The organism is Allomuricauda sp. XS_ASV26 (assembly GCF_041224615.1).
GTDB classification, from domain to species: Bacteria; Bacteroidota; Bacteroidia; order Flavobacteriales; family Flavobacteriaceae; genus Flagellimonas; species Flagellimonas alginolytica.
The window spans coordinates 57,672-115,342 of sequence record NZ_JBGFGK010000030.1 but is presented as its reverse complement, the minus strand read 5'-3'; the positions used below and the strand labels follow the sequence as shown (position 1 = coordinate 115,342).

The window sequence follows — 57,671 nt, the reverse complement described above, 5'->3', positions numbered from 1 at the left end:
GCTCGCCAAAAGGTTGCCATCCATTTTACCGCCCATGACCTTGCATGAGGCTTTGGAAACCACTAAAATACATAGCGTTGTCGGCAAGGTGAAAAATAAGGGGCTGATGAGTCAGCGGCCTTTTAGAAACCCACATCACACCATAAGTTCTGCCGCTTTGGTAGGGGGAGGAAGTTATCCTCAGCCGGGAGAGATCTCTTTATCGCACAATGGTGTTCTTTTTTTGGATGAACTCCCAGAATTCGAGCGTCGGGTACTGGAAGTAATGCGACAACCTATGGAAGATAGAGAAGTAACCATTGCCAGAGCGCAATTTACGGTCACCTATCCCAGTAGTTTTATGCTAGTAGCGAGTATGAATCCAAGTCCAGGAGGATATTTTAACGACCCGGACGCTCCGGTTACTTCATCGCCGGCAGAAATGCAACGGTATTTGAGCAAAATATCGGGCCCGTTATTGGATAGGATAGACATTCACATTGAAGTGACTCCAGTTCCATTTGATAAATTGTCCGATGAACGTAAGGGAGAAAGCAGCGTTGTAATAAGAAAAAGGGTAGAGGCGGCTCGAGAAATCCAAACCAAAAGGTTTGTGGACATAGAAAGTATCCATTACAACGCCCAAATGGGAACCAAACAAATCCGTACGTATTGTAAGTTGGGTCCTTCTTCTAAAAATTTATTAAAAGAAGCCATGCAACGCCTCAACCTATCGGCCAGGGCATATGATCGTATTTTAAAGGTGTCCCGAACCATTGCAGATTTGGAGCAATCCGAACAGGTTCAAGAGAATCACATTTCCGAAGCCATACAGTACCGAAGTCTGGATCGCGAAGGATGGTTGGGTTAAAGCCCCCAAAGAACCCGACCATAAGATTGATGTGATATCAAGGTCCAATTTGGAATTCGTGTGTATCAAGCACACGAGGTCGGAAAAATTGAAAAGGTAAAATCTACAATAGGCTAAATGGCTTTAATATTGGCTTTTAGTCCAGAAATGATTCCCAAAATATTTTCTACGGTTTCGTCCAAATAATATTTAATGGCCAAATGGGGTATCCTGACTGTGGTAAATCCATTTTTAAAGGAATGCATGGCATCTTCAAGATCATTTATGGCCTGTTCATGGGTTATCATGTTGTAATCTTTGTCGATCTCTATATTGAGCTTAACTCGAGAAATGGCAATATCCACGGATTTTTTACCGTCCCACCATTCCAACATGGGGTGGACCCCGGCCTCCTTTAATGCATAAAATAGGTGTATAGCCTCAAGTGGGGTGTTGTTATCCAGTATCACCCTTTTGATTAGCTTTGAGTGTCTTTCGCAAAGTGTAATGCCAAGAGAGTCTTTGGATGCCTTATATTGTTGGGGGCCAATAGTTTTGCCGCAATCCTTACATGTCATAAGTTTTTGTCAGGTTTAAGTCTAAGTATGATTTGGGACTATTATAACTTTCAGAAAGTTGAATTAGTATAAAAAATCGATGTACCGCACCCCACTTTTAGATGAAATACGCTTTTTTGGATGAAATGCACGATTTGTCCATTTATCCTATTAAATTGAAGGCTTCAAAATAAGAATATAATGTTTAAAAAAATTGGGCCAGGTGTTTTGGTCGCGGCCGCCTTTGTCGGACCTGGAACCATTACCATGTGTACTTTGGCGGGAGCCCGTTTTGGCTATGCTCTAATCTGGGCTTTGGTGGTCTCCATTATTGCAACCATTGTTTTACAGGGAATGGCCGGTAGAATAGGGCTTGTTACCCAGAACGGGCTGGTGGATGTGGTTAGGTCCGAATTAAAAACACAATGGGTCAAGAATATGGTAATAATTATTGTGCTGGGGGCCATTTTAATAGGAAATGCGGCCTACCAAGCTGGAAATATTGGAGGTGCCACCCTTGGGTTGGAACAGCTATTGCCCCAGCCACATTTAAAACCATTTTTACCCGCATTTATTGGGGGCATCATTTTTTTGCTATTGTGGTTTAGCGGTTATAAAACATTGGAAAAAATATTTGTGGGCCTAGTGGGGATCATGGGCGTGAGCTTTGTGGTTTGCGCCATTATAACAAAACCATCGATTTATGGAATATTAAAAGGCATGTTCGTGCCCAGATTACCGGAAGATGGGCTATTGACCGTGATAGCTTTGGTAGGCACAACGGTGGTTCCCTACAACCTATTCTTGCACGCATCTTTGGTAAAGGAGAAATGGAAAAACAAATCCGATTTAAAAGCTGTGAATTGGGATACCATAGTGTCCATTGGATTGGGAGGGTTGGTTTCCATAGCCATTTTGATAACCGCCTCTGCCGCACCCATTTCCGATATAAACAATGCCTTGGACATGGCATTGGCACTGGAGCCCTTGTTTGGTAAAATGGCATTTTTGTTTATGGCAGCTGGGCTCTTGGCCGCTGGTATAACATCCGCCATAACGGCACCTTTGGCCGCAGCCTATGTGGCCAGTAGTTGTTTTGGTTGGGAAGGTGGAATGCAGAACAAAAAGTTTAAAATGGTATGGGGGAGTATTGTGCTGTGCGGAATAGTCTTCCTTTCGTTTGATATAAAACCCATCGAAGTTATTCAGTTTGCACAGATTGCCAACGGTATTTTATTGCCCGTAATGGCCTTGTTGCTTTTATGGATTGTGAACAAAAAATCGGTGATGGGAGAACACCAAAATTCTGTGATTCAAAATGTGTTTGGTATCGCAATCGTCGCTTTTGCCATTTTTCTCGGTGCAAAAAGTATTTTAAAAGTAATAGGTTTGTTGTAAATGGATCATTTAACCATAGATATCAATTGTGATGTAGGTGAAGGAGTAGGCAATGAGGCGGACATTCTTCCTTTTATAAGTTCCTGCAATATTGCCTGCGGCGGACATGCTGGGGACAGTGAAACCATGGGGCATGTGGTTGCTTTGGCCAAACGGCATCATGTTAAGGTAGGTTCACATCCATCTTACCCGGACAGAATGAATTTTGGAAGGGAAGTGATGCATATTTCAAACCATGAGTTATCAAAAAGTATTAAAAAACAATTGGCGGACTTTGATGAGGTTTTAAAACAGCAGAACGTTTCTTTACATCATATTAAAGCCCATGGGGCACTATATAATCAAACTGCAAAGGACGAGGATTTGGCAAATGTATTTTTGAGTGCCATTGATGGTTATAAAGATAGGGCAATACTCTATGTTCCCTTTGATTCGGTAATAGCAAAAATTGGAGAAGAACGCGGTTTTAAAATTTGGTTTGAGGCTTTTGCCGACAGGAATTATAATCGCGACCTATCCTTGGTTTCCAGAAAAGAGAACAATGCCCTCATCGAAAATCCCGAAGCGGTATTGGCGCATATATTGCCCATGATCAAAAAACAAGAGGTTCTTACCATAGAGGAAGAAAGGCATCATATTCAGGCCAAAACATTTTGCGTTCATGGTGATACGGTTTCTGCCTTGAAAATATTGATGTATCTTTCAGAAAAATTACCCCAAAATCAGGTGCACCTAAACTCATGAAAAGTTACCCCATAAGCATCAAACCCTTTGGAGAGCGAGCCATTTTAGTAGAATGGCCCAAAGAGGTAAACGAAGCCATTCTGGCCGATATTCTGGATTTTATGGATGCCTTTAAGGAAAAGGGCATTCTTGGCTGGGAAATGTCCGTAGCCTACAATTCCGTTACTATGGTGTACAATTTTGGTCCGGTGGATTTTGATGAAACCAAGGTCGTAATCCAAGAGTGCCATAAAAATCAAACAAAGTCCAAGACCCAACGCATTCAGCATTTATGGACACTGCCGGTGTGCTACGATCTCGAGTTTGGCCTGGATATGGAAAATGTCGCGAGAACTTTAAACCTATCCACCGACGAATTGATCAAGCAGCACACTTCGCATGAGTATGTGGTGTATGGCATTGGTTTTTTGCCCGGATTTATGTATTTGGGAGGACTGCCATCAACTTTGGAAATTCCACGACGCGCCGAACCGAGACTAAAGGTCGAGAAAGGGGGTGTTGGATTGGCGGGCAAACAAACGGGAATTTATCCTCAGGAGTCTCCCGGCGGTTGGAACATTATAGGAAACTGTCCGGTGAACCTTTTTGACCCCGATAAATCAACCCCTTGTTTTATAAATGTGGGGGATAAAATTCGATTTACGAGTATTTCCGAGGCGGAGCATAAACTTCATAAAATAGAAGGGGAGGTGGGTATTTATAAACCGGAAAAAATTGCTCTCAATGCTTAAGGTGCTAAAAGCAGGACTTTATTCAAGCATCCAAGACCTTGGCAGGTTTGGGTATCGCGATATAGGTGTGCCGGTAGCTGGAGCAATGGATAGCGAATCGGTAAAAAAAGCCAATCTTTTGTTGGACAATGAAGAAAACGATGCCGTTATGGAAATTACCATGACAGGACCCACGCTTCAATTCAATTACGACACCTATATAAGTTTGTCCGGCGCACAAATAATGGCCACTTTGAACAATGAACCCGTGGAAAATTATACCGTAATCAAGGTAAAAGAGGGAGACATATTGTCTTATGGGCGACTCGAAACAGGTTTTAGGGGATATTTGGCCATCAAAGGAGGGTTTAAGACCGGAAAAGTACTAAATAGCCGCTCATTTTTTTATCCAGTTACAAAAATGGGTAGAATAAAAGATGGTGATGAATTACCCTACGAAGCCACTCAAAACTATGCCCCTAAAATTTCTGGGGTCAAAATTGAAGAGCTATTTGGCCTAGGCACCTTAAAGGTGTTTAAAGGACCGGAGTTTTCCTTGTTGTCCGATACACAACTTGCCGATATTTTCACAAGAACCTTTAGGGTTTCCAAGGAAAACAACCGAATGGCCTATCAGCTTGCCGAATTGATTACCGGACATTCCGATTCCATATTGACTTCCGGAACTTTACCGGGAACCATTCAGTTGACCCCTGCAGGGCGTATGATCATTTTAATGAAGGATGGTCAAACCACCGGCGGTTACCCACGTATTTTGCAACTTTCAGAAGCGTCCATCTCCATTTTGGCCCAAAAGAAATACGGGGATGAATTGCGGTTTAAGCTTGTTTAAGATATTTACAGCCAATTCATTACTTAAAACAGCCATATCCCACACCGATACAGGCCTTTTTTATTTCCAATAAAATTAATTGAATGTTGGATTTTTAATCAGTCTAAAAATCTGATAATAAGATAATTAAGTTTATTATGTTTCCAGTGGATTTGAACAGTGTACAACTGTTAAAAATCTAGGGCTTTTTAAACATTTATCTTTGAAATTCGGTATAAATTAAGAAGAATACCGTGTTTGAATGAATATTTGATAATGGAATTGAACAAGTTTAGCAAAAAAGTAACCCAAGACCCAACGTTGCCAGCAGCACAGGCCATGTTACATGCCATAGGTCTAACGGATAATGATCTTCAAAAACCCTTAATCGGAATTGCCAGCACGGGATACGAGGGAAACCCTTGTAATATGCATCTTAACGATTTGGCCCTCGATGTAAAAAAGGGTGTCGAGTCCTCCAATTTAGTGGGACTTGTCTTCAATACAATCGGGGTGAGTGATGGAATATCCAATGGCACTCCCGGAATGCGTTACTCATTGCCATCAAGAGATATTATTGCAGATTCCATTGAAACCGTGATCCATGCCATGAGCTACGATGGCCTGGTAACTGTGGTTGGTTGCGATAAAAACATGCCGGGCGCCCTAATGGCCCAATTACGATTGAATCGTCCATCCATTTTGGTATACGGGGGAACCATTGCTCCAGGATGCCACAATAACAAAAAGCTGGATATTATTTCTGCATTCGAGGCTTACGGGCAAAAGGTCGCAGGCGCTATAGACGAAAAAGAATACAAAGAGGTCATCCATAAAGCATGTCCGGGTGCCGGAGCTTGTGGAGGAATGTACACCGCAAATACCATGGCTTCGGCTATTGAGGCTATGGGGATGTCCATGCCTTTTAATTCTTCCATTCCAGCGGTAAACGATAAAAAACAAGCAGATTGTGAAGCCTCTGGTGCTGCATTGTACCATTTGCTCAAGGAAGATATAAAACCAAGGGATATTGTGACAAAAAAATCTTTGGAAAACGCCTTTAGGTTGGTTACGGTACTTGGCGGGTCAACCAATGCAGTACTTCATTTTATGGCCATTGCACACGCTGCAGAAGTTGATTTTACCTTGGAAGACATTACAAAAATAAGTGAGTCAACCCCATTACTGGCCGATCTAAAACCTAGTGGAAAATACTTGATGGAAGACTTGCATAAGGTGGGAGGAGTTCCAGCGGTATTAAAATATATGTTGAAAGAAGGTATGCTTCATGGTGATTGTATTACGGTTACAGGGAAAACCTTGGCCGAAAATCTGTTGGATGCTCCAGATTTGGCCGAAGGACAGGATATTATTAGAAAAAAAGAACAGCCCATTAAGGATACGGGACATATACGAGTTTTGTACGGAAACCTGGCATCCGAAGGAGCGGTAGCCAAAATCACAGGCAAAGAGGGGCTGGAATTTACTGGAACCGCACGTGTTTTTGATAGTGAGGCTGATGTAAATGAAGGTATTCACAATGGAAAAGTTCAAAAAGGAGATGTAGTGGTCATTCGGTACGAGGGCCCAAAAGGAGCTCCCGGAATGCCAGAGATGCTGAAACCCACTTCCGCCATTATGGGCGCCGGCCTTGGAAAGGATGTGGCCTTGATCACCGATGGCAGGTTCTCCGGTGGCTCTCACGGATTTGTGGTAGGGCATGTTTCACCAGAAGCTCAAGTTGGTGGTGGAATTGCCTTGGTAAAAGACGGCGACGAAATCACCATTGATGCGGTTAAGAACACCATCAACATCAACATCTCCGATGAAGAGCTGGAGCAGCGAAGAAAAGAATGGAAACAACCCGAACTAAAAGTAAAGTCGGGCAGTTTGTACAAATATGCAAAAACGGTATCGTCTGCAGCTAAAGGCTGTGTTACCGATATGTTTTAATACTATAGGGAAGAAATCCCCAATAACATGCTTATGGAAACATTAAAAGCACAGAAAAAGAAGAATCAAAATAAGGAGACAATGCGGATTACGGGAGCAGAAGCCATTATCCATTGTTTGCTGGCGGAAGGTGTGGATTTGATCTATGGATACCCTGGAGGGGCCATTATGCCGGTTTACGACGAATTATATAAGTTCCAAGACAAACTCACCCATATTCTCACTCGTCACGAGCAAGGCGCTACACATGCGGCGCAAGGCTATGCCCGGGTAACCGGTAAGGTGGGGGTGGCCATGGCAACGTCGGGACCTGGTGCCACCAATTTGGTAACGGGTTTGGCAGACGCTCAGATAGATTCAACACCAATGGTCTGCATCACCGGACAAGTGCCGAGACACTTATTAGGTTCCGATGCTTTTCAAGAAACCGATATTGTTGGGATATCAACTCCTGTGACCAAATGGAACTATCAGATTACAAAAGTGGAAGAAATCCCAGAAATTATAGCCAAGGCATTTTACATTGCAAAATCCGGAAGGCCCGGACCTGTATTGGTGGATATCACTAAAAACGCACAGTTCGATGAGCTGGATTTTGTTTACGAAAAATGTACCAAAGTAAGAAGCTATAAACCTGTGCCCAAGCCAGAACCAAACAGTCTGAAGAAAGCAGCGGAATTAATCAACAATGCCAAAAAACCGTTTATTGTATTTGGACAAGGTGTTATTTTAGGTGAGGCCGAAGCCCAACTAAAAGCTTTTGTGGAAAAAACAGGGATTCCTGCTGCATGGACCATATTGGGCCTATCCGCGATGGATACCGAACACCCTTTAAACGTGGGTATGGTGGGTATGCACGGTAACTATGCGCCCAATATCCTTACCAACGAATGCGATTTGCTTGTAGCCATAGGAATGCGTTTTGATGATAGGGTAACCGGAAATCTGGATACCTACGCAAAGCAAGCCAAAATTGTGCATTTTGAGATAGATCCGGCCGAAGTGAACAAAAATGTAAAGGTAGATGTTGCTGTTCTGGGCAATGCCAAAGAAACATTGGAAAATATTTTGCCCTTACTGGACAATAAAGAGCATGCTGACTGGAAAGCTGAATTTGATAAGCTTCATAAAATCGAATACGATACCTTGATCAAAAAGGATATTCATCCGACCAAAGAAGGTCTTACCATGGGCGAGGTTATTGAACAGATAAATGTGGCTTCCGCACAAAAAGCGGTGATTGTTTCCGATGTAGGGCAGCACCAGATGATCGCTTGTCGCTATGCCAAGTTCAAACAATCCAAAAGCAATATTACTTCCGGAGGCCTGGGAACCATGGGGTTTGGTCTTCCAGCGGCCATTGGAGCCAAAATGGGAGCCATGGACCGCGAAGTGGTCGCTATTATCGGAGATGGAGGGTACCAAATGACTATACAGGAACTTGGTGTAATTTTTCAGCACAATGTACCCGTTAAAATCGTGGTATTGAACAACGACCATCTAGGGATGGTGCGTCAGTGGCAAGAACTTTTCTTTGATAAGAGGTACGCCTCGACGGTTATGACCAACCCGGATTTTGTGAAAATTGCGGAAGGATACCATATCAAATCAAGAAGAGTGACCGAAAGGGGCGACCTTCAAGATGCAGTACAAGAAATGATGGCATCCAGGGACCCATACTTTTTGGAAGTGAAAGTGGAAAAAGAGGATAACGTATTTCCCATGATTCCATCAGGGGCGTCCGTTTCCGACATCAGATTAAAATAAATACAGATAGCCCTTGATTGAAAACCTAAAGGGTTTTCTTAAGGGCTTTAGCATACAAAACACTATGGAAAAACAATGGTATACCATTTCGGTGTATTCCGAAAATCATGTGGGATTGCTCAATAGGATATCCGGGATATTCTTAAAGCGACATATTAATATAGAGAGCTTAAATGTTTCAAAATCAGAGATTGAAGGTGTTTCCAAATTCACGATTGTAGTTTTTACCACCGAGGATTGGACACGAAAGATTGTTGGTCAAATCGAGAAACAGATTGAGGTCATCAAGGCATACTATCACACCGATGATGAAACCATTTATCAAGAATCCGCCTTGTTTAAAATCGCTTCGCATTTGCTGTTCGATGAGCGTCAGATTCAGAATATCATCAAAGAGAGCAATGCGCAGATCGTAACGGTTAATCGTGAATTTTTTGCCTTGGCCAAAACAGGTCGTAGACACGAAATCGACGAAATGTACGATGCGCTTGAACCATACGGTATAATGCAGTTTGTTAGATCGGGCAGGATAACAGTGACCAAAGCAACCATGCCGATAACCGAAATGCTACAGGAATTTCAAGAAAACTAAATAGATAAAATCAAATATCAAAAATGGCAAATTACTTTAATTCACTATCACTTCGCGAACAATTGACCCAATTGGGAAAATGTAGATTTATGGACTCCAGCGAGTTCGCTGATGGTGTTACCGCACTAAAAGGAAAGAAAATTGTAATTGTTGGATGTGGCGCCCAGGGACTGAACCAAGGGTTGAACATGCGCGACTCTGGATTGGATATTTCGTATGCCCTACGTCCAGCGGCTATCAAAGAGCAAAGACAATCCTATAAAAATGCCGTTGAGAACAATTTTGTGGTGGGAACTTATGAAGAGTTGATTCCAACAGCCGATTTGGTCATCAATCTTACTCCGGACAAGCAACACACCAATGTGGTGAGCACTGTTATGCCCTTAATGAAGCAAGGAGCTACCTTATCCTACTCTCACGGATTCAACATTGTGGAAGAAGGAATGCAAGTGCGTGAGGACCTTACCGTAATCATGGTGGCGCCAAAAAGCCCAGGTTCCGAGGTACGTGAAGAGTACAAAAGAGGTTTCGGTGTGCCAACTTTGATTGCCGTACACCCAGAAAACGACCCAGAGGGTAAAGGTTTGGAACAAGCTAAAGCCTATGCTGCAGGAACAGGTGGAGATAAAGCGGGAGTTCTTGAATCATCATTTGTGGCGGAAGTAAAGTCGGATCTGATGGGTGAGCAGACCATTCTTTGTGGTTTGTTGCAGACAGGATCTATCCTTTCTTTCAATAAAATGGTTGAAAAAGGTATCGATGAAGCCTATGCATCCAAATTGATTCAATACGGATGGGAAACCATTACAGAAGGATTGAAACAAGGAGGAATTACCAATATGATGGACCGTTTGTCCAATCCAGCTAAAATCAAAGCTTTTGATTTGGCAGAAGAGTTGAAAGAGATCATGCGTCCCTTGTTCCAAAAACATATGGATGACATTATGAGCGGACATTTTTCCAAAACCATGATGGAAGATTGGGCCAATGGAGACAAAAACTTATTGGATTGGAGGGCTGCCACTGGCGAGACCGCTTTTGAAAAAACACCGGCAGGCGATATGGACATCTCCGAGCAAGAATATTACGATAATGGGGTCTTGATGGTGGCTTTTGTAAAATCTGGTGTGGAATTGGCCTATGAGACCATGACCGAATCCGGAATTATTGGCGAGTCTGCTTATTACGAATCTTTGCACGAGACGCCATTGATTGCCAACACCATTGCAAGAAAGAAATTGTTCGAAATGAACCGTGTAATCTCCGATACGGCGGAGTACGGTTGTTATTTGTTCGATCATGCATGTAAGCCGCTTTTGACCGATTTTATGAAGAAAGTGGAGACTGATATCATTGGTAAGCATTTTGGTGAAGGCAAAGATATTGGTGTGGACAACGTAAGATTGATAGCCGTAAACAAAGCTATCCGTGAGCACGATGTGGAAGTGGTTGGCTCCAGATTGCGTGCATCGATGACGGCGATGAAGCCGATCGGATAAAAACCTTTGGTCCCATGAGCAAAACTGTGGAAACATATTTTCCGCAAATAGCGGATATTTACCAAGCAGCGAAGACCATTGCCCAAGTGGCGGAGGAAACGCCATTGCAACGAAGTATCCGCTATTCCAAAGTTTATGGGGCCAATATTTTTCTTAAACGCGAAGACCTTCACAGAGTACGCAGTTACAAAATCCGTGGTGCGTACAATAAAATTAGCTCCCTAAGTCAAAAACAACTGGATAGTGGTGTGGTCTGTGCCAGCGCAGGGAACCACGCTCAGGGCGTTGCCTTTGCCTGTAGTCATTTACAAGTAAAAGGGACTATTTATATGCCGGTAGTGACGCCAAAACAAAAAATAGACCAGACCAAGATGTTTGGAGGGGAGTGGGTAGATGTGGTCCTGGAAGGGGATACCTTTGACGATTCCAAAAAGGCAGCTGAATTTTTCTGCAAACAGAAAGGCAAAACCTTTGTCCATCCCTTTGATGACGAAAAAACCATAGAAGGTCAAGCCACTGTTGGTTTGGAAATGCTTCAGCAATCCAGCGAGCCGATCGATTATGTTTTTGTGGCCGTTGGCGGCGGAGGATTGGCATCGGGACTTTGTGGTACATTCCAAGCTTTATCGCCCAATACCAAAATAATAGGAGTGGAGCCCGGAGGGGCACCGTCCATGCTCCAATCCATTGAAAAAGGGGAATTGGTGGAACTTGAAAACATCGATAAGTTCATCGATGGGGCGGCGGTCCAGAAAGTCGGTTCGCTGACATATCCCATTTGCAAAGAATATCTGCACAAAATGGTAACCGTTCCCGAAGGGAAAGTATGTCAGACTATATTAGATCTTTACAATAGGGATGCTATTGTTGTAGAACCTGCTGGGGCTTTGACCATTGCTGCATTGGACTATTTTAAGGAAGAAATAAGGGGCAAAAATGTGGTTTGTGTGGTGAGCGGAAGCAATAACGATATTACCCGTACTGCCGAAATTAAAGAAAGGGCTTTACTCTATGCCCAACTAAAGCATTATTTTATTGTGAGGTTCCCTCAGCGACCCGGTGCGCTAAAGGAATTTGTTGTCAATATTTTAGGTCCAGATGACGACATCACGCATTTTGAATACTCCAAAAAATCGAGCAGGGAAAATGCCCCAGCCATTGTTGGGGTGGAACTAAAATCACCAGATGATTTGGAGCCTTTGATTCAACGGATGAAAAGCAACAATTTTTTCGGGGATTATCTTAACAATAAACCTGATCTGTTCCAATATTTGGTGTGATGCCGCCAACATTTTTAAATAGTATAATTAAAATTTTGTTTCTCCATCGATATAGATGTTCATTAGGTGTAAAACTAAGTGTTCTTAGCTTTTTTTTATGCTAGATTTGTGTGGATGGGATGACAGATATAATACCGGAATTCAAATAAAAAGAACATTAAATGGCAACAAAAGCAATACCAGAAGCATTTCGAATTACTGAAGAAATTCATCAAAAAACATATTTGGTCAACGGGGAGTTGCGCAAATGGGATGGGGCAACCAGTTCCGTGATTTCCACGATATCCTCAACGGAGGAATATGCTCCGACCACATTGGGCAGTGTTCCCGATATGGGGGAGCCCGAAGCCTTGGAAGCATTAGATTCTGCCTTGAAGGCATATGATAGGGGTCAAGGTCTCTGGCCTACCATGAAGGTAAAAGATCGAATTGAATGCATGGAAACCTTTGTGAAGAAAATGGAGCAGAAGCGCGAGCAAGTGGTTAAGCTTTTGATGTGGGAAATTGGTAAATCCAAGCCCGATTCTTATAAGGAGTTTGATCGTACCGTAGAGTATATTTACGATACTATTGAGGATTACAAACAATTGGATAGGGATTGTGCCAAATTCCAGAAACATGATGGGGTGTACGCGCATATCCGAAGAGGGCCTCTTGGTGTGGTTTTATGTCTTGGGCCCTATAATTATCCCTTGAACGAAACTTTTGCTTTATTGATTCCAGCCATAATTATGGGGAACACCACCATTTTTAAGCCGGCAAAGCATGGGGTTTTATTGATCACGCCTCTTTTGGAGGCATTTCAGAGTAGTTTTCCCAAAGGAGTGGTAAATATACTTTTTGGTAGGGGCAGAGCCGTTGCGGCGCCCATAATGCAAACAGGCAAGGTAGATGTATTGGCACTGATAGGGAACAGCAAGTCGGCCAATGCTTTACAAGAGCAGCACCCTAAAAGCAATAGGTTGCGTTTGGTCTTGGGCTTGGAAGCCAAGAATCCGGCCATTGTACTTCCCGATGCCGAGTTGGATTTGACCATTAATGAGTGTATTTCGGGCACCTTGTCCTTCAATGGGCAGCGCTGTACCGCTCTAAAGGTAGTCTATGTCCACGATGAAGTAAAAGATGAGTTTTTAAAGCGATTTGCTGAAAAAGTAGATGGATTAAAATTCGGAAATCCTTGGGATGATGGTGTAAGTTTGACGCCACTTCCTGAGCCGGATAAACCAGCTTATATCCAAGAGTTGTTGGATGACGCGTTGTCGAAAGGTGCAAAAATCATCAACAAAAAAGGAGGGAAGCATTTTGATAATTATATTTGGCCAGCCGTATTATATCCGGTAACCAAGGACATGCGAGTGTACCAAGAAGAGCAGTTTGGGCCAATTATCCCAGTACTTTCATTCCAAGATATTGAAGAGCCTTTGGACGATATGGCGGAATCCAACTACGGACAGCAGGTAAGTTTGTTCGGTAAGGATGTGTATACGCTATCTCCGTTAATCGATACGTTGGCAAACTTGGTGTGCCGCGTAAACCTGAACAGTTCCTGTCAACGTGGGCCGGACGTATATCCGTTCACAGGGAGGAAGGATTCTGCACAATCTACATTAAGTGTTCACGATGCTTTGCGTTCGTTCTCCATCCGAACCTTTGTAGCATTTAAGGACAACAGTTTGAACAACCAGACCGTAGAACAATTAATGGAAGCCAAAGTGAGCAACTTTTTGAGTACGGACTATATTTTATAAAAAAGCATCGAGAACGGCAAAAAGTTCTAAGCAAAATAGAATTCTTGTCAACCTGAACTCGTTTCAGGTTCTCACTTAGATAGGAATACTAAAGTGATGAGATTCTGAAATAAATTCAGAATGACGCATCGTGATTGTGGAATAGTAAAAAAATAGTTGAAGATTAAATTTTTTATAAAAATAAGAAAGCCCCGAACCTCGGGGCTTTCTTTTTGGTTTTTATGTGGGGTTGATTAAATGTGTTCAGCCAACCAATTTCCAACTTCGCTGGTTTTGTAAGCTTTTCCACCATCGGCAAGATCTTCGGTCACAACTCCTTCGGCCAAGGACTTGTTCACTACTTCGCGAATAGCTTCAGCTTCGTCCTTAAGTCCAAATGCCGTTTCAAACATCATTGCTGCAGAAAGTACGGTGGCCAAAGGATTGGCAATGTCTTTTCCGGCAGCTTGCGGATAAGAACCGTGGATAGGTTCGAACAAAGATGTTTTTTCGCCCAATGATGCAGAAGGCATCAATCCCATAGATCCTGAAATCACCGAAGCTTCATCCGTTAAAATATCACCAAACAAGTTTTCTGTAATCAGTACGTCATAAGCACTTGGCCATTGCACCAAACGCATGGCCACGGCATCCACAAATTCATAGGATACTTCCACTTCTGGATAGTCCTTTTCCAATTTCTGAACTGTTTCCCTCCACAAACGCGAAGTTTCCAAAACGTTGGCCTTGTCCACGCAACAAAGCTTTTTGGAACGTTGCATCGCCATTTCAAAGCCTTTTTTGGCCAGGCGCTCCACTTCGGCACGTGTATAGGTGCAAGTATCGTAAGCAGTATTGTTGTTGTCTTCGCGACCTCGTTTTCCAAAGTAGATGCCTCCGGTCAATTCTCGAAGAAACACTAGATCAGTTCCTTCGATACGCTCTCTTTTCAATGGTGATTTGTCTATCAGTGATGGAAAGGTGAAAGTTGGTCTAACATTGGCGAACAATCCCAATTTTTGACGCATTTTCAACAAGCCTTGCTCAGGCCGTACCTTGGCGGAAGGGTCATTGTCAAAACGCGGATGACCAATGGCGCCAAAAAGAACGGCATCGGCTGCAACACAGGCTTCGTGGGTTTCGTCCGGGTAAGGTTCGCTAACGGCATCAATCGCTGCGGCACCTGTTAGGGCAGGGGTCCAGCTTATTTCGTGACCGAATTTTGCGGCTACGGCATCTGATACTTTTACGGCTTGATCAATTACTTCGGGGCCAATTCCATCTCCGGCCAAGAGCGCTATGTTTAGTTTCATTCTATTGATTATCTATTATACTAAATTCAACATTTTCTCCGTGGCCTTGATGGCAGATACCGTTTGGTCTGAATCGAGCCCACGGGTAGTAAAGTCTTTTTCTTTGGTCTGCCAAGTGATGATGGTCTCGCAAAGAGCATCTGAGTTACTGCCCGGAGGTATGCGTACAGCATAATCCACTAATTTGGGCAATCCCCTTCCTTCTTTTTTATACACCTTTTTCAATGCATTGATAAAAGCATCAAATTGTCCATCGCCCTGGGCATTTTCCTCATAGGTCTTCCCTTCGATTTCTATGGAAAGGGTAGTGGAAGGTTTTAAACCTTTGGAATGTGTCAGTACGTACGATTTCACAAAAACCTTTTGTTGGTGGAGATCGCTATCGAGAACATCTGAAATGATATAAGGGAGGTCATCTTTGGTGACGCGTTCTTTTTTGTCGCCAAGCTCGATGATTCGCTCCGTGACTTTTTTCAGTTCGTCATCGTTCAAGGTCAGTCCAAGCTCTTGAAGGTTCTTTTGAATATTGGCTTTTCCTGAGGTTTTGCCTAGGGCATATTTGCGTTTTCTACCAAAACGTTCGGGTAATAGGTCATTAAAGTAAAGATTCTTTTTACTGTCGCCATCTGCATGTATGCCAGCAGTTTGTGTAAATACGTTGTCTCCAACAATAGGTTTGTTGTCAGGTATGCCGAAACCGGTAAAGGCAGACACCAATTTACTTACTTTGTATAGGGATGATTCCTTTACACCAATCTTGATCTCCGGCAAAAAATCGTTGATTACCGCCACGGCGCTAGCCAAAGGAGCATTGCCTGCACGTTCTCCCATTCCATTAACAGTTAGGTGAAGTCCGTGGGCACCAGCTTTCAACGCTTCCATCACGTTCGCTACACTCAAATCGTAATCGTTATGTCCATGAAAATCAAAATGGGTGTTTGGATACCTTTCAATTATTTCCTTGAAAAACGCGCCGGTTTCCGTATGGGTCAATACCCCCAAGGTATCTGGAAGCAGAACTCGCTTGATGGGTTGTTGGGTCAAGAAATCCAAAAACTGAAACACATAGTCTTTGGAATTTCGCATTCCATTGCTCCAATCCTCCAGATACACATTGGTTTCAATGCCCAATTCTTTAGCTTTTTCAATTACTGATTGAATTTCACTAAAGTGCTGTTCTGGAGTCTTTTTGAGTTGATGGGTTAAATGGTTTAATGAACCCTTTGTTAGCAAGTTCTGAACTTTTGCCCCGGATTCTTGCATCCATTTAAGGGACACCCCTTTATCCACGAAGGTCAAAACCTCCACTTTGGAGATATAACCTTCTGCAGCCGCCCAATCTGTAATATTTTTAACCGCCTGTAGTTCTCCTTCTGAAACACGGGCAGAGGCCACCTCAATACGGTCTACTTTGAGTTCTTCCAGCAGGAGTTTGGCCAAGGTGAGTTTTTCCGAGGCCGAAAAGGAAACCCCAGAGGTTTGTTCACCATCCCGTAGGGTGGTGTCCATTATTTCTATGGTGCGTGCTTTCATTTTTTAATGCCGTAGTGTTCCAGACGGATGGGTTATAAAGGCGTGCTTTCAGCGTATTTCTCAATATCTCTTTGGATGTTCAACAAATAGTCGATATCATCAAAACCATTGAGCATATTGTCTTTTTTGTAATTGTTGATGTCGAAATTTTCATTTTCACCAGAAGCCAAAATGGTAATTTTTTGTTCCGGGAGATTTACCTCTAACTCGGTTTTTGGGTCGGCCTCAATGGCCTTGAAAATTTTATCCAAGAACTCTGGGCTCACCTGAACGGGAAGCACTCCAATGTTCAAACAGTTATTCCTAAAGATATCGGCAAAAAAACTGGACACCACACAACGGAAGCCGTAATCGTATACCGCCCATGCTGCGTGCTCCCTAGAGGAACCGGAACCAAAGTTTTTTCCTCCTACCAATATTTTGCCAGAATAAATAGGATTGTTGAGTACAAATTGTTCTTTGGGTGTGTCATCAGAATTATATCTCCAATCACGGAACAAATTGTCCCCGAAACCTTTACGCTCGGTAGCTTTTAGGAATCGTGCGGGGATGATCTGGTCCGTATCCACATTCTCAATAGGTAATGGTACCGCGGAACTTGTTAGTATGTTGAATTTATCGTATGCCATTTTTCTTTCAATTATCAGTTTCAATCTTCAATTACCAATGGATTGTTCATTGATAATTGTTTATTGCTCATTGTAAATTTTTATTATTAAGCTAAAACTTCTTCTTGCATTAATTCCCTTGGGTCGGTTACTTTTCCGGTAACAGCTGCTGCTGCGGCCACCAAAGGACTTGCCAACAAGGTACGGGCTCCTGGCCCTTGTCGCCCCTCAAAGTTTCTGTTTGAGGTGCTTACCGCATATTTGCCAGCGGGAATCTTATCATCGTTCATGGCCAAGCAAGCAGAACAGCCGGGCTCTCTCAATTCAAATCCGGCTTCGGTCAAAATATCCAAGATGCCTTCTTCTCTGATAGCTTCTTCCACTTTGTGTGAACCGGGAACCAACCAAGCGGTCACGTTGTCCGCTTTTTTCCTTCCTTTGATGATGGAAGCGAAAGCTCTAAAATCTTCAATCCTACCGTTGGTACAGCTTCCAAGGAACACAAAATCAATGGGTTTGCCCACCATAGCCTCACCTTCATTATAGTCCATATATTCCAAGGATTTTTTGTAGGTGGCAGCTGAGCCATCAATACTTGCAGCGGTAGGAATGTCCTTGCTAATTCCGATGCCCATTCCCGGATTGGTGCCAAAAGTGATCATGGGTTCTATCTCGCTGGCATCAAAAGTAATTTCTTTGTCGAACTCTGCATCGTCATCAGAATATAGAGTACTCCAGTAGTCCATGGCCGTATCCCAATCCTTACCTTTTGGGGTGTACTCTCTTCCTTTAATGTACTCAAATGTGGTTTCGTCAGGGGCGATCATACCTCCGCGCGCGCCCATTTCAATACTCAGGTTGCAGACCGTCATACGACCTTCCATCGACATATTTTTGAAAACATCGCCAGCATATTCGGCAAAATAGCCGGTGGCGCCGGATGTGGATAATTTGGAAATGATGAAAAGCGCCACATCTTTTGGTGTTACGGCTTTGCTCAATTCTCCATTTATATTGATGCGTAAACTTTTGGGTTTTGGTTGCATGATGCACTGCGTGGACAGTACCATTTCCACTTCACTGGTCCCGATGCCAAAAGCGATGGCGCCAAAGGCCCCGTGCGTTGAAGTGTGGGAATCCCCACAAACAATCGTTGCCCCGGGCAGTGTTATTCCATTTTCCGGACCAATTACGTGTACGATTCCGTTTTTCTCATGACCCAGTCCCCAGTAGGGGATACCGTGTGCATTGGCATTCTCTTCCAAAGCCTTTAACTGATTTGCGGACAAGGGGTCCTTAACGGGCAAGTGTTGGTTTCGGGTAGGGGTGTTGTGATCGGCGGTTGCAAAGGTGCGTTCCGGGTATAACACTTTTATTCCTCTATTTTTTAAGCCTAAAAAGGCTACGGGGCTCGTTACTTCGTGAACTAGGTGCCTATCTATAAAAAGTACATCCGGGCCATTCTCGATATGTTTTACCACATGCGAATCCCAAACCTTATCAAATAATGTCTTGCTCATTGTGTCATCGATATTTTGTAAGCCTACGAAGTTAAAAATTGTGTGTAGAAATGAATTTTGGTCAGTACTAAAATTACGATGTTCAACCGCTATTTCAATGAGCTGTTTTTAAATTGACTAAATCTAACGAATTGATTTTTAGTTTGTAACGAAGAGATTGGCAGGATTGTGCAATTTGTTGATTACAAACCTAAATCGCTGTTAACTAATATAATTCCAAATGGTTTTGTTGGCCATCATTTTGGAATAGGCGTTTAAAATAGGTGCATTTTCCACTTTTTCCAGTCTAGGGTCGTCTTTCAGTAATTGAATGGCATGGTAACGGGCTGTTTTCAGGATTTGATTGTCTTTCACAATATCAGCAATCTTAAGATTGAGCATACCGCTTTGTTGCGTACCCATTAAGTCGCCGGGGCCACGGAGTTTAAGGTCGACCTCCGCAATCTCAAAACCATCATTGGTGCGCACCATGGTCTGTAAACGGGTCTTGGAATCCTCGGAAAGTTTGTTGCCCGTCATTAAAATACAAAAGCTTTGTTCGGCACCTCGGCCTACACGCCCTCGAAGCTGGTGCAATTGGGAAAGGCCGAAACGTTCAGCACTTTCAATGATCATTACAGAGGCATTGGGTACGTTTACACCTACCTCGATTACCGTTGTAGCAATCATGATCTGGGTTTCTCCTTTAACAAAACGTTCCATTTCATAGTCCTTGTCGGCAGGCTTCATTTTACCGTGCACTATTGAAATTTGATACTCGGGCTGCGGGAAATCACGAACAATACTTTCATATCCGTCCATTAAGTCCTTGTAATCCAAAGCTTCGGACTCTTGGATCAGTGGGTATACTACATAAATTTGTCGCCCTTTTTTAATCTCATCTTTGATGAACCTAAATACTTTCAAGCGGTTACTGTCAAAGCGATGTACTGTTTTAATGGGTTTTCGGCCAGGAGGGAGTTCATCAATTACCGAGATGTCCAAATCCCCGTACAGACTCATGGCCAAGGTTCTCGGGATCGGAGTCGCAGTCATCACCAAAATGTGAGGGGGCGTCTGATTTTTATGCCAAAGCTTGGAGCGTTGCGCCACGCCAAAACGGTGTTGTTCGTCCACGATGGCCAAGCCGAGGTTTTTAAACTGGACTTTATCCTCCAAAACCGCGTGGGTGCCTACCAAAATGTTCAAGTTCCCATTTTCCAGTTGATTGTGAAGCAGAGTGCGTTCGGATTTCTTGGTGGAACCTGTCAATAGGGCAATTTTAACGTCCATGTTTTCCAACAGTTCTTTGAGTCCGTTGTAGTGTTGTGTCGCCAAAATCTCTGTTGGGGCCATCAAGCAGGCTTGAAAACCATTGTCAATCGCCAATAACATGCACATCAATGCCACAATGGTTTTTCCTGAACCCACATCACCCTGTAAAAGTCGGTTCATTTGGGCGTTGCTGCCCAAATCGTTCCGGATTTCCTTAATGACCCTTTTCTGGGCGTTGGTCAATTCAAAAGGAAGATGGTTCTCAAAAAACTCGGTAAACCTTTCACCTACGGCTTCAAAAGGCATTCCTTTGATTTTTTTCTTGCGGAGCATTTTTTTGGAAATGAGCTGTAATTGCACAAAAAACAACTCTTCAAACTTTAACCGAAACTGTGCTTTGGCAAGGAGCTCCTGGTTTTTCGGAAAATGTATATTAAAAAGAGCGGAACTTTTCGATATCAACTTCAGTTCATCTAGAATACCGGGCGACAAAGATTCTTGAAACTTGCCCCCGCATTCCAAAAACAATTGTTGGATCATTTTGCCCAGTTCGCGGTTGGTAATACCCTTATTACTTAATTTTTCTGTGGAAGGATAAATGGGCTGCATGGTCAATTTTACACCCTGCTCATGCTTTTGCAAGGTTTCCATTTCGGGGTGTGGCATGGAGAATGTACTTCCATATTTGTTCACTCTACCAAAAACCACGTAGGGCTCGTTCAATTTTAAATTTTCCCTGATCCATTTATGGCCCCGGAACCAGACCAGTTCCATTTGTCCGGTTTCATCCACAAAAGTGGCTACCAAACGCTTTCCACGTTTTTGCTCTACGGTTTTTATATGCACAATTTTACCCACTACTTGTACATCGGCACCGCTGGGTTGCAATTGATTGATCTTGTAGTAGCTCGTCTTGTCCAAATAGCGATTGGGGAACAGGTGTAGCAGGTCCCTAAAGGTCTCAATCCCCAATTCGGTCTTTAGGGTATCGGCCCGATTGGGACCGACACCTTTTAAATAGGCGATGGGAGTTTGTAGAAAATTGGGATTCATCGAACTAAAATATGTATTTTGGATAGACTTTTGATAAGATGATGGTATGAAGCTGAGCCCCGTAATCGTTTTTTTCTTGTTTTCACAGTTTTTGTCCGCTCAGATCCAGGATAAAGTGGATTTTCTGCGAGCCGATATTTTAATTGAGCCCACACCTGTCGATAAACAGATAAAGGGTTGTGTTTCTTATCATTTTAATGTGCTCGAGGATGTGGATTCCGTTTTTTTTGATGCTGTGAGCATGGATTTTTTTAATGTTTCTTTTGATGGTGTAAAAATCGATTTCGATTACAATGGCAAGAGAATTATGATCAAAAACGAAATGAAAGAAGGGGAGAACCATATCGTTTCCATGGATTATGTGGCAAAACCTGAACAAACGGTATATTTTCTAGGTTGGGACGATACCGTAGATGGCAATGAACAGGTATGGACGCAAGGGCAGGGCAAGTACACCAGTCATTGGTTGCCCAGTTTTGATGATATGACCGAAAAGGTAGAGTTTGATCTTAAAATCATTTTAAGAGAGGATTATACCGTAATCGCCAACGGTAATCTTCTCAAGAAGGAAACATTGACCAATTCCAACGGATATATGTGGCAGTTTGATATGGAGAAGCCCATGAGCAGTTATTTGATCGGTTTTGCCATTGGTAACTATAAGATGGAAACCATGGAATCATCCTCCGGAATCCCCATGGAACTCTATTATGAGCCTAAGGATAGCCTTAATGCGGAACCAACTTATCGGTACAGTAAGCGCATATTCGATTTTTTGGAAAACCGAATTGGCGTGGCCTATCCTTGGCAAAATTACAAGCAGGTGCCTGTTCACGATTTTCTGTACGCTGGGATGGAAAACACAACGTGCACAATTTTTTCAAATCAATATGTTGTGGATTCAACTGCTTTTGTGGATAAAAACTATGTTAACGTTAATGCCCACGAACTCGCCCATCAATGGTTTGGCAATTTGGTAACGGAGACCAGTAGCGAACATCATTGGCTGCACGAGGGGTTTGCTACATTTTATGCCTATTTAGCAGAAAAACACATTTTTGGCGATGATCACTATTATTGGAAATTGTTGGGGACCGCAGAAGCCTTGAAAAGCTTTTCGGAAGAGGATCAGGGCGAGGCGCTTTGGAATCCGAATGCAGGGAGTCTTACCTTCTATGAAAAAGGAGCATGGACATTGGTTATGCTTCAAGAGCGGGTAGGGAAGATGGCCTTTAAAAAAGGAGTGCGCAAATATCTGAACAAATTCGCCTTTAAAAATGTGACCATACCCAATTTTATAGAAGAAATGGAAGAGGAATCGGGCACTGATCTTTCGGATTTTGAAGCATTGTGGTTGGAAAACCCGGATTTCCCCTTTGAAGAAGTCATTATGTTTTTGAAAGATAGAAACAGCTCAATCAGAACGTATTTTGAACTTAACAAACAGATAGCCCAAGAACCGGAGGGCACCGAGGAAATTTTGGTAAGAAACTGGAGCACTTTATCTTCAATCCACTTAAAGGAAAACCTTATTTTAGATTATGGAGAAGCAATGCCAACTCAATTATTAAGTGAAATTATAGCTTCCGAAGATATAAAGGCAAGACAGGCCGTGGTACTTTCCTTAAATAAAATACCACCGGAGCTAAGGGTGAGTATTGAGAATCTTTTGCGAGATAAAAGTTATACGACCATTGAAGCTGCCCTGTACCGTTTATGGACTGATTTCCCGGAGCACAGAACCAAATATCTTGATGAAACGGATGGAATTAAGGGCTTTCCCAACAAGAATATTCGAATACTATGGTTAACGTTGGCCTTGGTAACTCCCGAATACAGGCCGGACACCAAAGCAAACTATTTTAACGAGTTAAGCGAATTAACGGGAGCTGAACATTATTTCGAGACCCGTATGATGGCTTTCCAGTATTTAAAAAATATCGGTGGATTTAACGATATGGTACTGAAAAACCTGATAGAAGCATGCGGACATCATGTTTGGCATTTTAAAAAATCGGCCAGAAGCCTCTTAAAGGAGTTTCTGCAGTCCGACGAAAATACGGCAAGGATTAAACGCATATACCCTTTGCTAAGTCAGCAAGAAAAACAATATTTGGAAAAAACTATAGGTGAATGAGGGCATTGGTGATTTCGGGAGGAGGTAGCAAAGGAGCCTTTGCGGGCGGTGTTGCCCAGTTTTTGATCCAAGAGGCCAAGCACGAGTACGATCTGTTCGTCGGCACCTCCACTGGCAGCTTGTTGATTTCCCATTTGGCGCTGAACAAACTGGATAAGATCAAGAATATTTATTCCAATGTGAACCAGGATAGCATCTTCAATAATTGTCCGTTTATCATCAAGAAAAAACACGGTGTAGAGATCATAGCCATAAACCATTGGAACGTGATTCGAAATTTTATTAAGGGGAAAAAGACCTTCGGAGAAAGCGAAAATCTTAGAAAATTGATACGACGCTCTATAACCGAGGACGAGTTTAATGAGTTAAAACATGGTAATACGGACGTAGTGGTCACGGTGTCCAACCTATCCTTGAACCAAGTGGAATATAAGTCGATTAACGATTGTACTTACGAAGAATTTTGTGACTGGATTTGGATCTCTTCCAACTATACGCCGTTTATGAGTTTAGTGAAGAAGAACGGATGTGAGTATGCAGATGGTGGATTGGGCTCATTGGTACCCATTGAAGAGGCCTTAAATCGTGGCGCCACGGAGGTTGATGTTGTTGTGCTTCATACCGAAGTAAATCATTTGAACCGCATGTCCTCCAAAAACCCCTTTGATCTGATCACTACCATTTTTGGGTTTATGCTGGATCGGATAGAAAATCAAAATATTAGAATAGGAAAATTGGTGGCGAATCAAAAAAATGCCATTATCAATTTTTACTATACACCTACCGTTCTCACCACAAACTCCTTGGTGTTCAATAAGGACCGAATGACCTTGTGGTGGAAACGGGGATATTTATATGCCAAGAACAAGAACGATGAAACAAGCCCAATTGAGCCAGAAAAGCAGGAATAGCTTATTTCCAAAGATCGCTCACCTCTTTTTTAACATAGGCTAAAGCAGCGTTGGATGGGGATTCTTTCTCCATGGTCTGGTTAAGAATGTCCTCCCTAAGCTTGTCCGGAGAATCTGTCTCGCTCATTCCGGCCGATCGAATAATTTGAATGGTCGTATTTTTTGCAGTTTTGATAATGTTCCAGCAAGAATCGGACATGTATATCTGTTGGGACAGATTATGCTCAAATTCATTCTCGATTTGTTTGATCAATAGATTTTCGTAATCACTTTTGTGCTTGCCCTTGGGAGCGACCCGTACCACAAGATTGTTCAAGGTGATCCGCTCCAAGAATAGCGCCATACGTTCGTACGCCTGTAACCGGATGGGCAATGTTTCCTTTTGCGAATCTTTATGCAGTAAAAAACGTCTGCGCCCGTCTTCGTTTCGGGTGTGCAATCTAAAAAAGTAGAAGGCTACGGCACCGGTAACAACCGCCGGTAACAAATAAGCAAATAACTGAAGGATTTGATCTCCACTCATAAGGTAGTTTGGTTTTTGTTGATTTTACACTACCTACAACGCATCAAAATTCTAAAAAGTATTTTTTTAATAGGTTATTGCGCTGCCTTGGCGCTTTCTTTGGCCTGTGCGTAAAATGCTTTGTAGTTGGGCTGGAGCTTAATATTGATTCCTTCTTTGAAATTGCCATCTTTTGCAGAAATTGCAATGTTCTCTGCTGGGATTTCCGAATTCGTCACCAATTCCGTAGCTACCGATGCCACTTGATTGTACGTTGATCCAAATTCACCGGTAATGTTCAATCCCTCCACTTCGGCCTTAAAATTGGGGTTGCTTTTAATAATATTGGCTATTCCGGCCAACCAGGTTTTTCCCTCCGCTGTCAATTCGGACGATGTATCGGAGCCAAAAAGAACGTTTAAACTGCTACTAACGCTAATTATACCTCCTTCTACAGCTACTTTTGCATTTTCTCCCAAGGTTTGTTTTATCCGTGTCAAAGACACAATGGCAGTCGAGTCGTTGGCGGATATCATGTCATTGATACCACTAAGTTGCTTTTCTTTTCTAGCGAGGGCTGCCATGGCCTTGTTAACGTTTTCTGAGTTTTGTTTGGATAGTTCCGAAAAGTTGCTCAAGTTGCCCAAAAGGGTGGCATTGGCATCTCGTAAACTTGCATTTTCTGTTTTAAGGGCCTCGGCTTCGGCACTGCTGGATGATATTTCTCGTTTTGCCTTTGCCAATTCCTGTTCCACTTGAGAGATTCTACTTTTAAGGGTATCGATTTCGGCAAATAGTTCACTTTTTCGTTGAGAAAATGTACTTGTAGAAACAACTAAAAATAGGATTGGGAGTAAACTTTTTTTCATAAGTAGCGTAATTGTATATTTAAAATTATTTGGGTTTGGATCATTAAACTTTTTCCATTGCTGCTTTTCCACCAAGGTGCTCACATTCGTAAAATTCTTGCATGGAATTAAAAGGTACTTTCTCTTTTTGATATTTGTACACTCTTCTAATGTCGCTGCTAAGATAATCATCATCCACATTTACCTGGACATCTTCCATATTAAATTGACAAGGATGCTCGTAACCGGCAGCATGGGTAATTTCCAAAAATTCTTTTTTAAAAGTGTTAAAGTATTGTGCCAGCCTATCGGATTTTAAAGGGATATTGATCCCGCTCTGGCGCCATTTACTCTGTGTGGCGACACCAGCAGGGCACCTATTGGTATGGCATACCTGTGCCTGAATACATCCGATGCTCATCATGGCCTCTCGGGCAACATTAATGCAATCCGCACCCATGGCAAATGCCATTGCTGCTTTTCCAGGAAAGCCCAATTTTCCACTTCCGATAAACACGATCCTATCTGTTAATCCATGTTCCAGGAACAATTTGTACACCGATGAAAATCCGTAGGACCACGGTAGCGATACATGATCGGCAAAGCTCGGAGGGGCAGCTCCGGTTCCCCCTTCGCCACCATCAATGGTAATAAAGTCAGGGCCTTTGCCCGTTTTCTTCATCAAATCGGCAAGTTCTTGCCATTGGTCTATTTTCCCGATGGCGCCCTTAATTCCTACGGGCAATCCTGTTTCCTCGGCAATGGATTCAATAAAGTCCATTAACTCTGGAATTGTGGAAAATGCTTTGTGCGTAGGAGGGGAGATTACGTCCTTGCCAACCTCAACACCTCGGATTTCAGCTAGTTCCGGGGTAATCTTAGATCCTGGCAGAACACCCCCTTTTCCGGGTTTGGCACCTTGCGAAAGTTTTATTTCTATAGCTTTGATACAGGGGTTTTCATCTACCAAAATTTTAAGTTTTTCCATGGAAAACCCACCATCTTTTGAGCGGACACCAAAATATCCTGTCCCAAAATGAAAAATAACGTCCCCTCCTTGTTTGTGATAGGGGGATAGGCCGCCTTCTCCAGTATTATGGTAGGCTCCGCACTTTTCCACACCGCGGTTCAAAGATTCGATGGCAGCGGCGGACAAAGAACCAAAACTCATGGCCGAAACATTGATAATGGACGCGGGTCGATAGGGTTTTCTTCGTTTATTATGGGCACCCATCACTTTGGCGCAGGGTAAAAAGTAGGGATGCGCGTGGTTTGGATGGTTTTCCGGCATTTGGAAACCGATCATCGCATTCTTTATAAAAATATGTTGATGTTTGTAGATGTCCCTATCGGTGCCAAAGCCTTCATAATTATTTTCTTTTTTTGCCGAAGCATAGATCCAGCTACGTTCAATCCGGTTAAAAGGCAGTTCTTCCCTATTGTTGGCCACAAAATACTGTCGCATTTCCGGACCTATACTTTCGAGCCAATACCGTAAATGTCCAACTATAGGGTAATTGTGACTGATCGTATGGGCTTTCTGAAGAAAAATGTCCCGAATAGCGACCAAAACCAGAAATAGTAATACCCAAGCCCACCAGGGCAATCCGGCAAAAAAATCAAGAAATGCTTCCATTGACGTCGTATAATGTATAGTTACAAATATGAAGCCCCAATATTCAATTTCCAAATGTTGGTGAATATTGGGACTTGTTTAATTATAATCGAATATTATTTGCTTCTGTCCAGGTAATCCAGTGCAATTTCAGTCATGGCCTTAACGCCCAATTGAAGTCCGCTATCATCAATTTTAAAATCTGGGGTATGATGGGGAAAGTGTTCGTCTGGGCCGGCATTGGGATCTTTTCCACCCAAAATATAAAAGAAGCCGGGTATTTTTTCCTGATAAAAAGAAAAATCCTCAGCTCCTGTAATTGCTTTGATCAAGTGTACATTTTCTGTACCCGCTACTTCTTGAAGGCTGGAGAGTGAGCTTGCGGTAAGGTCTGGGTCATTGTAAGTGATTGGCACACCTTTGGCTATTTCCACTGTGGCTTCGGCTCTGTAGGCTTTGGCGATGGTCTCTGCCATTTCCTTCATTCTTGTATTTACCTGCTTTTGCATATCGTAATCCAACGTTCGGATGGTTCCAACCAATTCGGCACTTTCCGGAATGATATTGTTACGAACACCACCGGAAATCTTTCCTACCGTGATTACGGCCGCCTCCTTGGTCAATTCCAATTCTCGGCTAATAATGGATTGAAAGCCATCTACTATTTTGGAAGCCACATAAATGGGATCTACACCGCCCCAAGGTTGTGAGCCGTGCGATTGTTTTCCTTTTATCTTTACAACAAAACGCTGTGCTGCTGCCAAAGCGCCTCCTGGTTTATATGCAATATGGCCAACAGGCAGGTAGGAACCAATGTGCAAACCATAAATGGCATCCACATTGGGGTTTTCGAGAACTCCCTCTTTCACCATAAGTTCTGCGCCACCTTCTTCTCCCGGAGGGGCACCTTCTTCGGCCGGTTGGAATATAAATTTGATGGTTCCATGAATTTTGTCCTTATTGTTGGATAAGACTTCAGCTACCCCCATCATAATTGCGATATGGGTGTCGTGCCCACAAGCGTGCATCACCCCGACTTCCTGTCCCAAAAATTCCGAGGTGACTTCAGATCTGTAGGGAAGATCGTTTCTTTCGGTAACAGGCAGCGCATCGATATCAGCCCTAAGGGCCACTACTTTACCCGGATGGTCCCCTTTTAAAAGTCCTACAACACCAGTATGTGCGATTCCGGTCTGAACATCGATGCCTAAGGATTTTAGATGTTTGGCAATTTTTTCGGCGGTTTTAAACTCCCGGTTGCTCAGTTCCGGATTTTGATGAAAATCACGGCGCCATTCAATTACCTTGGATTCAATAGCGGCAATGTCCTTTTCGAGCCCATGGTCCTGGGCATACATGGTTAAACTTGCGGAACATAGCGCAAGTGGCAGTAGTATTTTTTTCATAATAGGGCTGGTTATAGTTTAATTGGTCGGTACCCTTCGTTCTGCAGTAAGATATTGGCCGTCATCGCAGAGAGGGCAATCTTCACTCCAGGAATCAATTCTTCTTTAGGTAGTTCTCTGGTTTTTGAGGATTGACCACACATAATAACTTCCACACCGGCATCCAATAAACTTTTAACAAGTTCAAGGTTCGGGTTGGCTGCTTCATACCTTTTTTTGTAGGCTTCGTTCGTTAATAAGTTTCTTGCGGCAGTTCCGTGGACTATTAGTGCTGCTTTTATTTGAGAAACCGGTACGCCGCTCTGGGCATGCATGTTTAAAAAACGCGCAACCGTATTGATATTTCGATTTAATTCGGTATCCGACTCAGGCCCATCCTTTACATCAAAAGCTACTTTGAATTCCTGTGTTGTATCGGTCACAAAATCAGGATTGTCTATTTCCCATACCGCACCATAATCTTCAATGATCGGGCCGGCCTTGGTAGATTGGGAATATCCATAAAATGTAAATAGAATTAAAACGAACAGGGGTAATCTTTGAAAATTCATTAGCAAAATAAGTTGAGTTGTTAAATATATTCAAAATTACATCCAATTCCGAAAACACTGTTTATAAAAATTGAAAGCTAGATTTTAGCAAAAGATCATTTATGGCTAATTTCACACCTACTTTTAAAAGCTTCTGGCCCTTGAGTAATTTTATAGATGAATTGAACGATGCGCAGCGGGCCCCCGTACTGCACAAAGATGGACCATTAATGGTAATTGCCGGTGCCGGTTCAGGAAAGACCCGAGTGCTTACCTACAGGATCGCCCACCTAATGGAACAGGGGGTGGACTCTTTTAATATTTTGGCACTGACCTTTACCAATAAGGCGGCTCGCGAAATGAAAAAGCGGATTGCGACCATAGTTGGGAACTCCGAGACCAAAAACTTATGGATGGGGACGTTCCACTCCGTTTTTGCCAAATTATTGCGATATGATGGCGATAAACTTGGATTTCCGAGCAATTTTACCATATACGACACGCAAGATTCGCAACGTTTGATCGCATCGATTATTAAAGAAATGGGGCTGGATAAGGATATTTACAAATATAAGCAAGTCCAGAACCGAATTTCGTCCTATAAGAATAGTCTCATTACGGTAAAGGCCTATTTTCAAAATCCTGAGCTGATGGAGGCCGACGCCATGGCCAAACGGCCAAGGCTGGGAGAAATTTATCAAAATTATGTGGATCGCTGCTTTAAGGCCGGTGCTATGGATTTTGACGACCTGCTCTTGCGCACCAATGAGTTATTGACCCGCTTTCCCGAGGTGTTGATGAAATATCAGGACCGTTTTAGATATATTTTGGTAGATGAGTACCAAGATACCAACCACTCCCAGTATTTGATCGTAAAAGCACTTTCGGATAGGTATCAAAATATTTGCGTGGTAGGAGACGATGCGCAGAGTATCTATTCTTTCCGAGGAGCGAATATCAGCAACATCCTTAACTTTCAGCGCGATTACGACAATGTGGCCGTGTACCGTTTGGAGCAAAATTATAGATCTACCAAGAACATTGTAAATGCGGCCAACTCCATAATTGCGAACAACAAGAACCAGTTGGAGAAAAATGTATGGACCTCCAACGACGATGGTGGTCTCATAAAAATACATCGCAGCCCCACCGATGCAGAAGAAGGACGTTATGTGGCAGGATCCATTTTTGAGAACAAGATGCAGCATCAAATGCAAAATGGAGAATTTGCCGTGCTGTACCGGACCAATTCACAATCCAGGGCCATAGAGGATGCCCTAAGAAAACGGGATATTCCCTATCGAATTTATGGGGGCTTGTCTTTCTATCAAAGAAAGGAAATCAAGGACGTTTTGGCCTATTTACGGCTTGTCATCAATCCAAAAGACGAGGAAGCCCTAAAACGTGTTATCAACTTTCCTACAAGGGGAATTGGCCAGACAACTATCGATAAGCTTGTGGTCGCTGCCAACCATTACGGACGATCTATTTATGAGGTAATGGACAACCTGGATCGGCTCAACCTGAACATTAATGCCGGAACCAAGCGTAAACTGACGGATTTTGTTACCATGATCAAAAGTTTTCAGATCATGAACGAGGGGTCGGATGCGTTTGCCCTAGCCGAACATGTGTCCAAAAAAACAGGCTTGCTATTGGAGTTTAAAAAGGACGGTACCCCAGAAGGGATTGCCCGAATGGAGAATATTGAGGAACTCTTGAACGGAATCAAGGATTTTGTTGAAGGCCAAAAAGAAATTGCTGATGCTACGGGGAGTTTGACCGAGTTTTTGGAAGATGTAGCCCTGGCAACAGACATGGACAAAGATGTTGAGGATGACGATAGGGTGGCTTTAATGACCATCCATTTGGCAAAAGGACTGGAATTTCCGTATGTATATATTGTGGGGATGGAGGAAGATCTGTTTCCATCCGCGATGAGCATGAATACACGAAGTGAGCTTGAAGAGGAGAGAAGATTGTTCTATGTGGCACTCACCCGGGCCGAAAAACAGGCTTTCTTGACCTATACCCAAAACCGATACCGATGGGGTAAATTAATAGATGCCGAACCCAGTAGGTTTTTGGAGGAGATTGAGGAGAAATATGTAGAAAACCTGACTCCTGTAAACGATGGGTACCGATATAAATCCATGATCGATAAAAATATTTTTGGAGAGGTGGATAAAAGTAAACTTCGACAAATGAAACCGAAGAACGGTACCCCGCCAAGTGTGCAAAAACCCAACGAGGATCAGCTTAGAAAATTGAGAAAGCTGAAACCAGAGATATCTTCACCCACCAGTTCGGCCGATATAGACCCGGGAATAGTTGTAGGGGCCAGAGTGAACCATACCCGGTTCGGGAGAGGCAAAATATTGAATATCGAAGGTGTTGGCAACGATAGAAAAGCGGAAATCGGTTTTGATCAAGGTGGCATTAAAAAACTGCTGCTACGTTTTGCCAAATTGGAGGTGCTGGACAACGCTTGATCCAGTTTTGTACTTCGCGTTAAAAAGAACACCATTGATTTGTGGGTTTTTAAAGAATGACATAAAATTTGTGAGTGGATAAAATTGATTAAATTCAGAGCTTATATTTTGAATTTAACCACCAAACCAACCACTCGCCAGATGAAAAACCTCTTTTTAAAACCTGTTTTTTTAGCTGTTGCCCTACTTATTGTAATTTTATTCGGGGTTGCCGGTTATCACTATGCCATCGGGTATCCTGCCTGGGTCACGATGGTTTTGGGAATACTCATTGGAGCTGTTCTGCTGGTCATTATAAAACTACTGCTCAGTTGGCTGGTACCGTTGTTCAAAAAAATACCGCTTTCTTTTTTAACGTCGGTGTTGGCAGGTTTAATTGCACTGGTAATTATGAGGATGTACGCTTTTGGTTGGCCATCCCTACTGTTTTATAGTTTGGTGTTGTTTGGTCTTGTCTGTTTGATTTTATTCACAACGGGTATTTGGCAAATCATTCAAAAACAGAATGTGAAAGTAGGAGGTATTCTTGTCGTTTCGAGCTTTATACTAGTTGCTTTTGGATTTTATGGATTCAATTCTTTGGATGGTGACCCTTACTCGGAATCCACACAGGTAATTGATGGTGAAGGAATCACTACACTCAGCGATATGGGAATCGATGACCCTTCGACCAAGGGGAATTATGAAGTTGAAGTCTTTACATATGGCAGTGGAACGGATTCCAAAAGATTAGAATATGCGGAGGGGGCAAAAATAAAAACCCCTACCGTAGATGCATCTTTACTGCTACCAGAATGGAAGGGCAAAAAGAAAAAGTGGCGCGAAAAATATTGGGGTTTCGGTGTGGACAGTTTTCCGTTGAATGCCCGTGTGTATATGCCTAAAGGCACTGGGCCTTTCCCTATGGTTATGATGGTGCATGGGAACCACAGCATGCTCGACTATTCCGATGGAGGCTATGCCTACCTTGGGGAATTGCTGGCAAGCAGGGGAATTATTGGTGTTTCTGTAGATCAAAATTTTATCAATGGACACTGGTCCGGGGACTTTAGAGGAAAAGAAATGCCCGTTCGTGGTTGGTTATTGCTCAAACATTTGGAACAATGGAGCAAATGGAACCAAAACACTACATCGGGTTTGGCTGGTAAAGTGGATTTGGACAACGTCGTCCTTGTAGGACATTCCAGGGGAGGGGAGGCGGTATCCATTGCTGCTGCTTTTAACCAACTGGACAGATTTCCGGATAATGGTAATGAACAGTTCGATTTTGGATTTGGGATAAAAGGTGTGATCAGCATTGCTCCAACGGATTACAGGTACGATCGAGAGATTAGTTTGACCGACATTAATTATTTGTCCATTCAAGGAGCATACGACTCGGATGAAACCAGTTTCTGGGGTATGCGGCCATACCATCGTTTGCAGTTTTCGGAAGGTTTCGAAGGATTTAAGGCTGGGCTGTATATGAATCATGCAAATCACGGTCAGTTTAACTCCACTTGGGGCCGCTCGGACTTTGGAGCACCTATGAAATGGTTGCTCAACCTTACCCCATTGGTAACAGGAGAGGAACAGCGAAAAGTTGCCAAGGTATTTATTGGTGCTTTTGCCGAAGTTGTTCTTAAGAAGAACAAAAGTTATTTGCCAATGTTCAAGAATATGGAACTGATCCATAATTGGTTGCCTAAAGAAACTTATAGAATTCAGTATGCGGACAATTTTAAAAATGTTCTGGTGGATTTTGAAAGGGATTTGGACCTTTCCAATGGATTGGATGGTATAAAACTCAATGCCGAACATTTTAACATTTGGCGGGAAATGGAATTATTGGCCAGAGACGGTGGTAGTCAGCAAAACAATGCTTTGGTACTTGGGTGGAGACATAGTTCGGATATTCAAAGTGATTCAATTCCCGTTTATTCCATTGAGCTGCCGGAAGCATTGAAGAATTTTGGGGAAATGGATACTTTGGCACTTTCCTTGGCCATGGGCGATTTATCTGAATTGGCGATAAATGAAGAAGGAGAAGAGAGGAATTTGACTCCAAAAAGTGGTTTTAATTTTAGCATTATGCTTAAGGATAGTTTAGGAAATTCTGCTTCGGTTCCTTTGGCAGAGAACAATAAACTTCCGGGTGTGGTCAAAAGCAAGTTTACCAAGTTTGATTTTTTGGATAGGAATATGATAGGTGATGAATCCGAGACCCAATTAAAAAGCTGTTTTGTTCCGATCTCCTCTTTTTTAAAACAAAATAACAGTCTAAACATGAACAATCTGAAAAGCATTGATCTGGTTTTTGATAAAGATACCATGGGAGTTGTTATTTTGGATGACATCGGGTTTTATCAAAAAAGAATAGATTGATACTGGAACTACTGATCCTCCATTTCTGAAATGGTGTGATTATGAGATAGTGGACTTATGAAGAGAAACTTTTGATTTATGCCAAGTACCAATATATCTTATCTTTGTGATAAATGCCTTGTACATTAACTAGTTTGTAAATAGATGGCGGAGCTGATTAGACTATATGAAGAAAATCCAAATCCTAAGCAGGTTCAAAAAGTAGTGGATGTGCTAAAAAAGGGTGGATTGGTCATTTATCCGACCGATACGGTTTACGGTCTCGGCTGCGACATAACCAACTCAAAAGCCTTACAACGGGTAGCCCGTATTAAAGGAGTAAAGCTGGCAAAGGCCAATTGGTCATTTATCTGTGCCGATTTGAGCAATCTTTCGGATTACGTTCGACAAATAGACAGTCCTACTTTTAAAATTCTAAAAAGAACACTTCCAGGACCTTATACTTTTATACTACCAGGAAACAATAATCTACCCAAAGATTTCAAAAAAAAGAAAACCGTTGGTATCCGTGTTCCGGACAATGCCATTGCAAGGGCATTGGTTACCGGGCTGGGGCATCCAATTGTATCTACATCTATTCGTGATGATGATGATATACTTGAGTATACTACCGATCCGGAGCTTATTTTTGAGAAGTGGCAAAATCTTCTAGATGTGGTCATCGATGGAGGGTACGGTGACAATGTAGCCTCTACGGTCATAGATCTTTCGGGAGACGAACCAGAGGTAATACGTGAAGGTAAAGGGAGTTTGGATATTTACTAATAAAAAAAGCGGCCATTTGGCCGCTTTTCTTTTTAAGCTTTAGCTTCTATTTTCTTATTTACCGGTTCCACCGATAGCAGGATCTTTCATTCCTTCTTCGATCATGTTATAGAACTGATCGATTTTTGGAAGTACAACAATTCGTGTTCTTCTGTTCTTAGCTCTGTTGGCAGAAGTGTTGTTGTCCACAAGTGGTACGTAGTGGCTACGTCCAGCAGCAGTCATTCTAGATGGTTCTACACCAAAATCGTTCTGAAGGATTCGAACAACGGAAGTTGCTCTTTTTACACTCAAATCCCAGTTATCTGCTAGTTCGGAGGTTTTAATTGGCACGTTATCCGTGTGTCCTTCTACCATAAACTCAAAGTCAGGCTTGTTGTTTACGACTTTCGCCACTTTACCAAGTACTTCTTTTGCAGCGTTGGTTACGTTGTAGCTTCCGCTTCTGAACAACAATTTATCGGAGATGGAAACGAAAACAACACCTTTCTCTACGCTGATCTCAATGTCCTCATCATCCAAGTTGCCCAATACACCTTTTAAACTCTGAACCAAGGCAAGGTTTACAGAATCCCTACGGGTAACGGCATCTTGTAATTTTCTGATGGTAAGGTCTTTTTCGCGAAGACTTTCCAAAGATTTTTCAAGGTTCTCGGCACCTTTAGTGGTAAGGGTGGTCAAGTTGCCCATGTTGTTGATGAGCTCTTGGTTGTTTGCTTTAAGGAAGGCATTTTGGTCTTCGAGGGTTTTTAGCCTAGAGTCTGCAGTTGCTTTTTCTTCCAAGCAATCGTTTAGTTTAACGGTTGCAGAATTCAATAGGTCTTGGGTTTCTTTGTGTTTGGCCTCTAGTTCGGAATATTTCTTCTGCGATACACAAGAAGATAATAGAACTGTCATTGCCAATGCTCCTAGAAAAACTTTTTTCATAGTTCAGAATATAATTTAAGGATTGTTAGATTTATCAAATGTTAAAAAACTACACCAAAATTAGATAAAAAGCAAGGTCCCTATATTTCGGCTTCGTTAATCTTTTACTAAATTGTTAAAATTCTCTACCTGATGTACGAAATAAGACCATACTATGGATGTCGCGGCGTAGTACTTTAATAAAAAATTAGCTTTTTCGCGCTTTTTGTACATTTTTGTAAAGTTAGCGTAAAAACTTAAATGAGCTTTTAAGATAGCGGAACAGTGATCGAACTTCAATTGAAAAATAAAACGCAGAGCAGCGATACCATCTAGCAATAAGCGGGCAAAAACCAAAGGAAGCGCCTTTTTTCTTGGAAGGTTTTTGGTTATGGAGTAGAGGGAGTTCCTAAAATTAAGGAAGGTTTTTTTGGGATTCATATTGGATAAGGTGCTGCCCCCTAAATGGTACACGTGGCTATGGCCTACATAATACACTTTATGTCCGGCATTTTTTGCTCTCCAACATAGGTCTATTTCTTCTTGGTGGGCAAAATAGTCTTCATCAAACCCATTAAGCGATCTAAAAACCTCACTTCTTATAAACATACAGGCACCTGTCGCCCAGAATACCTCTTGGATATCGTTATACTGGCCTTCGTCCTTTTCTATGGTCTGGAAGACCCTTCCTCTACAAAAGGGGTAACCGAACATATCGATGAAACCTCCCGCCGCCCCTGCATATTCAAAATGGTCCCTTTTGTTCAAATCCAATATTTTTGGTTGGATTATGGCTGCATTCGGAAGTGTTTCAAAGGCATTTTTTATAGGCCCCAACCAATCAGGGGCTACTTCAACATCGGAATTGAGCAAACAGAAGATATCTGCCTTTATGTTCTTCAACCCGTCGTTATAGCCCTTGGCAAAACCACCGTTGGTGCTGTTTTGTACAATGCCTACCGTGGGATAATGTTGTTTTATAAAATCTACCGAACCATCGGTGCTCGCATTGTCCACTACATAAATATCGGCACCTTGGGAATACTCCATCACAGAGGGAAGAAATCTCTCCAGCAGAGCTTCTCCATTCCAATTGAGTATGACTACGGCGATTTTCAAAACGGAGGCAAATTAACGGCTAAATTCAGGAATATCCTCTAAAAACATGTATTTTTCATTCTTATGATCCATTTCGCAATAATAATGCGCCAACCCATTGGTGACCATTAGATATTTGGATTTTAATTGGAGGTTGTACCGAGCTATCTGATCAAAAACCGCTTGGGTAATGTTCACCTCGGGAGCTTTACATTCTATTAATAGAAAAATAGAACCGTCGGGATTGAACACGACCACATCGTAACGTTTTTTTAAGTTGTTTATGGTAAGTTGTTTTTCCACATTGATCAGGCTCTTCGGGTAGTTTTTTGTGAACACCAAGTACCGAAGCACATGTTGCCGGACCCATTCTTCGGGTTGGAGGACCACAAATTTTTTACGTATCCCATCGTAAATGTACTGCCTATTTTGGCTATTTTTGATTCGGAACGAATAAGGTGGAAAGTTCAAATCTTGCATTTTACAAAACTGGTGATATAATTTGAATGGACAAAGTAAAAGAGATCGTAGCGGAAATCAATAAGGGCAATCCAAAGCCCATTTATTTTTTGATGGGGGAGGAGCCATATTATATTGACCGAATTTCCCAGTACATTGCAGAAAATGTGCTGACAGATGACGAAAAAGGGTTTAATCAGATGGTGTTGTACGGGAAGGATACCACGGTGGACGAAGTTGTTGCCAATGCCAAGAGGTTCCCGATGATGGCGGAATACCAGGTTGTGATCGTAAAAGAGGCGCAGCATCTTTCCAGATCCATAGAAAATTTATCCTCTTACGCAGAGAACCCCCAACCGACCACCATTCTTGTGCTTTGCTACAAATACAAAAAGTTGGACAAGCGAAAAAAATTGTACAAGACCATTAAAAAAACGGGAGAGCTCTTTGAGAGCAAAAAACTGTACGATAATCAGGTGGCGGATTGGATCAGAAGAACCTTGGCCAGCAAAAAATATAAAATATCGCCCAAGTCCTGTGTTATGCTAGTGGAGTTTTTGGGCACGGATCTGAGCAAAATAAGCAACGAGCTGGACAAACTCACGTTGATCGTGCCTCCATCAACGGAAGTTACGCCCGACCTTATCGAAGAGCATATTGGCATTAGCAAGGATTTCAATAATTTTGAATTGAAGAAGGCGATCGGAGAGCGCAACGTAAAAAAAGCGTCCAGGATCATTGATTATTTTGCCCAAAATCCCAAGGACAACCCTTTTGTGGTCACCATAACCCTTCTGAATACATTTTTCACGCAATTATTGCAATATCATGGACTGAGCGACCATTCTCCCGGGAATGTGGCCAAAGTACTCGGTGTAAACCCATATTTTGTAAATGAGTATGTTGTGGCGGCTCGAAACTATCCCATGAAAAGGGTAAGTGGCATCATCTCTAATTTAAGGGTATTGGATTTAAAAAGTAAAGGAGTAGGAGCCAGTAACATGGCACAGGCCGATCTGTTGAAAGAACTCCTATCTGAAATAATCTAAACGATTGTTACTTTTTATCCACGCTGTATTTGCCAGGCCCCAATAGCATTATAACCACAAATACGGTAAGGTAAAGCAAAGCTTTTTCCTTTGTGCCGAATGGATCAGCACCGTGAATCATAAAACCGGCAACGAACATGGTAATTGCGGTGGGTATGGCAGCCCATCGGGTCTTAAAACCAATAATGATCAATAGCGGGCATATAAATTCGGCCACAACGGCCAAAAAAAGTGAAGGCGCCTGCCCAATACCAAATGGGTTGGCGAATTCTGTGTTGCCATTGATGAGATTCATTAATTTGGGGTAACCATGGGTTAGCATAAATGCAGATGGTACAATCCTTAAAAGTGCCAGCCCAAAGTGGATCAAAGTGTTGTTTTTCATGTGGGGAAAAAATTAATCCCCGTGAAAATATAAATTATGTTTCTAAAAACACAACTTTAATTGACGAAAGGTACTTTTGAGTTGATCTTTAAGTAAAACTACCGCAGGGCGGGATAAGTTTGTGGGTCGGATTCGTGCATTATATGGTACACTTTTTCAAAAATATCCTCTGCATTTGGTTTTGAAAAATAATCCCCGTCCGATGCATAGGCCGGTCGATGTGCCTTGGCTGTCAACGTTTGTGGTTTGCTATCCAAATAGCGGTAGCCTTCTTGTTTTTCCACCACTTCTTGCATCAGATATGCCGAACATCCGCCTGGTACATCCTCATCGATAACCAAAAGCCTATTGGTTTTTTGCAGACTTTTTACCACATCGTGTTCCAAATCAAAAGGCAACAAGGATTGGGCGTCTATAACTTCGGCATCAATACCAACTTCCAAAAGATCTTGGGCTACTTTTTCTACAATCCTTAAGGTGGAACCGTAAGATAGCAGGGTAATGTCCTTACCATCTTTTAATGTTTCGACCTTGCCGATTGGTGTACAGTACTCACCTAAGTTGTCCGGTTTTCTTTCTTTTAGGCGATATCCGTTCAAACTTTCAATGATCAAGGCCGGTTCATCACTCTTCATCAAAGTATTGTAAAAGCCTGCAGCCTGTGTCATGTTCCTTGGGGCCAGAATATACATGCCCCGCAATAAGTGCACTAGGCCGCCCATGGGTGAACCGGAGTGCCATATTCCTTCTAAACGGTGTCCTCTGGTACGAACGATCAACGGTGCTTTTTGTTTTCCTACGGTTCTGTACATTAAGGTAGCCAAATCGTCGCTCAAGGTTTGGATCGCATACAGGATATAATCCAAATATTGTATTTCCGCAATTGGGCGGAGTCCTCTAAGGGCCATACCGATTCCCTGACCAATTATAGTGGTCTCGCGGATACCCGTATCGGCGACCCTAAGTTTGCCAAACTTTTTTTGAAGTCCTTCCAGACCTTGGTTAACATCGCCAATATTGCCCGTATCCTCGCCAAATACCAAAGCTTTTGGATATTTGGTGAACAGTTTGTCAAAATTGTCCCTAAGGATTACACGTCCGTCAACTTCTTCGGAATCTTCAGAATAGATGGGGGGTACCGGTGCAATGGATGTTGCTTTATTGCCAATTTCGTTATAAAGATGCGAACCATACTCATATTCACCATTTTTAATATAGTTGTCCACCCACTGCTGAAGCGCTTTCTTTTCCGGGCTTGTTTCGCCCAAGAGATAACGCAATGCCTTTCGGGATTTAGTGGCCAAATCTTTTTTAAGGGGTTCCTCAATTGCGATCAAGTCATTTTTTAGCTTAGTGATAAAAGCTCTGTTCGGACTTTTGCTTGCTGCTTGGTCCAATAACTGAACCAATACTTTTTTAGCTTGTATTTGAGGGCTCAGGAATTCGGTCCAAGCTTCTTTTTTGGCAGCCCTTACCTTTTGTTTGATCTCCCTCTCCGTTTTTTTGAGTTCTTCTTCGGTACTAATACCGTTTTCTATGATCCACTCCCTAAAACGCTTGTTACAATCGTTTTCGCGTTCCCACTCCAAACGCTCGGAAGATTTGTATCTTTCGTGTGACCCAGAGGTAGAGTGACCCTGTGGCTGCGTAAGTTCCGTTACATGTAAAATTACGGGTACATGTTGTTCCCGAGCAATGTCGGAGGCATTCTCAAAGGTGTGGATAAGTGCCGTATAATCCCAACCGTGTACTTTTAAAATCTCAAAACCATTCTTTTCTTCGTCCCTTTGCAGTCCGCTAAGTGCTTCGGAAATACTTCCTTTGGTGGTATGGAATTCGGATGGGACCGAAATGCCGTACTCATCGTCCCAAATACAGATAACCATGGGAACTTGCATTACCCCGGCAGCATTGAGTGTTTCAAAAAAATGCCCTTCGCTGGTACTTGCGTTTCCTATAGTGCCCCAAGCGACTTCATTTCCATTGTTGGAAAAATTCGATTGTTCTATTCCTTCTACGTTTCGGTAAATTTTGGAAGCTTGTGCAAGTCCTAGCAAACGAGGCATTTGACCTGCGGTGCACGAGATATCGGCACTACTGTTTTTTTGTTCGGTCAGGTTTTTCCAAGTTCCATCCTCGTTTAAGCTGTGCGTACCAAAATGGCCTCCCATTTGACGGCCTGCACTCATAGGTTCTTTTTCCAAATCTGTAGTGGCGTATAGGCCATGAAAGAAAGATTTTGGGTCCAAATAACCCAATGCCATCATAAATGTTTGGTCGCGATAGTATCCGCTCCTAAAATCCCCATTCTGAAAAGCCCTTGCCATTGCCAACTGTGGGAGCTCTTTTCCGTCCCCAAAAATTCCGAACTTGGCCTTGCCGGACAGTACTTCCCGTCTTCCCATTAAACTACATTCCCTGCTGGTAACGGCAATCTCATAATCTTGAAGGATCTGCGTTTTGAAATCGTCAAAAGAAATATCGTTGCTAGTACTTGGGTTGGGTTTCATAAGGTATTGAAGATTTCTGCAAAAGTATTAAAAACGAGTCAAAATAGCAATAGCAATCCACACTAATAAATTGAAAAAAAGTTAAAAATACACTGAAAAAATCTATTATATGTTAATTATATAACCAAAAAGAAGTGTTCAATTATCAATATGATAATCAAAACCACTTCCTTGTAAAGAGCCCGATAAGGGTTTTCGGGCTTATGGTGACTATAAAACGGATTCTTTCTTCGTAATTGTCCTGGGCGATTTCCCAACCTCTATTTGAATATACGGGAAAGTAAAGCTCAAAGTAATCCGTAACCAAATTTAGGCGCACACCGGAGTCGTATACAAAACGGGTGTTTTGGCCTTTATTTTTAATGAAGCCCAAATCGCCATAGGCTTCCACCCAACGCCATATGTTTGTGCTCGCGTTGGTCGTAGCTATCCAATCGTTGGCATATGGATTTTCGAGTTTCGATTTAAACCCTCCTTCGGCAATAATTACCTGTTGGCTATATATTCCAGAACTTTCGGACCTTCCCAGATAGTTTAGGTCGAACATATAGTCCGTGGGTCTGTCCAGCGCAAAGCTGAAAAAATTGGATTCGGTTGTGTTCCTCAAGAATTTTCCGGCATACACTCGAAGGTTCAATTGTCTATTGCTTTGGAACAGTTTTCTGTATTCCCATTCAAACGCAACTTTGGTGAAGTCACTGGAATGTTGGGCATCAATAAACCAAGAGGAATAATTCAAAATGTTATTGTCCACATCGGTAAACCGAACATTCATAACACCATAGTCGGGTTCGGTGTCCAATTGGCCTTCCAAATTCTCGTCTATATTCCTAAAAACGTTCCTGTACCTGAACAATAAGTATTGTCTTCGGTTGGATAAAAGATCGTCCGGTCGCCACCCAAAACTAACGGCAGGTGTCAATGTGGTAAATCTGGAATTTTCCTGAAAGTGCGATGTAGATGTGGAAAACGAATAATTGGTTACAAACAATCCAGTTTTGTTATGGTACTTGCGATAGCGTAAACTGGCCTTTCCCACCAAGGTGCGCTCCAAAAAGGAATACGTCGGGGAAATATCGTATTGGAAAGGGCGTTCCAAAAAGGTTTTGTTATAGAGGCGTAATCCTGGTGTTATCCCGTCGTATAAATTAAAGTTGACTATGGGCACATAAAATATCTGGTTGTAATAGGGGTCTTCCGTATCCTTGAAAAATTGAAACTTGAGCTTTTTGTTACTGGAAAAAAAACCGTTCAATGTTTTCCAATTGTCCCTTTGGTTGAACTCAGGTATTTTTTGATCATAGTTCAGCACTAAACGATCTTCACCTTGTCTTGGTATGGTAACGCTCTTGGTGGTATCAATTCCGGAAAACCAATATTGCGAAACCACGGAATCCTTTTCGAGCCCAAAAACGGATATGGGCACATTGGTCCCTCGTTTGTTCTTTAGTACAAAAGTGATGGAATCCTCTGTTTTTTTGATTTTTTTGATTTTGAAATCGATTTTTTTGTCCGTGTTCACATAAGAATCAAAGAACCAATCCACTTCTTTATCCGCATATTTTTTGATTGTGTTATGAAAATCTTTAGCGGATACGTATTGTTTCAGTTTATAGTTCTGATAAAAATCAAGTACGGTACTGTCCACTTTTTTCTCGCCCAAATAGGCCGATAAATAGGACATGCCCAGCCCGGCCTTGTAACTATTCGCGATCTTTTGGTTGAATTTGATTAGGGAATCGTTTCGGGTGGTCAGGGCCTGATCGATGTTTTTCCTTGCAGAGAGCATACTAAATAGTGCGTATTGCTCATTAAAATCCATTTGTGCAAAATGAAAGTTCTTTATGCCCCAAATTCGTGATAGCTTTCCTGCCAGTTTTTGATCGGGATAGTACTCTTCCACATATTTTATCATAAGGTAGTACCCGATTGCATCGTTCACCCAGCGTTCTTCGCGCGGATTTAGGTACAGAGACTCTTTCAGATAATTGCGGATGGCCGTTTTTAGGAACTTCATTTCAAACTGAAATTGCTCCTCGTACGGCCTAATAAATGAAGGGAGTTGGCTTATGCCATATAAAGGTGATTTGCTGTAGTCGAACTCGCTGACCAATAGGTTGCCATGGGGGTAACGGCCCAAATTTTCGTTTAAAAATTGGGAAACCCTATTAATGGAAATACCTTGGGCTATTTCGCCATATTTGTTGGATTCTATATCTGTGGTTATGGTAACGTGCTCGGTAACATGTTTGGTGAATCTATCATCAGCGGTTAAGATAATCTCGCAATTTTTTCTATTGTCCCCGAGAAGCTGTACATGATGCCCTCCAGGAAAATTGGAAATGTTGGATGTGCGATAGTTGGACGCCAAAAACAAGTCTTCGGGATAGGTAAAATTTATTCTGGTATCGGTAACATCGGTATATAGATCATCCAAGTTAATGTTGTTGTACAATTTCCAATCATCATCGAAAACAGCAGGGGTAAAATACCAATCCTTAAGGTTGAAACCTTGGTTGTTTAAATGGCCATAGCCGGTAAACTTGGCATCGGGCAATCTAATGGTATAGGTAAAAAACAGTTGGATCGATTCCCCCGGTTTAAGTACCTCATTAAGGGAAACGGCAATATAATCCATGTTACCTATTCGATTCCAGTCGAGCCCGGCATAGTTTTGATCAACTATGGTCCGTATCGTGGTTTTTCCCCTTTCCCTATCTTTTGCCAAATGGAGACTGCGGTTAAACTCTTCCGCGAACCTTTTTGCCAATGCGGTATTTTTATTGGAATAGGCATGGTTCCAATCGTTAAAATAAAGGGTGGAAAGTCCTTTGTCCGATTGGTTTACATAGGTAAAATGTTGCCGTATTCGTATTTGATGGGTAGGTCCATCGAGGGTAGCCACAATTTTATTGGTATGTTGCGCCGATATATTCGGGCACAACAAAATGCATTGCAGCAGAACGCCAAAAAATACGAAACGATAAGCCAATGTGGTAATGTTAAAAGTTTGGGCTTAAGGTTCGGCCTTTGTAGAAAGCATCTATTATTTCCACAACTTCATCCTCTGTATCGGCCAATTTAATCAAATCTAGGTCTTTTGGACTTATGTTCCCTTCCTGGACCAAGGTGTTCTTGATCCAATCGAGCAGACCTTTCCAAAATTCACTGCCCACAAGAATTATAGGGAATGTATGGATTTTATGTGTCTGGATAAGTGTCAAAGCCTCAAAAAACTCGTCCAATGTACCAAAGCCTCCGGGCATCACAACAAAGCCTTGTGAGTATTTTACGAACATTACCTTTCTAACAAAAAAGTAATCAAAATCCAGACTTTTATCATCGTCGATATAGGGGTTATCGTGCTGTTCGAAGGGAAGGTCTATATTTAAGCCCACAGAAGTACCGCCGGCCAGGTTGGCTCCTTTGTTTCCCGCTTCCATAATTCCGGGTCCACCGCCAGTAATGACTCCATAACCCGCTTCCGCGATTTTTTGTGAGATCCGTACGGCTAAATCGTAATATTGATGTCCCGGTCGTACCCGCGCCGATCCAAAAATGGAGACACACGGCCCGATTACGCTCATTTTTTCGAATCCATTAACAAATTCGCCCATAATTTTAAATATGGCCCACGAATCGTTTGTCTTAATTTCATTCCATCCTTTGGAATGTTGTTCTTTGCGCATTTGCATAGTTGTATAGTGTTTTAAACTGCGTGTTTTATTTTTTGTTTTGTGTTCTCCAACTCCTTTTTTAAAAATTTGGCGGTATAGCTCTTTTTGTCCTTGGCCACTTCTTCGGGGGTACCCTTGGCAACTACCGTTCCGCCGCCTCTACCACCTTCATGCCCAATGTCTATAATGTGGTCCATCATTTTTATCACATCCATATTATGCTCGATGACCAAGATGGTATTGCCTTTGTCCACCAATTGGTTCAGTACCTCCATAAGTACCCTGATATCTTCGAAATGAAGACCGGTGGTAGGTTCGTCGAGGATGTAAAAAGTATTTCCTGTGTCCCGTTTGGACAGTTCGGTGGCCAGTTTGACCCGTTGTGCTTCACCTCCGGATAGGGTAGTGGACTGTTGCCCCAATGATATATAACCCAAACCTACATCTTTTATTGTCTTTAGCTTTCGGTGGATTTTTGGAATGTTCTCAAAAAAATCCACAGCTTCATTGATGGTCATTTCCAGGGCATCGGCAATGGATTTGCCTTTGTACCGGATCTCCAAGGTTTCCCTATTGAAGCGTTTGCCGTTACAGGTCTCGCATTCTACGTACACATCGGGCAAAAAATTCATTTCAATTACTTTGAGCCCACCTCCCTGACAAGTTTCACATCGCCCACCGGCAACGTTAAAACTAAATCGACCTGGTTTGTAACCACGGATGGTTGCTTCGGTGGTTTTGGCGAACAGGGATCGAATTTCACTAAAAACCCCGGTGTACGTGGCCGGATTGGACCGTGGTGTGCGCCCTATCGGGGATTGGTTGATATCGATGACCTTGTCTATATGTTCCAAACCTGAAATTTTTTTGTAGGGCATCGGTTTTTTTACACCATTAAAATAATGGGCATTCATAATAGGGTAGAGGGTCTCGTTCACCAAGGTGGATTTACCACTTCCCGATACGCCGGTTACCCCGATCAGTTTTCCCAAAGGGAAATCAACAGTTACATTTTTTAGGTTATTGCCCGTACAACCAGATAGAGTTATCTTTTTACCGGTTCCTTTCCGACGTTTTTCTGGTACGGGAATTTCCATTTCGCCGGCAATGTACTTTGCTGTAATCGTGTTTTGACCCAACATTTCTTTTGGGCTTCCTTCGGAAATAATTTTACCTCCATGTTTACCTGCCCGTGGCCCTATATCGATTACATGGTCGGCACATTCGATCATGTCGCGATCATGTTCCACTACGATTACGGAATTGCCGATATCACGCAGCGCTTCGAGAGAATGTATCAATCTCTCATTGTCCCTTTGGTGAAGTCCTATGCTGGGTTCGTCCAGGATATAGAGAACACCCACCAATTGAGAACCTATTTGGGTCGCCAATCGGATACGTTGTGCCTCACCTCCAGAAAGTGATTTGGAACTTCGGTTCAATGATAGATAATCCAGGCCTACATCCAATAAAAATCCAACACGGGCACTGATTTCCTTTATAATCTCGTTCGCAATGATCTTTTGGTTGCCCTCCAAGGTATCATCCAAGTGTTTGAAGAAATCGGCCAACTCTGCGATATCCATTTGCGCGAGTTCCGCAATATTTTTGCCATCAATTTTAAAATACAATGATTCTTGGCGTAACCGCGATCCATTGCAACTTGGGCATTCCACTTTGTCCATATAATCTTTTGCCCATCTTTTTATAGATGTTGAGTTGGCTTCATTATATTGGGTTTTGATAAAGTTGGAGATACCCTCGTAATCGATTTTATATTGTCTTTTAACCCCTAGACTTTTAGAATCCACCTCAAAACTTTCCTTACCACCGTTCAAAATAACGTCCATGGCTTCTTCTGGAATTTTTTCAATGGGATCGGTCAATTCAAAATTGTAGCGCTGCGCAATAGTTTCCAATTGTTTAAAGGCCCAAGACTTTTTGTACTCTCCCAAGGGAGCAAGGCCTCCGGATTTTATGGATAATTTTCTGTTTGGAATGATTTTATCCACATTTACCTGGTATACATGCCCCAAACCACTGCACTCTGGACACATTCCTTTAGGTGAGTTAAAAGAAAAGGTGTTGGGTTCCGGTGTTGGATAGGAGATACCTGTGGTCGGGCACATTAGGTCCCGACTGAAATATCTTGGCACCGTTTCCCCTTCTTCCAAGATCATAAGAACATTTTCACCGCTGTACATCGCCGTATTTATGGTCTCGCTCAAGCGTTTATGGAAATCCTCGCTATTTCCCACTTTTAAACGATCTATCACAATTTCAATATCGTGGGTTTTGTAACGGTCAACCTTCATTCCTTTGGTAATGTCGGTAATTTCCCCATCGACCCGCACTTTTACAAATCCTTGCTTTGCAATCTGCTCAAAAAGTTCGCGGTAGTGTCCTTTTCTGGATTTGATCACGGGAGCCAACACATTTATTTTTTTGTCCTGGTAAGACTCAATGATCAAATCCTTGATCTGTTCATCGCTGTAACTCACCATTTTTTCACCCGTGTTATAGCTGTATGCATCGCCTGCTCTAGCAAAAAGTAGACGTAAAAAATCGTAAACCTCTGTAATGGTTCCCACAGTGGAACGTGGGGATTTGGAGGTGGTTTTCTGCTCTATGGCGATCACAGGAGAGAGTCCATCGATCTTATCCACATCCGGGCGCTCCAAACCGCCCAAAAACTGTCTAGCGTAGGCCGAAAAAGTTTCAATATATCTTCGTTGCCCCTCGGCATAGATCGTATCAAAGGCCAAAGAGGACTTTCCACTGCCCGAAAGTCCGGTGATGACCACCAATTTTTCACGTGGGATCGTAACATCAATATTCTTTAGATTATGGACCCTTGCGCCCTTAACCTCAATATGTTCTTCGTAATTGATCATAAATCATAGCAAACTTCAAAAGTAGCGATTTGAGATGTAAAAAGGAAGTGGCCTTTTGGTTTCGTTTTTGTTTATTGATGGTTTATTTTTACCGTGTACATTGTCACCTCGAGCGCAGTAGATAGGTGCTTGTTTATCCAATGTTGGGTCTGGACTGCGCTCGACCTGACAGAATAAAAAGAAACAAATATGAAATTACTAGGCATAGGCTCAAGAATAGATCACCCAGAATATGGAAAAGGGGTGGTGACCAATGTATCTTCCAAACATTATTGGGTGACATTTTTGGAAAACGGATTGGAAACCATTGATTTGGATTCAGATTTTGAAGTTATTGAAGCTGTGGAAGATGAAGTGGACAGTGTAAGTTTTTTTGATGTGGAGCGATCTTTGGTGAAAATATTGGAAAAATGGAGCGACACCCACGAAAAAGTGGCCATGGCCGATAAATGGAAAGGTGGAAAATTGGTTATGGAACCCGGTGACTCAACTGCCAATAAGGAAATGCCCATTGATACTTTTTTCCATAAAATTGTGATGGTGCGCGACCGCATCCGCGTGATGGAACAAAAAATCAATAGTAGCAAAAACTTGGACGATCAAGAAAAAGTGGACCTACAACAATATATTACCCGAATATATGGCAGTTTGACCAGTTTCAACGTACTGTTCAAGACCAAAAGCGACCATTTTGTGGGGGAGAAAAGCAAAGGATAGATTACACCGCCTCCTTCTTCTCGCTCAAATACTTCCAATAGCGTTTAGGTACGTGCTGCGTATGTAATTTTGGGTTGATGCGCGAGGCAATATTGGTACTTTTAAAATAATCGTTCCAAAGGGTCTGGTATTCGTATTCCTCGGTGGTAAAGGCATCACTTTTTATAGTTTTGTTGTGGTGGATGTCTTTCAAATTGAGGGATACCATTTCTACGTGGTCCAAATTATAATAGATGCCATATTTACGTTTTACATCATAAATTAACCATTTTTGGTCCGCATAGCGATCACGGAAATGTTTGGAAATTAAGGGGAGTACATCAAAATCGGGTTCAATGTTGGCAAAGTAAATGTCGTCCTTGGTCAATTGAAACCTGACAAAGGCTTCCATCCGATGTTTTTCGCGTCCCACTTTTTTGGCCAATTGCGCGATGTGCAATACTGTCGGGTCCGAATAGTCCAAATACTTGCCATTTTTGGTGCGCATTAATTTTTGGATGTAAGAGTAAAGCATCATTTCCACTCCTTCGGTTTCACTTAAAAAAGCAAAATAGACACTGGAAATGGCATTGTTACTCTTATTTCGGATACCGTTCCAAACTCGTTTAGCTTTTTCCACGTGGGTAAAAACGGTTTCGGTTTCAGAAAACAATCCGCTTTGGGTTTGATTATTCTTTTGGATGTCGGCCACGTTGATTTTTTCATCAAACGCAACAAAGACGGTGGTCAAGAACCCGTTAAAACTACCGTCATAAACTAATGTTGTTGAAGCATTCATAACGTTTGCTTTTTAGTTTTAAAACCTCTCGAAAACTCCTTCGACTGGGCTCAGGATGACATTTCGAGATGAAATCATTGTCAATTCCTAATTGAACAACGACAATTGCGTACTGTATTGATTCCGAAACTTTCCAGAGGAATGCTGCAGAATCATCCCTTTTATCTTATCCGCATCCAAGTCTCGGCGCTCCCAATCTCGGGATTCGCACACCATAAAATATTGGGCACGGTTGAGGGCCACACCAATTTTTTTGAGATGGTCCCAGTTCAGTTTTCTAAATTTTCTAGCCTTTATAATTTTTGATACGGACTGCATTCCAATACCAGGGATTCGTGCCAATAGTCGCTTGTCCGCAGTGTTCACATCCACTGGAAAATAGTGTAGGTTGCGCAGTGCCCATGAGAGTTTAGGATCTACGTCCATATCCAGATTTGGATGTTGCTTGTTCAAGATTTCACCAATGGAAAACCCATAAAAGCGCAATAGCCAATCCGTTTGGTACAATCTGTTCTCGCGTAAAATGGGCACCTCTGAACCTATCGATGGCAATCTGGAGTCCTGGGTTACAGGCACATATCCGGAATAATATACACGCTTCATATGATATTTTTTGTAATAGTATGTCGCTGAATACATTATATCCTTATCCGATTCTCCTGATGCACCCACGATCATTTGTGTACTTTGGCCGGCAGGAGCATATTTTGGGGTGTTTTTTATAATCTTTCGCTCCGATGTATACCGTACTATTTCATTTTTTACCTTTTCCATCGGTCTGGTAAAATCCTCGTGCTTTTTATCTGGAGCCAATAGTTTTAGGCCAGAAATTGTGGGCACTTCAATATTTACGGAAAGGCGATCTGCATAAAGCCCTGCTTCGTACATTAATTCATCACTCGCTCCAGGAATGGATTTTAAATGAATATAACCGTTGAAATTTTCTTCTTCGCGCAGTTTTTTGGCAACAGCTACCAAACGTTCCATGGTGTGGTCGGCGCTTTTAAAAATACCGGAACTCAAAAAAAGACCTTCGATATAGTTTCTTCGATAAAAATTGATGGTAAGATCAACAACTTCCTGCACCTTAAAAGCGGCCCTGGGAACATCGTTGGATTTACGGGTTACGCAATAGGCGCAATCAAAAATACAATGGTTGGTGAGCAAAATCTTTAGTAGCGATACACAACGGCCGTCCGCGGTGTAGGTATGGCAAATACCCATTTTGGACGCATTGCCCAATCCTTTATTGGAATTGGTGCGATTGCTGCCACTGCTTGCACACGAAACATCATATTTGGCAGCATCGGCAAGAATGTTCAGTTTATCACGTATTCTGTCAAAATTCATAACTTGGAAATATTCCAATCAAAAATATGGAAATAATCCAATTAATGGAAATAATCCATAAATTATTTTGGAAATAATCCAAAAGTGGTATATTTGAGAATAGATTGTCTGTATGATTGTTTTCGATAATAATTAATTTTTAAATATCTCGACTGCTTTTGACACGACATTATTGACTTGATGATGGAAAATGAAATAACCCTAAAACGATTTACCGATATCCGAAGGGAACTAGGTTATACACAAACTGATTTTGCCAATTTGCTGGGCGTTAAAAATACCACTGCGGATATTGAGCGGGGGAGAACCAAGCTTTCCGGAAAGGTGGTTACCGAACTTTTGAAACAATTTAAGATAAACCCATTGTGGTTATTCGGTGAGAGCGACCAAAAGCACTTGGATACTTCCAAGACAAGCGTTATTCCTAAAGTGGTTACGGTGGACAATAGTGAAAATGACAACATGGTGATGGTGAACGCCAAAGCTGCGGCAGGATACCCCCAAAATATTTCCGATACGAGCTGGTACCGGCAACTACCCGCTTTTGATATGCCCATTCCCGAGTTTAGAAATGCCACCTATCGGGGTTTTCAGGTAGAGGGGGACAGTATGCTGCCCAATTTGAGGCCCAACGATTGGGTGTTGGCGCGGGCCATAGAGCATATAGATCATGTGAGCTCCAATAAAATGTATGTGGTGGTTTTACAGGACTCGGTAATGGTAAAGAAAATAGAACGAAAGCCCAATTCCAACAATATTACCCTTGTTTCATTAAACGAAACCTATCCACCTTACGAAATCAAGCCCTATCAGATCCAAGAAATCTGGGAAGTGAGCAGTAAACTTACCTTTAACGTGGATGCTACTACCGAAACAGGCTTATTGAAACAGTTGCAACAGTCCATGGAGGAATTAAAAAAGCAGATTGCCAAATAGTTTTAAGAGAAAACCTTGTCTTTAATGGTCTTGGCAAGGGTGTGTGCAGCTGTTGGGTCTAGACGAAACCATAATTCCGGTTCAAAAATTTCCAGTTCGGCCAAGGCCAAGTTACCCTCGTTATCCCTAAAAATATCCACTCTGGCATAAACTGGTAATTCTGGTGCTGCCTTAACAATACTTTGGGCAAATACGATTTGTTCTTGATTGGGGGTATACTTTTGAACAGTTCCGCCAAAATCATCCTGAACCCTAAAATCCCCGGGTTTGGCTGTTTTTAAAACTGCATGGGTAAACGCTCCGTTAAAGACCATCATGGATATTTCTCCTTCCGAAACAATGTTTTTTTGAAACTCCTGTAGCATCATTGCTTCTTTGGCAATTAATTCCTGGAAAATACTTTCATGTTCTATAATCTTATTTTTTTCAATTTTATAAGTGTGCCTTGCCGATGCGGAGACACAGGGTTTTAAAATAAAAGTATCAGCATTGAACCTATGGTTCGCTTCAGAATTTGAAATTGCATCTGCCAGCGTGGTGGTTGTGCCTTTCTCGATAAAAACTGTTTTGGGAATTGTTACTCCGTTGATTGATAGGTCTTGTAAATAATGCTTATCTATGTTCCAATGAATGAGTTGCTGGGAATTAATGAACCGCGTTTTTTTCGAGGCCGTTTCCAACCATTTGGAAAATTCGGAATATCGGTCAAAATAATCCCAAGTGGTTCGAAACAGGGCAAGTTTTGTAGTCGACCAATCAAAACTGGGGTCGTCCCACGATTTTCGCCCTACTTTTAAACCCTGATTTTCCAAAGCTTCCAAAACCAACCGGTCTTCGAGCAATACATTTTCAATATAAGGGTTACTTTTTTTCGGGGCCACATACCTATGGTCCGTCAAAATAACAACATCAAAATCCATTTCAAAGGATGTTTAATAACCAACTGCCGTATCATCTCCACGTTTGTCTGCGCCACCTTCCAGTTTACCGTTGGGCAATACCCGTATGGCATCCACTTTGCCAATGATCGGGGTTCGCTCTTCATTAATGATATATCCTTTGGATTTTAATTCTGCCTTAAGTTCTTCGGAGAAGCCTTCGGGTTCAAAAATCACCATATCCGGTAACCATTGGTGGTGAAAGCGAGGCGCGTTCACGGCTTCTTGCATACTTAAGTTAAATTCGTAAACATTTAAAATGGTCTGAGCAACTGCGGTAATTATTGTAGAACCTCCTGGGGTGCCCACAACCATATACAGTTCCCCATCCTTTTCAACAATGGTGGGCGTCATACTGCTTAACATGCGTTTTTCCGGAGCAATGCTGTTGGCTTCGGCACCGATTAGCCCGAACATGTTGGGAACTCCGGGCTTGGAACTAAAATCGTCCATTTCGTTATTGAGAAAAATTCCTACTTCTTCACAAAAGAGTTTGGACCCATATCCTCCATTGAGGGTAGAAGTGACGGAAACTGCGTTACCTTCACTATCCACTATAGAAAAATGTGTGGTCTGATCACTTTCAATAATTTCAACCTCACCATGGCTAACATCTGATGAAAGTGTGGCTTTATCAAAAGAAAAATTGGACATTCTGCCCTCTAGATATTCATCGCTCAACAGCATATCGTAAGGGATGTCCACAAAATCGGGGTCGCCCAAAAAATAGTTTCTATCGGCGTAGGCCCTTCGAGAGGCTTCGGTAAACAATTGAATGGTCTTGGTTGAGTTGTGACCAAATTTTGAGATATCGTAGGGTTCCATCATTTTAAACATTTGATTGATCGTGACCCCTCCGCTGCTGGGTGGGCTCATGGAGATGATCTTTACTCCTTTATAATCAAAAACAATGGGATCTCTCCATACAGCTTCATATTTGGCCAGATCTTCCTCGGTGATCAAACCACCGTTTTCTTGCACAAAAGCAGCCAATTTTTGCGCCACTTCGCCTTTATAGAAACCATCACGCCCTTCTTCCATGATTTTTTGAAGGGTTTTGGCGTAGGCCGGATATTTTATGGTGTCGCCCGCTACAAATGGAGAGGCGAATTTAGAGCTATCCCCATTGGCTTTAATAAATTGTTCTCTGTAACCTTCCAATCGCCGAGCTTGTTTATCGGTAACCACCACGCCTTGGTTGGCAAGCTCTATAATTGGTTGAATGATATCCTTTAGCGGTAATTTTCCAAATTTTTTATGGACCTCGAGGACGCCGGCAACGGTTCCGGGCACACCAATTGCTGTTCCGCCAAAGGTGCTCAGACCAGGAATTACATTGCCCAAAGAATCCAGATACATATCTTTGTGCGCTGCGAGCGGAGCCTTTTCCCTATAATCGATTCCACCGACCTCTCCATTGCTTTTACGGTAAACCATAAATCCACCACCACCCACACTACCTGCAAAAGGGTAAGCAATTACCAAAGTAAGCTCCGTAGCGACCATGGCATCAAAAGCATTTCCGCCTTCTTTCATAATATCTACGGCCAGTTGAGAGGCTTCTTTACGAGCAGAGACGGCCATGGCCTTGTCTGCCACCAATCCGGTCGGACTAGCTGGTTGGGGCTGCTGTTTACAATGTACAAAGAGAAGTAGGGGCAGAAGGAGAATCAGTTTTCGCATAGCGCATTAAATTTTTGTTTGGAAAAGGTAATCAATTCTTCAAAAAAAGAGCAGAATTCATATTCGAACTCTGCATAGTATTCCTCCAGATCTAAAATGGCAAAATTCATTCTGGACTTGTTCTTGGTACGTCGGTTCATACCATTGAGTACGCGTTCAATGCCTTCCAGGTTGGCATAGTTGAGCAACCAGTTGTCCGCAATCATATAGGGCATCATTCGTTTGGTGGCAATGGGCAAGATATCGTAATTATCGCCCAATAAGTCATAAAACCCTTCTACATATTCAGTTAGGGGTACGTTGGAATAATTGTCCCAATTTTTGGCGAGGAAATGATCGTAATAGATATCGACGATGACCCTGCTGTAATGATGATAGTTTTTATGAAGCCGTTTGCTGCTTTGTTTAGCAATGGGGTGGGCATCCGTAAAGGTGTCGATTTCCCTGTGCAATAGAATCCCTTTTTGAATTCTATCGGGAAAGTGTTTGAATTTATTTCCACGGATATGGTCGGCAAAAAAATTGCCCAAGGTAATTTCCGGGTCATCAAAAGATAAGTAGATATGTGCTAAGAAGTTCATCGGGACAAATTCCTTTTCTGTCGAAATTTACAAATTCAAAACATGGAATCGGATATGCCCCACTATATTTGCAAAAACTTTTTTAACAATTATGACACTGATCAAATCAATTTCTGGAATACGAGGAACCATTGGAGGAAACACAAACGACAACCTTACTCCTGTAGATGCGGTTAAATTTGCTGCAGCTTACGGTACTTGGTTAAAATCGTATGCCAACAAGAAACATTTGAAAGTCGTAATTGGCAGGGATGCCCGATTGTCCGGGGAAATGATCCAGAATTTGGTGGTTTCCACATTGGTTGGTCTGGGCATCGATGTGATTGATTTGGGACTTTCTACTACGCCCACTGTAGAAATAGCGGTTCCATTGGAAAAAGCTGACGGGGGAATTATTTTAACAGCAAGCCATAACCCAAAACAATGGAACGCTCTTAAGTTGTTGAACGAAAGAGGGGAGTTTTTGGATGCAGAACAAGGAGCCAAAATATTGGCTTTAGCGGAAAAAGAGGATTTTGAATTTGCTGAAGTGGACAATCTGGGTGAGATCACAAAGAATGATTCGTATATCGATATCCATATTGATGAAGTCTTGGAATTACCTTTGGTGGATGCGGAGACCATTAAAAAAGCCGGTTTTAAAGTTGTTGTTGACGGTGTAAATTCAACAGGGGGCATTGCTATCCCCAAACTATTGGAAGAATTGGGCGTAGAAGTGGTGAAACTCTATTGCGATCCCACGGGGCACTTTCCGCACAACCCTGAACCACTAAAAGAGCATTTGGGTGACATTTGTAAAAAAGTAGTGGAGGAAAAAGCCGATTTTGGCATTGTGGTGGACCCAGATGTGGACCGTTTGGCCTTTATAAGTAATGATGGCGAAATGTTCGGGGAAGAATATACCTTGGTCGCCTGCGCTGATTATGTGCTGTCCAAGACCAAAGGGAATACAGTTTCCAACTTGTCGTCTTCAAGAGCTCTGCGCGATATTACCGAAAAACACGGAGGCACATATGAAGCAGCAGCCGTTGGAGAAGTGAACGTGGTGACCAAGATGAAGGCAAACAATGCCATTATAGGAGGAGAGGGCAATGGAGGAATTATTTACCCAGAGAGTCATTATGGACGAGATGCATTGGTGGGAACAGCGTTGTTCTTGATGTTGATGTCTGAGCGTGGAGGAACCGTTGCCGAACTCAAGGCAAGTTACCCCAGCTATTTTATGAGTAAAAAGAAGATACAATTGACTCCCGATCTGGATGTGGATGCCCTTTTGGAGGCCATGTTCAATAAATATAAAGATGAAGAGGTATCCACGATCGATGGAGTCAAGATTGATTTTCCAGAAAATTGGGTGCACCTGAGAAAGTCCAACACGGAACCGATAATACGAATTTATACGGAGGCTAAATCACAGGAAGAAGCCGATGCCTTGGCAGATAGAATCATTGGTGAAATAAAAGTGGAGGCGGGAATTTAGAACGCCGACACCCAATTGCATCCCTATTGGAACTTTTGGGGCATCTTGTCCTTGTGTTTCCAGCGTTTGTGGGTCCAAAAGTAATATTCGGGCGCTTCGTTTATGGATTCTTCAACAAGGGCCAAGAATGCTTTGGTAAGCGCAAACTCTTCCATTTCTTTTGGCTTTTCGGTAATTAAAGAAAAGGTACCGCTGTAGTGGCCACGTTTTTCCTTGCTCACTTTTAAATATACGGCCGGTAGGTCCAATTTTTTGCACAGCATCTCGGCACCTGTATGCGCCGGAACGGTAATACCCATAAAAGGGGTCCACAACAAAGCCTTTTTTATCATTGGGGATTGATCGCTCAAAATACCGTACATGCTTAAATTACCTTCCTTTTTATTTTGGGCCACAATATCCCGGGTTTCCTTGGTGGTGATCAATGTAGTGCCGAATTTCTCCCGGATGTCCCTGACCAATTTATCAAAATACCTATTGCCTATTTTTTGATAGATGGCATATCCTTTTGAGGCAATGTGGGCATCTAGCGCAATTACCCATTCCCAACTGGCATAATGTGGGAACATGAGCATTATGCTTTTGTTCTTTGCTTCGAGCTGATGCAATACTTCCAAATTGGAAAAAGTAAACCGTTGTTGAAGTTGTTTGTTGGAAATGCCCATGGTCTTGATCATTTCCAAGAACATATCGCACATATGCTGGTAGAACTTTTTCTCTATCAAGATCCGTTCAGCGTCCGATTTATCTGGAAACACTAATTTTAAGTTGCCGCGGACTACTTTTTTACGATAGCCGATTACTTTATAGAGCAGCACATATACGCCATCGGAAATAAAATATATAATTTTAAAGGGAAGTCTGGAAATCAACCAGAGCAATGGATAAACAAGGATATAAACTACCAGCTGCATAGACTATTCTTGTCTGCAAATATAGCTATTGCAAATATTTATACTGCATTTACAACATGTAGAAGTTTCACTTTGTATTTATAGAGCTAATAATTATATCACTGTTGTCTATTTGTTATACCATGTTACATATTTACTGTGCAAATGCTGTGCGAATAAATTGATGGGTTTATTTTCTTTGGAAAACATTGTAGGGATATAAACCGGATGAGTCTTATCTAATATTGTAAATCAACTAGCTTAAACAAGTGGAATGGCATTGGAACAAGTTTGATTTAATAAATGCTTTCTCCTCACATTTTGTTACTCATGAATTATAATTATTTTTCCATTTAAAGCTAATAATCCCTAATAATCCCCCTCTTAAAAATTTGATAATCAATATAATATAAAGTTATTAACAATTTTGTTTATAATTAAATTATTTTGAGGGATTTGTTGATTTATTTTTGGTTTAACTTTGAATCATGGATTCTTTTGAGATTACAGAACAGGACAGAGAAGAGCTAATCGAGCATTATTCTCTTAAGCTTAAACAGCTCGAAGAAAAGGTTGTTCGGTACCAGAACTTGTTGAA

General features: G+C 42.2%; 46 protein-coding genes (2 of these 46 cut by a window edge). 21 read left to right on the top strand and 25 right to left on the bottom strand.

Translation table 11 applies throughout. From position 1 onward, the window contains the following. Positions 1-850: the 3' portion of a YifB family Mg chelatase-like AAA ATPase gene (locus AB9K32_RS05635; protein WP_224836792.1), read on the top strand. Its footprint begins 686 nt before the window's first position; only the last 850 of its 1,536 coding nucleotides appear in the window; its start codon lies off the left edge, out of view; its stop codon occupies positions 848-850. A gap of 113 nt (positions 851-963) precedes the next feature. On the opposite strand, the gene AB9K32_RS05630 is transcribed toward AB9K32_RS05635, so the two are convergent. Next, positions 964-1,407, bottom strand: a complete 444-nt coding sequence (locus AB9K32_RS05630) for a hypothetical protein (protein ID WP_224836793.1) — start codon at positions 1,405-1,407, stop codon at positions 964-966. Positions 1,408-1,587: 180 nt separating this feature from the next. Here AB9K32_RS05630 and AB9K32_RS05625 point away from each other — a divergent pair, with 180 nt between their 5' ends. From AB9K32_RS05625 to AB9K32_RS05580, 10 genes are all read left to right on the top strand, one after another. Further along, the gene (locus AB9K32_RS05625) at positions 1,588-2,784 is read left to right on the top strand and encodes an Nramp family divalent metal transporter (protein ID WP_369884622.1); all 1,197 of its coding nucleotides are present in this window, start codon (positions 1,588-1,590) and stop codon (positions 2,782-2,784) included. Further along, positions 2,785-3,528 (top strand): 5-oxoprolinase subunit PxpA, encoded by a 744-nt coding sequence (pxpA, locus tag AB9K32_RS05620; RefSeq protein WP_369884621.1) that lies wholly within the window; start codon positions 2,785-2,787, stop codon positions 3,526-3,528. Next, positions 3,525-4,259: a 5-oxoprolinase subunit PxpB gene (gene pxpB / locus AB9K32_RS05615; protein WP_369884620.1), complete on the top strand. Its 735-nt coding sequence runs from the start codon at positions 3,525-3,527 to the stop codon at positions 4,257-4,259. Before pxpA ends, pxpB begins: the two co-directional genes overlap by 4 nt. Next, on the top strand, positions 4,252-5,091 hold the full coding sequence (locus tag AB9K32_RS05610; protein WP_369884619.1) for a biotin-dependent carboxyltransferase family protein: 840 nt from the start codon (positions 4,252-4,254) through the stop codon (positions 5,089-5,091). The genes pxpB and AB9K32_RS05610 overlap by 8 nt, the downstream gene beginning before the upstream one ends. Positions 5,092-5,346: 255 nt before the next feature. Beyond that, a complete protein-coding gene (ilvD, locus tag AB9K32_RS05605; RefSeq protein ID WP_252079852.1) occupies positions 5,347-7,023 on the top strand; it encodes a dihydroxy-acid dehydratase in 1,677 nt (558 codons plus the stop codon). A 33-nt stretch (positions 7,024-7,056) separates the two neighbouring features. Further along, on the top strand, positions 7,057-8,790 hold the full coding sequence (ilvB, locus tag AB9K32_RS05600; RefSeq protein ID WP_369884618.1) for a biosynthetic-type acetolactate synthase large subunit: 1,734 nt from the start codon (positions 7,057-7,059) through the stop codon (positions 8,788-8,790). A gap of 64 nt (positions 8,791-8,854) precedes the next feature. Further along, positions 8,855-9,382, top strand: a complete 528-nt coding sequence (gene ilvN / locus AB9K32_RS05595; protein WP_224836800.1) for an acetolactate synthase small subunit — start codon at positions 8,855-8,857, stop codon at positions 9,380-9,382. Positions 9,383-9,405: 23 nt separating this feature from the next. Then, on the top strand, positions 9,406-10,881 hold the full coding sequence (gene ilvC / locus AB9K32_RS05590; RefSeq protein ID WP_369884617.1) for a ketol-acid reductoisomerase: 1,476 nt from the start codon (positions 9,406-9,408) through the stop codon (positions 10,879-10,881). 14 nt (positions 10,882-10,895) lie between these two features. Continuing rightward, positions 10,896-12,161, top strand: a complete 1,266-nt coding sequence (gene ilvA, locus AB9K32_RS05585) for a threonine ammonia-lyase (protein ID WP_369884616.1) — start codon at positions 10,896-10,898, stop codon at positions 12,159-12,161. A 161-nt stretch (positions 12,162-12,322) separates the two neighbouring features. Then, positions 12,323-13,909, top strand: coding sequence for an NADP-dependent glyceraldehyde-3-phosphate dehydrogenase (locus AB9K32_RS05580; RefSeq protein ID WP_369884615.1), 1,587 nt, complete (start codon positions 12,323-12,325; stop codon positions 13,907-13,909). A gap of 233 nt (positions 13,910-14,142) precedes the next feature. Here the strand turns inward: AB9K32_RS05580 and leuB are convergent, their stop codons facing one another. From leuB to recG, 5 genes are all read right to left on the bottom strand, one after another. Beyond that, a complete protein-coding gene (gene leuB, locus AB9K32_RS05575; protein WP_369884614.1) occupies positions 14,143-15,201 on the bottom strand; it encodes a 3-isopropylmalate dehydrogenase in 1,059 nt (352 codons plus the stop codon). 15 nt (positions 15,202-15,216) lie between these two features. Further along, complete coding sequence (locus tag AB9K32_RS05570) at positions 15,217-16,734, bottom strand: alpha-isopropylmalate synthase regulatory domain-containing protein (RefSeq protein WP_224836805.1); 1,518 nt, start codon at positions 16,732-16,734, stop codon at positions 15,217-15,219. A 32-nt stretch (positions 16,735-16,766) separates the two neighbouring features. Beyond that, positions 16,767-17,363 carry a 3-isopropylmalate dehydratase small subunit gene (gene leuD, locus AB9K32_RS05565; RefSeq protein ID WP_224836806.1) on the bottom strand — a complete coding sequence of 199 codons (597 nt, stop codon included), beginning with the start codon at positions 17,361-17,363 and terminating at the stop codon, positions 16,767-16,769. 86 nt (positions 17,364-17,449) lie between these two features. Then, positions 17,450-18,862 carry a 3-isopropylmalate dehydratase large subunit gene (gene leuC / locus AB9K32_RS05560; RefSeq protein WP_252079845.1) on the bottom strand — a complete coding sequence of 471 codons (1,413 nt, stop codon included), beginning with the start codon at positions 18,860-18,862 and terminating at the stop codon, positions 17,450-17,452. A 201-nt stretch (positions 18,863-19,063) separates the two neighbouring features. Continuing rightward, the gene (gene recG / locus AB9K32_RS05555) at positions 19,064-21,169 is read right to left on the bottom strand and encodes an ATP-dependent DNA helicase RecG (RefSeq protein ID WP_369884613.1); all 2,106 of its coding nucleotides are present in this window, start codon (positions 21,167-21,169) and stop codon (positions 19,064-19,066) included. 46 nt (positions 21,170-21,215) lie between these two features. Here recG and AB9K32_RS05550 point away from each other — a divergent pair, with 46 nt between their 5' ends. Both AB9K32_RS05550 and AB9K32_RS05545 read left to right on the top strand, forming a co-directional pair. After that, on the top strand, positions 21,216-23,306 hold the full coding sequence (locus tag AB9K32_RS05550) for a M1 family metallopeptidase (RefSeq protein WP_369884612.1): 2,091 nt from the start codon (positions 21,216-21,218) through the stop codon (positions 23,304-23,306). Further along, the gene (locus AB9K32_RS05545) at positions 23,303-24,217 is read left to right on the top strand and encodes a patatin family protein (protein WP_224836810.1); all 915 of its coding nucleotides are present in this window, start codon (positions 23,303-23,305) and stop codon (positions 24,215-24,217) included. The genes AB9K32_RS05550 and AB9K32_RS05545 overlap by 4 nt, the downstream gene beginning before the upstream one ends. Position 24,218: 1 nt before the next feature. Here the strand turns inward: AB9K32_RS05545 and AB9K32_RS05540 are convergent, their stop codons facing one another. From AB9K32_RS05540 to AB9K32_RS05520, 5 genes are all read right to left on the bottom strand, one after another. Continuing rightward, positions 24,219-24,740 carry a hypothetical protein gene (locus AB9K32_RS05540; protein ID WP_369884611.1) on the bottom strand — a complete coding sequence of 174 codons (522 nt, stop codon included), beginning with the start codon at positions 24,738-24,740 and terminating at the stop codon, positions 24,219-24,221. Positions 24,741-24,814: 74 nt separating this feature from the next. Further along, positions 24,815-25,588, bottom strand: coding sequence for a hypothetical protein (locus AB9K32_RS05535; protein ID WP_224836812.1), 774 nt, complete (start codon positions 25,586-25,588; stop codon positions 24,815-24,817). 43 nt (positions 25,589-25,631) lie between these two features. Next, complete coding sequence (locus tag AB9K32_RS05530) at positions 25,632-27,203, bottom strand: FMN-binding glutamate synthase family protein (RefSeq protein WP_369884610.1); 1,572 nt, start codon at positions 27,201-27,203, stop codon at positions 25,632-25,634. A gap of 95 nt (positions 27,204-27,298) precedes the next feature. Further along, complete coding sequence (locus AB9K32_RS05525) at positions 27,299-28,588, bottom strand: amidohydrolase (protein ID WP_369884609.1); 1,290 nt, start codon at positions 28,586-28,588, stop codon at positions 27,299-27,301. Positions 28,589-28,599: 11 nt separating this feature from the next. Further along, the gene (locus tag AB9K32_RS05520) at positions 28,600-29,139 is read right to left on the bottom strand and encodes a DsrE family protein (RefSeq protein ID WP_369884608.1); all 540 of its coding nucleotides are present in this window, start codon (positions 29,137-29,139) and stop codon (positions 28,600-28,602) included. 101 nt (positions 29,140-29,240) lie between these two features. On the opposite strand from AB9K32_RS05520, the gene AB9K32_RS05515 reads away from it, so the two are divergent. The 3 genes from AB9K32_RS05515 to AB9K32_RS05505 all read left to right on the top strand — a co-directional run bounded on the left by AB9K32_RS05515 (position 29,241) and on the right by AB9K32_RS05505 (position 34,739). Next, positions 29,241-31,610 (top strand): ATP-dependent helicase, encoded by a 2,370-nt coding sequence (locus AB9K32_RS05515; RefSeq protein WP_224836816.1) that lies wholly within the window; start codon positions 29,241-29,243, stop codon positions 31,608-31,610. 141 nt (positions 31,611-31,751) lie between these two features. Continuing rightward, a complete protein-coding gene (locus tag AB9K32_RS05510; protein ID WP_369884607.1) occupies positions 31,752-33,974 on the top strand; it encodes a hypothetical protein in 2,223 nt (740 codons plus the stop codon). Positions 33,975-34,118: 144 nt separating this feature from the next. After that, a complete protein-coding gene (locus AB9K32_RS05505; protein ID WP_369884606.1) occupies positions 34,119-34,739 on the top strand; it encodes an L-threonylcarbamoyladenylate synthase in 621 nt (206 codons plus the stop codon). Between the two features lie 54 nt (positions 34,740-34,793). Here AB9K32_RS05505 and AB9K32_RS05500 read toward each other — a convergent pair whose 3' ends face one another. From AB9K32_RS05500 to AB9K32_RS05490, 3 genes are all read right to left on the bottom strand, one after another. Further along, positions 34,794-35,666, bottom strand: coding sequence for an OmpA family protein (locus AB9K32_RS05500; protein WP_224836819.1), 873 nt, complete (start codon positions 35,664-35,666; stop codon positions 34,794-34,796). Between the two features lie 96 nt (positions 35,667-35,762). Next, positions 35,763-36,764 (bottom strand): glycosyltransferase family 2 protein, encoded by a 1,002-nt coding sequence (locus tag AB9K32_RS05495; RefSeq protein ID WP_369884605.1) that lies wholly within the window; start codon positions 36,762-36,764, stop codon positions 35,763-35,765. A 12-nt stretch (positions 36,765-36,776) separates the two neighbouring features. Continuing rightward, positions 36,777-37,223, bottom strand: a complete 447-nt coding sequence (locus AB9K32_RS05490; RefSeq protein WP_369884604.1) for a type I restriction enzyme HsdR N-terminal domain-containing protein — start codon at positions 37,221-37,223, stop codon at positions 36,777-36,779. A gap of 26 nt (positions 37,224-37,249) precedes the next feature. Here AB9K32_RS05490 and holA point away from each other — a divergent pair, with 26 nt between their 5' ends. Continuing rightward, complete coding sequence (gene holA, locus AB9K32_RS05485) at positions 37,250-38,251, top strand: DNA polymerase III subunit delta (protein WP_369884603.1); 1,002 nt, start codon at positions 37,250-37,252, stop codon at positions 38,249-38,251. A 7-nt stretch (positions 38,252-38,258) separates the two neighbouring features. Here holA and AB9K32_RS05480 read toward each other — a convergent pair whose 3' ends face one another. From AB9K32_RS05480 to uvrA, 5 genes are all read right to left on the bottom strand, one after another. Then, a complete protein-coding gene (locus tag AB9K32_RS05480; protein ID WP_224836823.1) occupies positions 38,259-38,636 on the bottom strand; it encodes a DoxX family protein in 378 nt (125 codons plus the stop codon). A gap of 98 nt (positions 38,637-38,734) precedes the next feature. Further along, a complete protein-coding gene (locus AB9K32_RS05475; RefSeq protein ID WP_369884602.1) occupies positions 38,735-41,146 on the bottom strand; it encodes a thiamine pyrophosphate-dependent enzyme in 2,412 nt (803 codons plus the stop codon). A gap of 157 nt (positions 41,147-41,303) precedes the next feature. After that, entirely contained in the window at positions 41,304-44,051 is a 2,748-nt protein-coding gene (locus AB9K32_RS05470) for a metalloprotease (RefSeq protein ID WP_293295155.1), read from the bottom strand. Positions 44,052-44,148: 97 nt separating this feature from the next. Next, the gene (locus AB9K32_RS05465) at positions 44,149-44,835 is read right to left on the bottom strand and encodes a TIGR00730 family Rossman fold protein (RefSeq protein ID WP_224836826.1); all 687 of its coding nucleotides are present in this window, start codon (positions 44,833-44,835) and stop codon (positions 44,149-44,151) included. Between the two features lie 20 nt (positions 44,836-44,855). Continuing rightward, entirely contained in the window at positions 44,856-47,717 is a 2,862-nt protein-coding gene (gene uvrA, locus AB9K32_RS05460) for an excinuclease ABC subunit UvrA (RefSeq protein WP_369884601.1), read from the bottom strand. A 189-nt stretch (positions 47,718-47,906) separates the two neighbouring features. Between uvrA and AB9K32_RS05455 the strand changes: the two genes are divergently transcribed. Further along, positions 47,907-48,434, top strand: coding sequence for a hypothetical protein (locus AB9K32_RS05455; RefSeq protein WP_224836828.1), 528 nt, complete (start codon positions 47,907-47,909; stop codon positions 48,432-48,434). A 1-nt stretch (position 48,435) separates the two neighbouring features. On the opposite strand, the gene AB9K32_RS05450 is transcribed toward AB9K32_RS05455, so the two are convergent. Next, entirely contained in the window at positions 48,436-49,212 is a 777-nt protein-coding gene (locus AB9K32_RS05450; protein WP_369884600.1) for a TIGR03915 family putative DNA repair protein, read from the bottom strand. Positions 49,213-49,299: 87 nt separating this feature from the next. Then, positions 49,300-50,562 (bottom strand): putative DNA modification/repair radical SAM protein, encoded by a 1,263-nt coding sequence (locus tag AB9K32_RS05445; RefSeq protein ID WP_369884599.1) that lies wholly within the window; start codon positions 50,560-50,562, stop codon positions 49,300-49,302. 183 nt (positions 50,563-50,745) lie between these two features. Between AB9K32_RS05445 and AB9K32_RS05440 the strand changes: the two genes are divergently transcribed. After that, on the top strand, positions 50,746-51,498 hold the full coding sequence (locus AB9K32_RS05440) for an XRE family transcriptional regulator (RefSeq protein WP_369884814.1): 753 nt from the start codon (positions 50,746-50,748) through the stop codon (positions 51,496-51,498). Positions 51,499-51,500: 2 nt separating this feature from the next. Here the strand turns inward: AB9K32_RS05440 and AB9K32_RS05435 are convergent, their stop codons facing one another. The 3 genes from AB9K32_RS05435 to AB9K32_RS05425 are packed head-to-tail and all read right to left on the bottom strand — an operon-like array spanning position 51,501 to position 54,700. Continuing rightward, positions 51,501-52,418: a RimK family alpha-L-glutamate ligase gene (locus AB9K32_RS05435; protein WP_369884598.1), complete on the bottom strand. Its 918-nt coding sequence runs from the start codon at positions 52,416-52,418 to the stop codon at positions 51,501-51,503. Positions 52,419-52,430: 12 nt separating this feature from the next. After that, positions 52,431-54,119, bottom strand: coding sequence for a gamma-glutamyltransferase (gene ggt / locus AB9K32_RS05430; protein WP_338195319.1), 1,689 nt, complete (start codon positions 54,117-54,119; stop codon positions 52,431-52,433). After that, positions 54,107-54,700 (bottom strand): ACP phosphodiesterase, encoded by a 594-nt coding sequence (locus tag AB9K32_RS05425; RefSeq protein WP_369884597.1) that lies wholly within the window; start codon positions 54,698-54,700, stop codon positions 54,107-54,109. Before AB9K32_RS05425 ends, ggt begins: the two co-directional genes overlap by 13 nt. Positions 54,701-54,791: 91 nt before the next feature. Between AB9K32_RS05425 and glmM the strand changes: the two genes are divergently transcribed. Beyond that, positions 54,792-56,180: a phosphoglucosamine mutase gene (glmM, locus tag AB9K32_RS05420; protein ID WP_252079822.1), complete on the top strand. Its 1,389-nt coding sequence runs from the start codon at positions 54,792-54,794 to the stop codon at positions 56,178-56,180. A gap of 23 nt (positions 56,181-56,203) precedes the next feature. Here the strand turns inward: glmM and AB9K32_RS05415 are convergent, their stop codons facing one another. Continuing rightward, complete coding sequence (locus AB9K32_RS05415) at positions 56,204-57,094, bottom strand: lysophospholipid acyltransferase family protein (protein ID WP_369884596.1); 891 nt, start codon at positions 57,092-57,094, stop codon at positions 56,204-56,206. A 467-nt stretch (positions 57,095-57,561) separates the two neighbouring features. On the opposite strand from AB9K32_RS05415, the gene AB9K32_RS05410 reads away from it, so the two are divergent. Next, positions 57,562-57,671, top strand: the 5' portion of a protein-coding gene (locus AB9K32_RS05410) for a hypothetical protein (protein ID WP_369884595.1). It continues 454 nt past the right edge of the window; only the first 110 of its 564 coding nucleotides appear in the window; its start codon is at positions 57,562-57,564; its stop codon lies off the right edge, out of view.

What these genes read in the sequence shown, in the direction of transcription:
- AB9K32_RS05630 (WP_224836793.1), bottom strand. Translation starts at nt 1,407, where the DNA reads ATGACATGTAAGGATTGCGGCAAAACTATTGGCCCCCAACAATATAAG.
- AB9K32_RS05625 (WP_369884622.1), top strand. Translation starts at nt 1,588, where the DNA reads ATGTTTAAAAAAATTGGGCCAGGTGTTTTGGTCGCGGCCGCCTTTGTC.
- pxpA (WP_369884621.1), top strand. Translation starts at nt 2,785, where the DNA reads ATGGATCATTTAACCATAGATATCAATTGTGATGTAGGTGAAGGAGTA.
- pxpB (WP_369884620.1), top strand. Translation starts at nt 3,525, where the DNA reads ATGAAAAGTTACCCCATAAGCATCAAACCCTTTGGAGAGCGAGCCATT.
- AB9K32_RS05610 (WP_369884619.1), top strand. Translation starts at nt 4,252, where the DNA reads ATGCTTAAGGTGCTAAAAGCAGGACTTTATTCAAGCATCCAAGACCTT.
- ilvD (WP_252079852.1), top strand. Translation starts at nt 5,347, where the DNA reads ATGGAATTGAACAAGTTTAGCAAAAAAGTAACCCAAGACCCAACGTTG.
- ilvB (WP_369884618.1), top strand. Translation starts at nt 7,057, where the DNA reads ATGGAAACATTAAAAGCACAGAAAAAGAAGAATCAAAATAAGGAGACA.
- ilvN (WP_224836800.1), top strand. Translation starts at nt 8,855, where the DNA reads ATGGAAAAACAATGGTATACCATTTCGGTGTATTCCGAAAATCATGTG.
- ilvC (WP_369884617.1), top strand. Translation starts at nt 9,406, where the DNA reads ATGGCAAATTACTTTAATTCACTATCACTTCGCGAACAATTGACCCAA.
- ilvA (WP_369884616.1), top strand. Translation starts at nt 10,896, where the DNA reads ATGAGCAAAACTGTGGAAACATATTTTCCGCAAATAGCGGATATTTAC.
- AB9K32_RS05580 (WP_369884615.1), top strand. Translation starts at nt 12,323, where the DNA reads ATGGCAACAAAAGCAATACCAGAAGCATTTCGAATTACTGAAGAAATT.
- leuB (WP_369884614.1), bottom strand. Translation starts at nt 15,201, where the DNA reads ATGAAACTAAACATAGCGCTCTTGGCCGGAGATGGAATTGGCCCCGAA.
- AB9K32_RS05570 (WP_224836805.1), bottom strand. Translation starts at nt 16,734, where the DNA reads ATGAAAGCACGCACCATAGAAATAATGGACACCACCCTACGGGATGGT.
- leuD (WP_224836806.1), bottom strand. Translation starts at nt 17,363, where the DNA reads ATGGCATACGATAAATTCAACATACTAACAAGTTCCGCGGTACCATTA.
- leuC (WP_252079845.1), bottom strand. Translation starts at nt 18,862, where the DNA reads ATGAGCAAGACATTATTTGATAAGGTTTGGGATTCGCATGTGGTAAAA.
- recG (WP_369884613.1), bottom strand. Translation starts at nt 21,169, where the DNA reads ATGAATCCCAATTTTCTACAAACTCCCATCGCCTATTTAAAAGGTGTC.
- AB9K32_RS05550 (WP_369884612.1), top strand. Translation starts at nt 21,216, where the DNA reads ATGAAGCTGAGCCCCGTAATCGTTTTTTTCTTGTTTTCACAGTTTTTG.
- AB9K32_RS05545 (WP_224836810.1), top strand. Translation starts at nt 23,303, where the DNA reads ATGAGGGCATTGGTGATTTCGGGAGGAGGTAGCAAAGGAGCCTTTGCG.
- AB9K32_RS05540 (WP_369884611.1), bottom strand. Translation starts at nt 24,740, where the DNA reads ATGAGTGGAGATCAAATCCTTCAGTTATTTGCTTATTTGTTACCGGCG.
- AB9K32_RS05535 (WP_224836812.1), bottom strand. Translation starts at nt 25,588, where the DNA reads ATGAAAAAAAGTTTACTCCCAATCCTATTTTTAGTTGTTTCTACAAGT.
- AB9K32_RS05530 (WP_369884610.1), bottom strand. Translation starts at nt 27,203, where the DNA reads ATGGAAGCATTTCTTGATTTTTTTGCCGGATTGCCCTGGTGGGCTTGG.
- AB9K32_RS05525 (WP_369884609.1), bottom strand. Translation starts at nt 28,588, where the DNA reads ATGAAAAAAATACTACTGCCACTTGCGCTATGTTCCGCAAGTTTAACC.
- AB9K32_RS05520 (WP_369884608.1), bottom strand. Translation starts at nt 29,139, where the DNA reads ATGAATTTTCAAAGATTACCCCTGTTCGTTTTAATTCTATTTACATTT.
- AB9K32_RS05515 (WP_224836816.1), top strand. Translation starts at nt 29,241, where the DNA reads ATGGCTAATTTCACACCTACTTTTAAAAGCTTCTGGCCCTTGAGTAAT.
- AB9K32_RS05510 (WP_369884607.1), top strand. Translation starts at nt 31,752, where the DNA reads ATGAAAAACCTCTTTTTAAAACCTGTTTTTTTAGCTGTTGCCCTACTT.
- AB9K32_RS05505 (WP_369884606.1), top strand. Translation starts at nt 34,119, where the DNA reads ATGGCGGAGCTGATTAGACTATATGAAGAAAATCCAAATCCTAAGCAG.
- AB9K32_RS05500 (WP_224836819.1), bottom strand. Translation starts at nt 35,666, where the DNA reads ATGAAAAAAGTTTTTCTAGGAGCATTGGCAATGACAGTTCTATTATCT.
- AB9K32_RS05490 (WP_369884604.1), bottom strand. Translation starts at nt 37,223, where the DNA reads ATGCAAGATTTGAACTTTCCACCTTATTCGTTCCGAATCAAAAATAGC.
- holA (WP_369884603.1), top strand. Translation starts at nt 37,250, where the DNA reads ATGGACAAAGTAAAAGAGATCGTAGCGGAAATCAATAAGGGCAATCCA.
- AB9K32_RS05480 (WP_224836823.1), bottom strand. Translation starts at nt 38,636, where the DNA reads ATGAAAAACAACACTTTGATCCACTTTGGGCTGGCACTTTTAAGGATT.
- AB9K32_RS05475 (WP_369884602.1), bottom strand. Translation starts at nt 41,146, where the DNA reads ATGAAACCCAACCCAAGTACTAGCAACGATATTTCTTTTGACGATTTC.
- AB9K32_RS05465 (WP_224836826.1), bottom strand. Translation starts at nt 44,835, where the DNA reads ATGCGCAAAGAACAACATTCCAAAGGATGGAATGAAATTAAGACAAAC.
- uvrA (WP_369884601.1), bottom strand. Translation starts at nt 47,717, where the DNA reads ATGATCAATTACGAAGAACATATTGAGGTTAAGGGCGCAAGGGTCCAT.
- AB9K32_RS05455 (WP_224836828.1), top strand. Translation starts at nt 47,907, where the DNA reads ATGAAATTACTAGGCATAGGCTCAAGAATAGATCACCCAGAATATGGA.
- AB9K32_RS05450 (WP_369884600.1), bottom strand. Translation starts at nt 49,212, where the DNA reads ATGAATGCTTCAACAACATTAGTTTATGACGGTAGTTTTAACGGGTTC.
- AB9K32_RS05445 (WP_369884599.1), bottom strand. Translation starts at nt 50,562, where the DNA reads ATGAATTTTGACAGAATACGTGATAAACTGAACATTCTTGCCGATGCT.
- AB9K32_RS05440 (WP_369884814.1), top strand. Translation starts at nt 50,746, where the DNA reads ATGGAAAATGAAATAACCCTAAAACGATTTACCGATATCCGAAGGGAA.
- AB9K32_RS05435 (WP_369884598.1), bottom strand. Translation starts at nt 52,418, where the DNA reads ATGGATTTTGATGTTGTTATTTTGACGGACCATAGGTATGTGGCCCCG.
- ggt (WP_338195319.1), bottom strand. Translation starts at nt 54,119, where the DNA reads ATGCGAAAACTGATTCTCCTTCTGCCCCTACTTCTCTTTGTACATTGT.
- AB9K32_RS05425 (WP_369884597.1), bottom strand. Translation starts at nt 54,700, where the DNA reads ATGAACTTCTTAGCACATATCTACTTATCTTTTGATGACCCGGAAATT.
- glmM (WP_252079822.1), top strand. Translation starts at nt 54,792, where the DNA reads ATGACACTGATCAAATCAATTTCTGGAATACGAGGAACCATTGGAGGA.
- AB9K32_RS05415 (WP_369884596.1), bottom strand. Translation starts at nt 57,094, where the DNA reads ATGCAGCTGGTAGTTTATATCCTTGTTTATCCATTGCTCTGGTTGATT.